This is a genomic window from Bradyrhizobium agreste (assembly GCF_016031625.1).
Classification (GTDB): domain Bacteria; phylum Pseudomonadota; class Alphaproteobacteria; order Rhizobiales; family Xanthobacteraceae; genus Bradyrhizobium; species Bradyrhizobium agreste.
Genome location: NZ_JACCHP010000008.1, coordinates 57,672 through 115,342, shown reverse-complemented (window position 1 = coordinate 115,342; position 57,671 = coordinate 57,672). Strand labels below are relative to the sequence as shown.

The window sequence follows — 57,671 nt, the reverse complement described above, 5'->3', positions numbered from 1 at the left end:
CACAGATGTCGTGGATTTCGAGGCGGCGCTAGGCTTGTCCTGTGCCGGCCTTCTTTGAATGTGGGCATGCTCAGGAGTCAAGATCTTCGGTGAGGAACTGATTGAGCGCGATCAATCGCGAAAGCGCAGCCGGAGGATATCTCACAAGCGAGCGCGCAGGGTCTGTTCGTTCGGGCACTCTTTGCGCGGACTTGCATGGTTGTGCCTCTCGAGGTCGGCCGCGCAGCGGACTTCGGTCTGACACAGGCCGCACACGCGTTGCAGATCGCGCAATACGTCTCGATGGCGGCAGCAAGCGTATTCTCGGAAAAACCGGCAAGTGCGAGGCGCTTGCTTAAGAGTTCAGGAGAGCCCGGTCTTTGCGCCATGGTTCGAAACGCGGATGCGGACAGATTAAGCTCACGTGCGATCGCATCGATGTCCTACGGGCTCAAGTGAGCCGGTTCGGATGTCTGGGACAGGCTCGCGCGTAACCGGCTGAGAAGATGCCTAAACCGTCAAGCTATGTGTGCAGAATGGTCAATCAGGCATACCCTTCGAAACAGCCATAGCGGCCGGAGGCAAACTTGCTTTTGGCATTCGATCAAACAAGACCGATTTGTGGGAGATCCTTCGATCCGGATGGCCCTGCCGGTACGGTGCTTGGCGGAGCGCTGCAGAGCCAATTGAACGGCAGGCGGCGAACCCTCCAGCGAGGTCCGCTTATCGTGAGACAACTGGGTGCCCGCCGAACTGACGACAGCATCACCAGGTGTTCTCTCGAAACGGTCGGCACGCCCCTGTCCGGGATCACGCTTAGATTACAGATTGACCCCAAAATTCAATTCGCAGACTTTCCTTGCCAAAGTCAAGCTAACCAGCCGATGCCGGCGGAAATGCAGGCGGGGTTCGAAGCTCTATCACATCGGCGAAGACTGTCCAATCGCGGACACTCTTTTGCTTGCAGAAATCGGTCTCCGCCTGCTTTGCAGCAGCACTTAGCGAGGCGGCATCGATCTTAAACGCTGCCTCACAGGCACGATGTTCGTGTCCGGTATCGTCACAAACGGTCTTGATGAACCGAACGTTAAATGAAGGCATGGCACCCTCTTCTTATGGGTTTGCTTATCCACCATTCTGCCATTGACGCTTCAAGAGTATTTGATCTGCCTCAAGCAGCATCCCCAAGTGGTTGTCCGCTGCTGCGTCAAGATAAGATCGAGACTTCGGCAGCGCGGCCCGAGCGCTCCTGTTGTCCCGCAAACCACGCGATCTCTATCTGTCTGGCTTGGCAGATCGCACTCTGTTTGAGCCGAGGGACAGCGTCTTCTGGTCTGCTCAAGCGCTCGAGACCGAACAATTGGGGGCCCGATGAATCGGGGAATGTCTTGAAGAGAGGATTGAGAGCAGCATGCGCCGTCACGCCCGAGATGCCGGCTATTGATCTCTATCGATCCCATACTCAACCGCTGGCAATATGGAGGCTCGAGACGGCGCGAACCTTACAGGCGATATTTGGTGCCTCACGAGGCATTGCCGCAAACACCAGGTCATTGCGCCGATGACCGGGCAGAGGCATTTCTGAGGCGTGCCGCCGGCCAGGGCTATCGACGGCGAGACCTACGCGAAGTGATCGTGGGCCAATAAGGCGAACCGCTCCGACCCTCTGACGGTCCACCCTGCCGCCCCGACAGCAAAGCCGATGATCAGGCTTGTCGCAGCCGACGTTTCGATAAACCGAAGATTCCGGCCTTCAGCACCAAAGACATCGCTTGGATCAGCGCCGGCAAGGCTACCGACAATGCCAAGCGAGCGATCAATTGACTATCTGCTTGCCGGCTATCGCAGCATTGAGGACAAATGCTGTCGCGGCCCACCGCGAGCGGTGCGCCTCAAATCAACCCAGCTACACGCTGGCGTGTTGCAGACCAACGCGAGGCCCTGGCGGACCGCCCGAGTTGGGACATGTCGCCTACCAACGCGGGCCTGTCCGGCTCGCAGCGGCCGCTCGAGCTTGGCCGTTCTGGACGCGTGTCAGCTCTTTTGACCTGTATCAATTCTGCGGCGACTTCCTACTGATAGAAGTGAGTTTCCAGTCGAAGGTCAGACACATGGCAGACAGAAAGACTTGGCGCCCCATCATCTCTTCATGTCCAGATACCGGCGACCGAGAAGGACTGCTGCCGGACGCACCCGAGCCGCGTGCCGATGCCCTGCACACAATAAGTTGCGCCGCATGCGATGGCGTCCACGCCATCGACTTGCGGACGGGCGGGATGATCGGCGCCGAGCGCAACTAGGCCCATCCGAATGGTGTCATGGGAATTCCGGCGTCTTCCCGTTCTCGCTTGGGGATGCCGTCCCACTCGCAAGGGCGCGGCTGACGTCATCACAACCCAACGCCCCGCGCTGAAGCCGTGGGACAAGGAGATTTCTCACCACGGAGGATGTTTCGACATGACAGACTACGGCGACCTTTGTCCCGGCGCCGGCCACATGGCGGGAGCGGCAGTCCAGTTTAACTTCTACAGAACAGCGATGAAAACCAACCGCCGTGGGCTTGAGCTGATCCAGATCGATTCGACCGAAGCCCGGGAGTTGTTTCGCAGCGCCAACCCTAACATTTCGGTTGGCGAGCGGATCATGTCCCGGCACGATACGTTCAACGGCGCCATGGCCGATAAAATCCCGGTCGGGGCCGACCCCATCGAGAGCACGCGCAGCCTGGACTATACTGAGTTGAGCCTGTTCGCGCGGTGGCCAAGCGATCTCGTCCCTAGTGTTCAGAAGGTTGCCTGAATTTGTCAGCCCGCAGCGATGAACTCCATCCAGGATCTAGTGGTGACCTGACCTGGGAGCGGCTCGAAACTGCGCCGCCCTTTGATCAGGATCTGGAGATTGCCGTGATCGAGGGTAATACCATTCACCGGGTGGTCTTTCCTTGCCGCTGGATTTTCGACGGCTGGATCAAGGCAAAGACCGGAGAACGCGTCGCCGTGCAGCCAACGCACTGGCGTATCTGGCCCGGATAGCGGCGGCCATCCTGCACAATAGATTGGCCTGAGTCGAGGCCCGGACTGCCTCGGGCTGGCCTCTCGTGGCAAACAATGTAGAGTTGATCAATGAGAGGGCCTGCTAGAAACACTGCGGAGCTTAGTGAAGACACATGACTTGGCGGCGCATTCTCGTGATCGACGATGACGCCGCTATGCGGGACTCGCTCGCGTTTCTGCTTGATGTTAATGGCTTCTACGTAGCAACTTATGAGACGGCGACCGAGTTTCTCAATGACGTCGCAAGCGGTCCGGTTGACTGCATTGTGTCAGACATCCATATGCCAGGTATGAGCGGTCTCGAACTGGTCAGAAAAGTGAAAGCCGATCGCGTCGACTGCCCCGTTGTCTTGATAACTGGTCATGGCGACGTATCGCTCGCAGTCGAAGCGATGAAAGCGAGTGCGGTCGACTTCATCGAGAAACCGTTCAAGGAGGAGGTGCTATTGCGTGCGATCAATAGTGCTTTGAAAGCGCGGCCAACAAAGCCAGCCGACGCAGCGAAACTGCAGGCGGAAGCCCGCCTCGCGGACCTGTCGTCGCGCGAGCGCGACGTCCTGCAGGGACTATTAGCCGGCAAGATTAACAAGGTGATCGCCCATGATCTCGGCATAAGTCCGCGGACAGTCGAGGTTTACCGTGCGAACCTGATGGCCAAGACCAATGTCCGCAGCATGTCCGAGTTGATGCGGATCGCCATTACCGCGGGACTCTAGCAGCAGCGCAAATAGCGTGAATGGCTTATTCATGCATTCAAGCTGCGCTCTCCAGACGACGAACGGTGGGTTTCGCGCGCACCGAGCCGATCATGTTTTCGGTGACGGCTGCCGATGCAACACACGCAGGCCGGCCGTTGCGCCAGGTCAATATGTGACGCAAGCCGAGTCCTATGATCCGGGGGTAGGCCCCACCTCGGTTCACATGCGCACCTATCGCATGATCATCAAGCACGTCGACCATGCCAGCTTACATCGATAAGGATACCATCAATATCCGCCCCGTCAGATCCACGGCCGACCGATGCTGACGAGGATCACAGTCAAGGCGCCGAACAAGACCTCTTGCGGTGAGCCGAAAGTGGCGGTGGACGACAACGTTTCGGCTGACTGGAGCTCTTCAGGGGTACGGCAGTGCGTTTTCCGACTGTTTCCATGGACGCGGCCGACGAAGCCAGCATGCGGCTTTCTAATCCGATTTGAGCATGTTTGAGACCAAGTGACCGCGCCGCCCCCAATTCAAGACGCCCTCCTCATGGGCCTTACGTGTAAATACTTAGGGGTTTCTACCTAGGGAAAACATCCAAATTTCCCAATTCGTCAGGAGCAGCCAATCTGCGTCCCATCGCCATTCGCAAGATAGGGTCCGCCATGCACGCCCAGGCCGCCAGTTTTAGCGAAACGAGACGCCATCCGACCACCGTCTTGCGTGGGCAAGCCCATCGTCGTGGACGCGTGATCGCCTGCCGACCTCAGGCCGAGTCGTGCTGCGTAACGATGGAGCCCAGGAGCTTCGTGCAACACTTCGGCTAACTTGATTTACGCCAGCTCAAATTGAAGCGCGCTACTTTTTACGTCGAACGGCGCCGACACATCGCAGCGCAGCGAAGGACACCGAATTCGGCTTGGGCAGTCTTGCAAATGGCTGAAACGCTTCCAGCCTAGATTGTGCCTCCAGGAGCACCGCTATGACCATCGATCTTCTGCTTCGAGAGCATCGCAACATTGATCTGCTTCTGGTCGCTCTTCAACGCGAATTGGAGATTTTTGAGAAAGGGATCCGCCCGGATTATGAGGTCATTCGCGCCATTATCAGCTATTTCGAGGTTTACCCCGAGGTGTACCATCATCCACAGGAAGACTTGATTTTTTCCAAGCTTAAGTCTCGCGATCCGGATGCAGCTGCAATCGTCGGCGATCTCGCGCTTGAACACCAGGAAGTCATCGACCGTTTGCACCACTTCGCGCGAGCTATTGACGCTATCCTCGCGGATCGTGACCTCCTTCGGCAAGACGTTGGCAATATCATACGCGATTTTATATTACGCGAGCGGCACCACATGATGTGGGAAGAACGAGATTTCTTTCCCGCCGCCCTGAAGGCTCTCTCGGCTCAGGATTGGACCGAAATCGCTTCAGCCCTCACCAATGATGGAGATCCGCTGTTCAGCGAGACAGCGGCAGCGACTTCCGATGCGCTAAGAGCGCATATTCTGCAATTGGAGCAAGAAGCTGAGACCGAACGGAGTTCGGTCGCGTTTTCGTCCGCCGAGGCCGGCAACCCCTGACACGGCGCCGAGACGGACGGGCCGTATTGATCGCGGCCGTTTGACAGCAGGAAGCGGGTCTCTTGCTCATCCTGTCGAAGAAAATGGGGTTGCTCGCGGGCGCTAGTGCCGTACCCCCGAAATGACTTCTGCGCAATATGATCGCTTCGTCGACCACCGGTGCAAACAGCCTGGCCGATCCTAGCTGAGCTCTGGTTCCGGCACCACAATGTAACCCTCGCAAGTCCGCCGACCGATGAGGACGGACGATTGCGGCCGCGCGGGTGCGGCGAAGTCACTCCCACTCTTTGAGCCCCGCCCCATAAGCTCTGAATCATCCGGCCGCGGCTGGTTCTACTCACTGCACGCGAAGAAGGCGCTGGACGTGGATCGCCACGAGCAGTTCTGGCGCGATCGGATTTCAACAAGCTATGGGATCCACATCGTAAAAGATGCTCATTCCTGACGCGTGACTGCTTCGTCGCGATCCTACATGCGTGTATGCGGCGTGCAGCATGCCCTCCCATTGCGCCTTGGAGCCGTCATAGCCATCGGCGACACTCCGGTGATCGGGTCCAGAAACTTCTATTTGAGATCGATGAGCGGACCATGCGGGGGATATCACGAGCTTGAAGATGCCGCGGTGCCGATAGGGTGCTCCTCAGCGCCCAAGCCGAACCCCGACTATCGGATGGAACCGGTCGATCAAGGACTGCCTTAAGCAGAGGTTCAAATCAATAGTAACAGCTTCGCATTGGCTAAAGCTTGCGAGATTCTTGGAGCCGCGCTTACGTCTCGCTGATCGAACATAAAGGTTCCAGGCAGGAAAGCGCACCAAGTTAGCTGTTGGTGCCTGCGGTGACCGCCCGGCATGCCCCCTCGCTGCGGTCGTAATCGTGCCGACGTGCTCATGAGCCACAAACCTTGGTGTAGATTTCTAACTCTCAGGCTATACGGTCGCATACCACAGCATAGTTGAGCTGCGCTGAGCTTGTGCTTCAACTCGGCTCAGATTTTCGGCGAATGTCCTCGCCGTGATCAAACCGGCGGCTGTCCTCCCTCCGCCGATGGAAGTCCGCGCGAATGCGTCAGCTTCGCTCCTTCCAGACTTTCGCCCGGCCCGCTAAGGGGGGCCGGGCATTTTTTGTGTTCCCAAGGCTCCCGCGCAAATGATCACAGACGGATCAGCTTTGTCGAGAAGAGACCGAAGCCCGGATCAACGGCCTCGCGGATCGAGTGCAGCGCGCAGTTCGCGGGCGGCAGCGACCATGTTCGCTAGCGCTGGCCGAACCTCCTCCCACTTGCGCGTCTTCAGGCCGCAGTCTGGATTGATCCAGAGCTGCGAATCCTGCAGCCGCGTCCGAGCCAACGCCATCAGCTCCTTCATTTCGCCCGTCTCGGGAACGCGTGGAGAGTGGATGTCGTACACGCCCGGCCCGATCTGATTTGGATAATCGTAGTTTCTGAACGCGTCGAGTAGTTCCATTTTCGAGCGCGATGTCTCGATCGAGATGACATCCGCGTCCATTGCAGCGATCGCACCGATGATGTCGTTGAACTCCGAGTAGCACATATGTGTATGAATTTGCGTTTGATCGGCGACGCCCGATGAACAGATGCGGAAGCAATCGACGGCCCAGTCGAGATAAGCCGCCCACTCCGATCGACGCAACGGCAATCCTTCGCGGACTGCCGCTTCGTCGATCTGGATCATGGTCGCACCAGCATTCTCGAGATCGCGGACTTCGTCTCGGATCGCGAGCGCAATCTGGCGGCAGACCTCGCTTCTGGGAATATCATCGCGAACAAAGGACCAGTTCAAGATCGTCACCGGTCCGGTCAACATGGCTTTCATCGGTTTCCTGGTTAGTGATTGCGCATAGCGCCACCAGTCCACGGTGATAGGCTTCGGTCGCGCTACATCGCCAAACAGGATCGGTGGCCTGACGCAGCGCGAGCCGTAGGACTGCACCCATCCGCTCCTGGTAAATGCGAAGCCGGCGAGTTGCTCGCCGAAGTACTGCACCATGTCATTGCGCTCGAACTCGCCGTGCACGAGGACGTCAAGACCGATGTCCTCCTGCCAACGTACGGCGCGCGCAGTCTCCTCCTTGAGGAACCTGTCGTATTGCTCGTCGCTTATCGCACCTCGCGCATGCGCCGCACGGGCATTCCGGATCTCTGTGGTCTGCGGAAACGATCCTATCGTCGTGGTAGGAAAAGCCGGAAGTCCGAAACGATTGCTTTGGATCTCGGCACGACGGGCAAATGGGCTCGCGCGCCGACGCATCGTCTGGTCGATCGCTCTCATCCGGACAGCGACATTGGCATCACGGATTTTCGGCGAAGTCTGGCGGACAGTCGCGGCACATTCCGACTCGGCAAGAGCTAGCGCAACATTCTGGTCGCCTGCGAGTGCCCGCGCCAGCATCGCAAGCTCCCGCATCTTCTGGACCGAGAAAGCAAGCCAGCTCTTCACGTCGGAAGCGAGCCGAGTCTCGAGTTCAACATCGACCGGCACATGAAGCAGCGAGCAGGATGGGGCGATCTGTACACGATCCTTGCCGAGCTTCGCAATCGCTGGTTCGAGCCGCTGGCGCAGCGACGACAAATTCGACCGCCATACATTCCGACCGTCGATGACACCGAGCGACATGACGAGATCATTTCGGCCGCCAGCGATAATCCGGTTCAACAACTGTGGCGCTCGAACAAGATCGAGGTGCAATCCGGCAACTGGCAGGCTCAAGGCAGTGTCCAGATTGTCGCCGAGGTCGCCAAAATAGCTTGCAACCATGATCTTGATGGCCGGCCCCTCCTTGGCGAGCCGGTCATAGGCATGTCGCAAAGATTTTCGCGCCCCCTCATTCAGATCAAGAACTAGGCAGGGCTCGTCGAACTGAACCCAATTTGCCCCACGTTTGGCCAATTCCTGCATAACCTCGATATAGGCCGGTATCAGTTCATCCAGCAGTGAGAGTGGCTGGAATGTGGAATCGGGACTCTTGCCGAGCTTTAGGAATGTGACCGGCCCGATCAGGACAGGGCGGGTCTGAAAGCCAAGGGCCTTGGCTTCCTCATACTCCTCGATCGGCTTGCGAGAGCATAGGCTGAAAGTCTGTCCCCTGTGAAACTCGGGGACCATGTAGTGGTAGTTGGTGTCGAACCACTTGGTCATCTCCTGCGCGGGTGCGCCAAATCCGCGCGGTCCGTGACCGCAACTCGCTTCTTGGTCGTCGCATTGTGAACCTCGGGCCATGGCGAAGTACGTCTTGAGCGAAACGGATTCGGCTTTCGAGGCGTAGATCTGCGGGATGGCGCCAACCATGACACTTGTGTCGAGCACCTGGTCATACAGCGAGAAATCGTTCGATGGAATGACCGTGACGCCGATAGATTTCTGACGAGCCCAGTTCGCGGCACGCAGGCCAGCTGCGTCCTCGAGCAGCTGCTGTTCGCCGCTTTTTCCGGCCCAGTAGCTTTCTAGAGCGAGTTTGAGCTCGCGCCTTGGACCGATGCGTGGCGTTCCGAGCGTGGCAACAGGAAGGGAGAGAAGAGACATAGCGTTAACCCCATGTTGGGGGCAAAGGCCATGGGACGCAGGCAGGGGAAGTCGCGCGGTGCGACGGCTGCTTGGCGCACCACCGGACACCCCGCCCGTGGACGAATATATTGTCGGGGCAGGTCTCCTGGCTCGCGGGTCATCGGTGCTGTCCGGCCTTCCCGAAGCCGCGCAGGCTTCAGTGACATCGTTGGACAGCGGCTCGCCGCTCACAGTTGCGGGGGCAGCGCCGGCATTTTCACCGGCTTCCCTCTTAGCTCCGGATCAAATGGAAACCGGAGAACCTCGACGACTTGGATTATCGGCAAGAGGAGTCTTCCGTCAACCTCTCAGATTATGTCTCAAGCAGATGCTGCGACATCTGCTAGCGAATGACCATGCATCTCTATCGTTGGGATGATGCAGAAGTGCTCTACAGCGATATCGGAATGGCGATCACAGCTGTCTGCCGGCCGCACGCCAGATCGGAAGGAACAAATGCGGCTTCCGCGGTCGGGACCGCTGCCTCGAGCAGAATGAAGTTGTTGCGCGTCCGGGCTTGCCAGCGGTTCTTGGAGCACGTTCGCCACCAGCCACCCTCTCGACCAACAGGATCCGTAGGCCCAACACACCTGTGAAGCCAGCAACATACCTGGCCATCACGTTGGTTTGCGGTGCCGGCCTGATTCCAAATGCTCGGCGGTGAAGATCCGCTTCGCGTGGTTCGTCATCGATTACAAAGCGCACCTGACTGAGGCTGTTCTCGACTTCCGGAGTCGCCGCACGTCGCGAAAGGAGCGCAAAAGACACCATGGCGCCACATCTGCCCAAAGGCGTGACAGATATCGAAAGCCCACATTCCGGCAACGATAAGCGAACCACACCGTTCAGTGATGGCAAACGTGCTGCCACCTCTCATCAGGAACTTGGCACCGAGGCGCTCCGCTGAGCCGTCGAATATCCGATGCGCGACGGGGATGCATAGAGCCCGGGTGGATAGGTTGAATGGAAACATCGAGACGTGCGCAAGTCGGAAAGTCGACAAAGAGGACACAAAACCGGTGCGAATTGACGTCTGTTACCTGGCACGAAGAATGCACGTCCTCGCTATGCCCAGTCCTCCTGCTGGGCATGTCCAGCACAGCAAATTGAGGCTGTCGGTGGCAGTGAAGTTAGCGGCGCGTGACATAGAGGGGAGCGCCTGCTCGCACGGGAAAACCGGCGGTCGCCCCGTCGCGTCGCCGCTAACTTCTTGCGCTCGCGCATAACAGGTTGAAGGTTGCCCGCTCTGGAATGACGTGTGGATGAGACCAGATAGGCCGACGGTTATGAAGAAAATGTCTGGAAGACGCGCGCTATGGTTTTGCCTCGGTCGATTCCTGATCTGCCTGGCCGGGCTGGCTGCGACGAGCAACAGTGTTCGCGCCAACGACAGCCCCCTTATCGAAAACGACAGCCCCCTTATCGAAAGACTCAAGTCAACGTGGCGAGCGCAAGACGGTGAGACAATAGAAGAAGTTATCTCCAACGTCTCGAAGGTGGCACAGTTCGTCCCTCGAATGTGGGGCGTCGCTGAACTTGACCAAAATGAACATGTTTTCGTTTCGTGGACCAGGCACCGGGATGATAAATCAGACGAACAGTACGCTATCACCTGGAAGGTCGCGCTCGACGGGACGATTGCACTTGCGTCGACCTATGCAAAGCCCATGGAATTGGGCTGGCGCGCCTTCGCGCTCTCCTTGATCGCCCGTGAAGTCTCGGATGGCGAAAGGGACGCAAATCTTGGCTTTCTGCATGACACGACCAACTTCAATTTTGTGACGACCAAGCAAGGCCCGCTCGGCGATCTTCTGCGGCAGGGCCGCTGCACTATCGTTGACCCTGTTGGAGTGGACTACTTGCCGAAGCAGAATGACAAGCCGACCGAGAAAGGTGATCTGTGGCGCGTTTTGCTTTTGGTGAACTGTAATATCCCAGGGCCGCGCTATTTTACACACAACGGGGTCATCACTTTCGAGAAGAGCGAAGGACAAGATTGGGAGCCGCAATCCTCCTTTGCCAAGCGTATCGCGGGCTTTCCTCCTGGCTCCTGGTTCGCTCGCATGGAGCCAAAGGAACGGGAAGAGTAGAGGGGAGCGAAAGGCCTCGGTTAATGATCGCGCAGAGCAAGATCGCGCCGCAGCTCCTGTAGGGCCGAACGTCTCAGAGCAACGGCAAGACATATCAGCTCTAAAATCTCGGGTGTTTACGCCTTGAACAGTCGCGAGCCTTTCCCGCGGCCTTCAGCCAGCATCGCAAAAATGGGAGCACGATTACCTCCGACCCTTTCTGCGAGGAGTCGAGCTCAGCGGCGCGTGCCGGTTTGCGAGAAGTGGCTTGGTCCCCAGCGCACCCCACGCAGTGAGAGGACACCGTCTGGGAGGGAACCAGCTCTCCATGCCATTCTTCACGGGACCGGGCCTGCAGAGGCCTCGGGCCCAAGCCCGATGCGGCGCGCGAACCGCCCATCGCGCGACTCACCCGCAAGAGCGTGAGCATTCCAAGGCCGAGACGGCACGCGGGATCGAGTGCTGCGACGAAACCGGTTAATAGGGTAATGGGGCGGTGTTAGCGGCCCCCGGCATACCCCCTGACCACCGGTCCTATTTGAGTGCCATCGGCGAGCAGCCCGGAGCCGTGCCCGAGGCATCGAGAACCGAACTGAGTCGGCGGTTAGATTTCCTCGCGCGCATTCGTCTGCGCATCATAGATCCGGATTTGAAGCATGGGAAAACGCTTCTTTAGTTCGGCTCCACCTGCATTGGCGCCGTCTTTGGTTGCGAATTCAGCTCTGAGTCGGCCATCCACTTCAAGCGCGTAAGAAGAGACCGGCAATTCCCGCGGGGCTGCAACCATTTCATTCCCATTGTGTAGTGAGGTGGTTGAGAATGATGTGTAGCTTGAGTCGGCTGAACCGCACCAGAGCTACCTGCTCGGGTGCCGCGTTGGGGCCAACCAATGTTGTGGATTGACGCCTCGCACCGAATGGCATCAGGACGGCACTCGCGGTCGTCCGAACACGCGGGCAGCTTACCCCTCGCCGGTGCGTATGCGACGAAGCCACAGCTCCACATGGTTGTCCCCAAATTTCCCTGGCGCCAACGCTACGAACGGGGCCGCGGCACCACGACCAATTATGGTGCAGCGCAGAGGTGCGAAAAGCCACAATGAGATTTGCATCAACGACCATCCCGGCTGGCTCTGTGAAAGAGCTCCGGGTTTTGCGTGGTTTGCCCAAACGATACCGATTCACTTGCGCAGCGAGCGTTGAGCTGAACTCCGTGGCGCCTTTCGACTAAATCTCAGACAGGACGCGAGACCAGATTTCTTTCGAACATCAGTCTTTTCGTGACAAGAACTTAAAATGTCATCGCCCTCGCCAAAACGGCCGGCAGCCTTCTGTCTGCCGATGAGGGTTGTCACAAATCATAACCAGGTTGCTCCTCCACGCCTGACTTCCACTCGACCGTCAAATTTCACAGGCGCTTTTCTTCTTCAATCCCATGAGAACACAGCGTTTCGAGATTCGGCTTTCTCCGCATACCGGGATGGGGACTCCTCCTCAGGCCGAGAGGGTGCAGTGCGCGCGCAGTGAGTGAGACCGGCGAGCCTCGAAGGATGATTGCGATACGCAACCGGAAGAAATCGCTTGAACCTCACGCAGCGTCAGGTCGTAGCTTGGAAATGAGGGCCAAAGCTTTCATAAAGCGAACGTCCAAGATGCGGCCCAATAACGGTCATAGTGCGTTTAAGCAGTCGAATGTGGCGGCGCCGGATCGTGCGTGAATATGAATCAAGAGCGAAAGGTTATTGTCGCGATGAAACACCGCGTAATGATGGTCGCATTGTTCGCTGTCATCACATCTCCGGTCTGCGCGGCGAAGCTCAGCGGCCCTCCGCGCATCCTCGACGGCAATACGATCGAGCTCGAGAAAACCAAGCTTCGGCTTTCAGGCATCGACGCTCCTGAGACTGACCAGATTTGCCTCGACGCACACGGCCGGAAATGGGCTTGCGGCGTAGCGGCTCGCGACGAGCTTATCAAGCATTCGAACGGACGAACGTGGGATTGTCATACCACAGGTGTTGATGAATACGGCAGGTCGCGCGGCAGTTGCTTCATCGAAGGCGAGGACGTGAACGCCTGGATGGTACGCTCCGGGTGGGCACTATCGGGTCTCTCGACCCATACCTACGTTATATATGAGGTTGTGGCGAGCAAAGCCTATGCGGGGCTGTGGTCGGGGGCGTTCATCGCGCCCTGGGACTGGCGTCGCCGCAACAAGGGGACGATCATCATCGGCGCGAGCTCGGTTCCGGGCGACGCTCAGGAACTCCTGCTCGGATCCGCGCTGCTATCGGACCCGCCCTCGTCAGAGTGTCTGATAAAAGGCACCATGGACCGCAACGGCGAGCGCATTTATTACCTGCCCGGGCAACTCGGTTACGAACAAATCGACATGACGAAGAAGTCCGGTGAACGCTGGCTCTGCAGCGAAGCGGAAGCCGAAGCCACCGGGTGGCGCAAAGCCGCGCGATGAGGTGAGATGCGTTCAGGCCATTATCCGAATATGTCCTATCTGACCAAGATCGCGCCTTCGCGCCGCTCGCTTTTGCTGTTCGCTGTTTCGGCGGTTTGCCGGCGGCTTGGCAACAACGTTGTCGATGCGAAGGAAGCAAAAGCGCCGCCCAAGCCGGATAACCTACTCTCGCCGGATGCTGCCCTGAAGCGGCTAATGGAAGGGAACGATCGTTATGTCCAGGGCGTATCACGAGGCGACGATTTCACGCGCGAGCGCTCTGTTTTGGTGGACGGGCAAAATCCATATGCCGCGGTTCTGAGCTGCGCCGACTCTCGCGTGGCGCCTGAACTTGTCTTCGGCAGCGGACTTGGTGATCTGTTTGTGTGCCGCCTTGCCGGCAACTTCGCCAACGATGACACGCTCGCCAGTATGGAATATGCGGTCGCCGTGCTGAACACGCCGCTGATCCTGGTACTTGGCCACGATCATTGCGGTGCGATTGACGCCACGATCAAGTCGCTCCACGACGATAGGCCGCCGCCGGGGCACATTTCATCCCTCGTCGGCGCGCTTGCGCCTGCAGTAAAAGCATCTCGCCAGCAAACCGGTGACACGTTCGCAGAAGCAACCCGACAAAATGTAGTCGATAATGTCAACAAACTCAAATCGACGGGACCGATTCTGAACGCGGCAGTTGAGCAGAACAGACTGAAGGTCGTCGGGGGGCTGTATCGGCTCGACACCGGCAGGGTCGATTTGCCGAGTTGACGCTGGCACCTTCGCGCGGCCGGTTGGTCGTTTGCCGCCTGATACAGGGCTCCGGTCGAGTTCCGCGCAATTCGCTCGTGCATCGGCTGCATCAAATGCACCGAATACAATCCGCTCCACAGTTGTTATAGCTTCGGGAAGATCTTAGGTATGCGCGGCCTCTTAATCCTCCTCGTATTCTACGTGCTCATGTTGGCAACGCGAGGCCAGCAAGCGACCAACTTTATTCATGCCTGCACCTTAACGCGCTAGGCCGACGCACGTGGTTCAAGCGGCAGATCGCAGTGCGAGGCATGCAGGGTCTGAGCTCTCGGCCTCCGGAACACGCGACAATTCCGGTAGACTCTCACGCTCGGTCCGGCAAGTCATCTATGGTCCTGCTTATGATCACCAGGCTCAGCCAGGGCCGAAGATCAATAGAGCAGGATTACGACCGCCGTGACCAACCACCCACCGACGTAAAGACAAAAGCTTCGCGTCGGCATCGGACGTCTCTCCCGCATCAGCCATTTGGGAGACTGCCAGTGTCGGAAAAGCAGCCTCGTTGCATCTGACTTGGGCCTGTACCTTGGATCAGCATAAACAGAAACTTGTCGCGCGTACGACAATTGCGACCACCGGGTCGAGCGGAGAACAATCTCTTGTGCCCTCGCCGGAGTGCGTCAAGCCTGGCGGTCAACTATCGACAGACGCGTTGACGTGCCATCTAAAGGGCATTCGTGGCTCTGCGCAGGCGGGTCTTGTCATTGCGAGTTCCGAAGTGGCGCATCGGAACGGAGCATCTTCGCGGCCGGCGCGCACCTTTGAAGTTCGTTTTGCCGATGCGGACAGCTCCTTGAGACCACGGCAAATTGCGCCTTTGGCAATCTCAGGAGATCGGACCGGGCCTGAAACTCCGGCAGGCAAGCCGCGCCCGACCGGTCCGCGGCCGAGGTCCACTTCAGTCGTTCTCCTCCCGCCGTGTTCGGTTGATGACATCTTGTGCCTGGAATCAGACACGGGAGGCGCGAGCATCCTGCTGGCGCGGCATGGGCCACGTGATCTCGCTCGATTCAGACACGACGGGCAGACCATGATTGATGGCACGTCGATTGCTGCAACATGGAAAAGAGCCGCAGGCTTGGGCGACGTAGGGGTCGCCAAGTTAGGAATTCACAAGGTGGTTCGAGCCAACCGGGCGCCAAGTGTGACAAATTGCCCGTTGGAGAAGACATGACAATACGAGCGCTGCCCTCAGCCGTCATAGTGCTGCAGAGGCGGATCAATCTCGCCGCCGCATGTCGGCTGCATTGCGGGTTCAGCCTCAATGACAACTTCGACGGCCAAATCTCCGTCAGCCTTGTCGGCCCTCAACTCCTTTTCTTTGAGCCCATCGGTTCGGCGTGCGGTTGGACCGGAAACCGCCTGCAATCGCATCACAGTCGAGTATCAACTGCGACAGTTTCGACGATCCCATCCGGCTCGGATTTCAATCCGGCCGGCTTCACGATGCGTGCGCTATCCATATCAATGACGCGCGCCGTCGATCGGCCCAAGACACCGAGGACAGTTTATGAACGCTCCACCAGAGAAGATCACTGCAGAAACCGACGCTACGGCTGCGACCTGGGATAACCTGTCGCCGCTACTGATCGATATCCGCGCGCGTCGAGACGAGTTCGCCCGCGCGCAGAAGATTCCCGACGAGATCATCGACGGCTTCAAGCGCGTTGGCGTCTATCGGGCTATGGCTGCCAGGCGATTCGGCGGCGAGGAGCGAACGCCGGCCGATTTTTGTCGCCTGATCGAGCGTATTTCCGAAGCCGACGGCTCCGCCGGTTGGGTCGCCAGCTTCGGCGATGGGGCTCGCTACCTAGCTGCTCTTCCGGACGACACGCTTCGCAAGGTATACGCGAATGGACCTGACGTGGTGTTGGCAGGTGCGGTTTTCCCACTCCAGCCCGCCAGGCGAAGCACCGACGGATTTGTCGTGAACGGCGTGTGGCCATTTGCCAGCGGCTCACCGGGCGCGGACCTGATAGGCGTTGGCATCACTGTGGAAGACGATCCAACCGGTGGTCTTGTGCGTGTAGCCGTAATGCCGGCCGAGAAGGTGACAATCCGCCCCAATTGGGACGTCATCGGCCTGCAAGGCACCGGCAGCCACGACGTCGTTGTCAACGATGTCATTGTGCCGGAGGAATGGACCTTGATCCGCGGCGGTCCGCCGACACTCGACGGGCCGGTCTATCGTTATCCGTCCGTGGCTTTCGCTGCGCAGGTGCATGCGATTGTCGGCATCGGTATTGCGCGCTCCGCGCTCGACGAGGTGATCGCCATGGCCGGCAGTCGCGCCTCGATCACGGGAGCCCCCGTGATGGCAGAGCGCGGCTATGTCCAACTGGAGATGGCCAGAGTCGAAGCCATGCTGCGCTCCGCCCGTTCCTTCTTCTATGAGGCCACCGAGGAGCTGTGGAACGAAGCGCTCAAGGGTGCGGTAAACCCGAGCACGGCGACGCTGATGCGACTCGCTGCGACGAACGCCGCGCGGCAGAGCGCTGAGGTCTGTAGGATTGCGAGTGGTCTCGCTGGAAGTGGGTCGCTGCATACAACCAGCAATCTGGCGCGCGCCATGTGCGACAGCTTCGTGGTTGCCCAGCACGCAGCTCTAAACGAGGGAACGCTCCAGAGCGCCGGCCGCATGCTGCTCGGAAGCGCAGCACAGCCGGGCTTTCCATAAAGTGGTTCACCCACGTTCCCGCACGCTCCGCAGCAACGGATTTCCGGCACCTGCGATATGATGCGGCCTGCAGCTACAGGACCTGGCGGGCTGCCGGCCTTGTTTAAAGGGCAAGAGAGAGAGAGAGAGAGAGAGAGAGAGACCTTGCGGTCGGGGCAAAGTTGTTTGCAACTGGCTCAATTGCTGTTCAACGCTCGCCGGCAGGCTCGTCTGATCCGCCATTGCCCTCCCGGCCCCTCGGCATCCCGCTGCGTGCAGCCACGCGGCTGCCTGTGAGAAAGTCGCCGGCTTGGAGTTTTGCGGATGAGCTAAAAAGTCCTTGAATCGCACGTGACGTCACGGTGTACCATGCGAATAGCTTAGGATGCCCGGCCAATCGGAGCGGCTAGCGGCTTGCTGCCATCGGTGAGACGATGATGCCAATTCGGTCGTTGTGTATGCAGCAGCGGGCCCTCGCGTGCGGGATCGCGCGAACGGGGTTCCGAGTGCTCGCATGGGAACAACAACGTACTTCGTCCCAGCCCAGGGGAAGCTGGGTTGCTGCGCTCTGCGGTCGATATGTAGTTGACGCCTTTCGAACAGCTTCCGATCGTCTCTGTGCGGCGCCGCTCATTTCGTCACCATGGCTTTCGACGATCCTCACGGCAAGGGACAGTACACCCTTCAAGGTTTGTGCGAACCAGTATTGAGCCGCATTCGGTCAATATCGTCTGATGGAAGGAAAGACGCCAGATTTCTCCGGTCATTGACTGTTTCGCAATTAGAATTTGCGGTGATCGTTTTGCCGCAAATAACCGTCGGCAGTTCTCCCTCTGTCGACGACTGACTTCGGCCCGGCTATCGAAATGAGGCCGGGCTTTTTTTTTGCCACCTATCAACGCAGTTTGGACTGTTCTGGCTCGCGGTATCTGATGATTGCGAAGGGCTAGGGAGACAGAGACAAACGTAAGATTGATCGGGAGGATAGTTCATCACATCCTGAAATCGATTGATCCGATCGTAGCGCCCGAGCTGCTTCGGCTGCTCGCCTCCATGGGCCATGGCGACGACCTCATGGGCGTCGACGCCAACCAGCCGGCCACCCGCGACTCTGCTCGGAGCGCCTGATCCAGCTCCCGGGCATCAGTATGGAGAAGACTGTCCGCGCCATCCTAACGCTCTATCCGCTCTAGGATTTCATCGATCCGCGGCGCGATGATGCCAGTCCACGATCTCGACGTGTGCCCGGACGCACGCACGATGTTGGCCGAGATCGAGCGCTCGGTCGGTCGCCCATTCAGTCGCGGCAAGCTCTCAGGTCCGGATTTTCTCGCGCTTCGGCTTTGGGCTTCGGCGTGGTGCAGGTGGGTGACAGCACCGGATATGCGCGCTTACTGATCAGGAAGGGCGTGATCAGCTAAGAGAACAATTCTGTGCAAGATTGCGCACGACTCTGCACCAAAATTTGAATGGCCTCCGCGCAACCGACCGACTATCGTCGATTCATGTCGCGCCTTGTGTGTCTAACTGCTACTATCATCCTGTCGCTGCTGTCGGTCGTCGCGAACGCTGCGTCAACTCAAAAGCGACCCAAGCCGGTCTGCCAAAGTTACGGCTCCTGCCCGGCTATCGCCAGCCCCTGAGCAACAGCATTCCGCTCTACAAGCAGAAGGACGCGATGCGCCGGCTCTCACGCGCCGACCGGCGCCACTGGCATATTGATCCGGTTCCTCAGTACTACGGTTGGGATGGCGAGTGGCACTATTTCGGCCGCCCCGGCTTCCGCCGCAGCCGCTACAATGGCGGCAGTTTCGGGCCATGCTGGACGCGGACGCCGATCGGGCCGATTTGGAATTGCAGGTGATTTGGCGGCGCGGCTAGAAGAAACTTCGGCCATCGCGCCGGGACGAGGCGTTTACTGACGTTCTCGCCGATCTTCGTCATCGCGCCGCAGCCGCATAGGCCGAGCGTGCTCGCAGATTCGATGATCGGCTCCGCCTGCGGCAAATGAGCAGGCAAGTAACCGCGATTACGATGACGGTCTTGATCCGATCCGGCGCGAGATCGGCCGCTGATGATCGCAGCCGCCTTCTCCTGCGCTGTATCCAGGACGCCTTGCTGGACAATCGGCTGCTGCAGTTACGTTGGACGCCTCACGGCGATCCTCATGGAATGAGCCCATGCTTCAGCTCGGTTTCCCATTGAGACAAGGAACTACGAGAACCCATGCAGTTGCTTTGGCATTTGTTCGAAGCAGTGCACCAGCTTACAAGAGGTTCAGACCAACAGCAGCTGTTCAGGTGATTTAACGGTTCGAGCCCCAGCTGCCAGTGTTGATTCAAGTATATGAAACGGCTCGGCCTGCTGGCCACGAAGTCGTCGCTTGTGGCCGGCTCGCCAAATAGATGATCGTCGGAAACCCACCACCCGCCCGACGCCGACCTGATGCGTGCGGTCTGCAATGGCAGCCGGCAACCGGAGCTGCCCGTTCGGCTACTGACATCCCTCGCCTTCATGACCACCCGTTGTACAGCTTTGGGTGGCATGGAGCGCGCTGGTCAAGTCTTCTAGCGATGAATGAGGCGCTCGATACGAGCAGCCACTAGAAGCGCGTATTTTTGAGCAATACATCCCCTTCCACTGTGCGTGGATAGTGGGCCGCCACTTCGAATGATGGTAGCAGGTCCAAAATGGCTTGCAGGGACAATTGCCCTTCGTAGAGCTCACGGTCGCTATATTCCGTGTAGATGAAGCGCGTGTTGCTCAAGGTCCGCATGCCGCCGGTAATAACATCGGCTTCGGCTCCCTGGACATCCATCCAGATGAGATCGACCGTGTTCAGCTTTACCTCGCTGCACCAGTCGTCCAGCCGCCGCGTTTCAACCGAGACAGGGCGATCGAATCGGACCCAATCATACTCTGTAAGATGATTCTTCGGGCGGCGTATTGAGCCGGAGAGGTCCCATTCCTTCGCATCACCATCTGCGTTGCTTGGATGGAAATCGATCATCCCGTTTCGATCACTGATCGCGATTTCAAGGAGCTTCACCTTATTGAGGGATGAGCCCAGTTTTTTCTTGAAGCGCGCGATCGCTCTGGGGTCCGGCTCAAAGCAGTAGAGCTGAGCTTGCGGGCAGAGGTTGAGAAACTGTTGCGTATCGGTCCCGTCATTGCAGCCGATATCCAGGATGACTGGATTCGGCTTCTGAAGAAGTGAGACGATGTACTGGTGGACTTCTACAGAGGACACAGATGCTTTTTCCATTGGGCGCGGAGATCGCGTGAATTTCGAACTTCGAAGCTGCAATCACACGCCAGATGCGCCGGCACAACGTATATCAACGTATATAGTTCATATGCCCCTCAGTCCGCTTGAGACATGACGGCTATTTGGATGCCATCGACATCAAAAGGGAAACCTCTCGGACCGATAGGTGCAGCGACTGCCCTGCAATGCAAATTGCCTCTCGCTGTCTGGAGACCGCCGTGCGCCTTCGTCATGGCGCGCCTCTGCTGTGTTCGTGCCGCAGCGTGCAATGGCCTGATCGAGCTCGGTCCAGATCACTTCTTGAAGGTCCCGCGGTCTATATAGTCGGCATAATTGTTATTATGCGCGAGGATCTCATATTGTTCGAACCCGCCCTTCGAATGAATCTTGTGCGCCGTACGTTTCCCTGGCTAATAGATGCTGCTGTAAGACGAACCAATTGTGTGCAGCCAGGCCGCCGCCGTCGAAATACGCGGCGCGTCGATCGGTGTAAGGGCCGCCAAGTTGAGGAATCCTGGGATCAACCGGGTGTTCCGACGAAACGCAATGTCATTTTCGCAACAGCTTGGCGGGCTGTGTACCTGAGGGCGTTTGCTTACGGACAAAGACACGCGCAGGCCAGGCAACGATTCAGCAGAACTGCAGGCATGATCGTTCAGCTCATTTTTGGCCTGACTCTTGCTATAATTGGGCTCGTCACAATGTGACTATCTCCAACTTGTTCAGACGCTCAGGAGACTTGTATGAATTTCCGTCCGCTTCACGACCGCGTCGTGATCAAGCGCATCGACGCCGATGAGAAGACCGCTGGCGGCATCATCATTCCCGACACAGCCAAGGAAAAGCCCTCGCAGGGCGAAGTCATTGCAATTGGCCCGGGCGGCCGCGATGAGACCGGCAAGCTGATTCCAATCGACGTCGAGGTCGGCGATCGCGTGCTATTCGGCAAATGGTCGGGCACCGAAGTCAAGATCGACAGCCAGGACCTGCTGATCATGAAGGAGAGCGACATCATGGGCGTTCTCACCGATGTGTTTTCCAAGAAGAATGCCGCCTAACCCGGCGCTCGCACAGCTCACCCCCTGACGAGCGCCCGCCGGGCGCGCTGAAGGATGAGAAAATAAGAAACTGAGGAATTCTTTATGTCAGCCAAAGAAGTCAAATTCGGAGTAGACGCGAGGGACCGCATGCTGCGCGGCGTCGACATCCTCGCCAATGCCGTGCAGGTCACGCTCGGTCCGAAGGGCCGCAACGTCGTGCTCGACAAGTCGTTCGGCGCGCCTCGCATCACCAAGGACGGCGTTGCTGTCGCCAAGGACATCGAACTCGACGACAAGTTCGATAACATGGGCGCCCAAATGGTGCGCGAGGTGGCTTCGAAGGCCGCGGATGCTGCCGGCGACGGCACCACCACCGCGACCGTCCTGGCCGCCGCGATTGTCCGCGAAGGCGCCAAGTCGGTTGCTGCCGGTATGAACCCGATGGACCTCAAGCGCGGTATCGACCTCGCGGTCGAAGCCGTTGTCGCGGATCTCCAGAAGAACTCGAAGAAGGTCACCTCGAATGAGGAGATCGCCCAGGTCGGCACCATTTCGGCCAACGGCGATGTCGAGATCGGCAAGTTCCTCGCCGACGCCGTGAAGAAGGTCGGCAACGAAGGCGTGATCACGGTCGAGGAGGCCAAGTCGCTCGAGACCGAGCTCGACGTCGTCGAGGGCATGCAGTTCGACCGCGGCTACATCTCGCCCTATTTCGTCACCAACGCCGACAAGATGCGCGTCGAGATGGACGACGCCTACATCCTCATCAACGAGAAGAAGCTCTCCTCGCTGAACGAACTGCTGCCGCTGCTCGAGGCCGTGGTGCAGAGTGGCAAGCCGCTGGTCATCGTCGCCGAGGACGTCGAAGGCGAAGCGCTTGCCACCCTGGTCGTGAACCGCCTGCGTGGCGGCCTGAAGGTCGCGGCCGTCAAGGCTCCGGGCTTCGGCGATCGCCGCAAGGCCATGCTGCAGGACATCGCGATCCTGACCGGCGGCCAGGCGATCTCGGAAGATCTCGGCATCAAGCTCGAGAACGTTACGCTCAACATGCTCGGTCGCGCCAAGAAGGTGATGATCGACAAGGAGAACACCACGATCGTCAACGGAGCCGGCAAGAAGGCCGACATTGAGGCGCGCGTGGGCCAGATCAAGGCGCAGATCGAGGAGACCACCTCGGACTACGACCGTGAGAAGCTCCAGGAGCGTCTCGCCAAGCTCGCGGGCGGCGTCGCGGTGATCCGCGTCGGCGGCGCGACCGAGGTCGAGGTGAAGGAGCGCAAGGATCGCGTTGATGACGCGATGCATGCGACCCGCGCGGCGGTCGAGGAAGGCATCGTCCCGGGCGGCGGCGTCGCCCTGCTCCGTGCCTCCGAGCAGCTCAAAGGCCTGCGCACCAAGAACGACGACCAGAAGACCGGCGTCGAGATCGTGCGCAAGGCGCTGTCCTGGCCGGCCCGCCAGATCGCGATCAACGCCGGTGAAGACGGTTCGATCGTGGTCGGCAAAGTCCTCGACAACGAGCAGTACTCTTATGGCTTCGATGCGCAGACAGGCGAGTATAGCAACCTTGTCTCCAAGGGCATTATTGACCCGACCAAAGTCGTGCGCATCGCGGTCCAGAACGCAGCCTCGGTGGCGGCGCTCCTGATCACCACGGAAGCCATGGTTGCCGAGCTGCCGAAGAAGGCCGCGCCTGGTCCAGCAATGCCTCCAGGCGCCGGCATGGGCGGTATGGACTTTTGATCCGCTCTCTCAAAATGGCGATGACATCAAAACCCTGGCACGAAGCCAGGGTTTTTGCTTCGGGCGAGCTTGCAACGTAGCCCTTGCAAGCCGCGCCAAAAGGCCCAACCCATCCGCCTATCCATATGAACGGCGCTAGGGCCCAGACCTATTTTGCTTGTGACTTTTCCTTCGGCGGGGACTTGGCCTCGGTCAACGTTAAACGGGTCCAACACTGCGATGGAAAGTGGGCCTATCGCTATTTGAGCCTCACGGGCTGCCCTGCTGAGTGTTTGAACCCTTCGTCTGGGGCTTATCCGGCGCCGCCTACCCTTTCGACCTTCTTGCCTACTTTCCTGTCCTGACGCGTGGTCCCAAGCGCCCAAATGCCCTTTCCTGCAATTTCGCACTTACATCTCATGGCGAGAGGGCTTGTTTGAAACCCCTCAGCGAGAATGCTCATTGTCAAGAACCACAAGAGGTCCTGCGGAAGTGCCATGATTAGTGTACGCTTCTTTTTGTCCTCGCGGATGGGCTCCGCTTCGCCTGCCGGGCCCCTGAACTGCGCCGCAGCGTCCTATCATGATATCTGTTTTAGAGAGAGTGTGTGTCAGCAGGTTGCGCAATTGATGCTGTTGAGCATACGGCCAGGCAAATCACGGGGAATGACTTTTGAGGATGCAGCGAGACCGAACTTTGGACTACCCAGAAGTCGCGCTTTACGACTCTGAACACGTTGACGGGCTGGTTGCGCCACGTGGGCTTCGCAGCACAATCGGCGATCTGTTGCCGATTGCCCTCTGGGAGCATTTCTTGTTGTAGAATTTGCGCCAAATCTCCACGTTTCCTGGGCGTCTGCAAGACTGAGGAACTGATCGGCGCTGAGATCGGCCCGGAAGCGAAGGTGGCCGCAATAAATCCCGTCCCGATAGCGTGCTTATACTGCGCTTGCATCCACACTATACCAATGTGTAGCCGAGCTAGCCACGCGGATGAATTGGCACGAAGCGGGGCCGGCGTCATTGTGGGCCTTATGGCTATGTATACTCAGGTTTACGCCCGATATGGTGAGGCGCAGGAACGCACAGCTGAGAGCCGTGCAGCTGCACTATACTCCAGTTTGATCGCTGACCTCAGTCAGCTGAATTTCGCAGACGCGGATGACCGCCGAGCATTCCCTCCAACCCTACACAGCATCTTGGCAAGGCACGGATTGTTCGGGCTCACCACACCAGGAGAGCACGGCGGATTAGCTCTTCCCTTGCAAGAGGCCATCGACCTCATCTCCGCCACTGCATCCTTCGATGTCTCCGCTGCCTCTACCCTCGTGATCCATAACTTCCTAGCCTTGCCCTGCATCGAAGCGGCACCGCACATCCCCGAACAAAAGCATATCATTTGGGGTGCAACGCGCGGCGATCTCTGCGCTTTCGCTTTGACCGAGCCTGGAGCAGGCTCTGCCCCGAGGCATATCGAAGCTTCGGCTCTCATGAGCGAAGATAAAGTTCAGATCTCTGGCCGCAAGATCTGGATCGGCCTGGCTGACTGGGCTCGCTGGATCGTTTGCTTTGCTCGCGCGTCTGGTCCCGATGCGAAAGGTCGGCTCGTTGGTGTACTCGTTGACAGGCAGGCTCCAGGGCTAAAGGTCACGCACGAGCATCGCACACTCGGTCTACGTGGCATTATTCAGAATACTCTGGAGTTCCAGGATGTCGAGGTGCCGCGTGCTTACGTGCTCTCCCGCGATCAAGACGGCTGGGGCGCGGCGTCATCTAGTATGAACCGCGGCCGGATCGGTGTGGCTGCTATGGGTCTTGGAGCGCTTGAGCGCGCTATCCAGCTCGCAGCCTCTTATGCAAGCCATCGTCGGCTCGGTAAACTGCGTATGATCGAGAACAGCTACATCGAGCAGTTATTTGGGCAGATGGTGCTGCGGCGGGAAGTCGTGAAGGCGATGCTGGCAGCATCCTGCCGACTTGTTTCAGCGCAGGGCGCACCCAACGTTTACCTTGCGTCGGCAACGAAAGTTTTGTCCTCGGAGTGGTGTGGCCTTGTCGCTGATCAATGCGTCCAGCTGTTAGGTGGCCGTGGTTACGATGAGGGAACGCCTTTGGCCAAAATTTATCGAGACGCTCGCATCCTTCGCATCTTCGAAGGCCCGACTGAGGCGCTCTTATCACATCTCGGCCGCTGCCTCCTCTCTAAAGCCACCCGTGATGAAATAGCCGATCTCTTTCGATCACTCGGTGCGGCATCAGGCCATGCTGCTGCAATTGAGGAGCTCTCTGGACTCGATGAGACAGACGGTGCCGTGCTGATCTATGCGGGTTGGCTCACCACATTGGGATTGGCAAACGCGGTCGTGTCTGCTGGGTGCTTCTCTGTCTCAGATTGCGCCGCAGCAGCGGCTGACCTGGTCAGTTCCGAACTAGCAACTCTCCGTACTCGCGCGCCGGCGCGGCAATCTGTCGAAGTCCGCAATCGGGCCAGTCGGACTCTGACCACCTTCCTTCATGACGCGGCTTGTTCTATTCGCTCACCTGTTCTCACAGACGATTACCTTAAGCTCGTGCAGTATGTCTGAGATTTAGCGGATGCCGGACGTCTTCACCTCGTGGTCCCGCGCGCGACGATGCAACTCCGGAAAGCCGAAGCATCCCTGCGCACTGGCCACGTCTAAATCCCGTAGGCTCTGCTATGAGGGCCTAACCTAATCTCGCTCCGGGCAGCGCGCCACCGCAGCAAAGGCTTTCGCGGTCAGGAGGACCCGACACCGCTCCTCGACCCGCTGCCACTCCACAAGAATGGGCGGCCTCGATGAACTTGAGCACGTCTCCCCCATCCATGGTGGCCAGCCATCGTTTCGTGGTCCGCCATGGTCGATACTCGCGCCTGGCGACTGCGCGAGACGGATGCGTGTTCCGACATTTCTCGTAATGCGCCCGAGAAATGCTATGTACCACCGAAGCTCTGCCCTACACTCAAAAACCCTGCCCCCTTCATTCCTGGTACTGTTTCGCTCCATTGGAATTGGGGGCACCGAAGCGCATGTCGCAACGAGATGACCGAACTTGGCCAGTGCCACGAGGCTTCTGTTGTTTCGGGCAAGAGCGGCAAAGCCACTATGCTGAACCCATCAGCCATGTGTAAGCCCATCTAAGGGTCTGGCCTAGCATCAAGATAGTCGAACCATTCGATAATCCCGCTTGAACTTGCGACACTCGCAGGTGGTCCAGCGAAAGGGCGGCACACTCACTCTCGTAGAGCCGATCCAGGGCGATCATCATCTCATGGTCGTGTTCCCAGTGGTGGTGTAGTTCGGTAGAGCAAAGCCGCCCGGACACGCGCCCAAATGGTGCAGTACCGGGCGGCGGCTTTGCGGTGGTCACCGGCAGTTCTCCGGTGGGATTAGATTGCGACATGCCAACGCAATGGAGGAACCACCCATGACCGACATGATGACCTGCGCACGCTCTTGGAGAAGACCTCTGATGCCGATCTTTGGCGCGAGATGATCGGCCTTGCCGCCCAGCCCCCGATGGAGCTGGAAATCTAATGCCAGACCGGCGCCGCCTATGGCGAGAAGACCCCCGAGCGTTTGGCCGAACACAACGGTTGCCGCGACCGGATTTGGGAGACGTTGGCCGCGTGATGCGCTTATGCGCCTTCTCTTTTCCGGACAAGGACACCGGCCTCGAGCGCTATCCGATCGATGAAGGGGCGATCGACTCTGTCTGGGCGCACGGACGCTATGTTCGTGCTCGGGACGAGAGGGGTCACCTATGACATCGAGGTATTCCGACATAGTCCGACACACCGCCGACATCTTCCGGAGGACAGCGACCGGCGGAATCGAGTAAGGGTGGAGGGCCGTTCGTTGGCCTGCTGTCGGATCACTTTTCGCGCTTGATGGGATGGGCCCAGCTGTCGTCGAGGTCGTAGAGATAATGGATTCGTCTTTCGTCAATGATGTCGCAGCGCCGCGCCTTGCAGACATCGACGGGCTTCTGCTGACACCTTCCGCAGCACATGGCATATGCGAGTTTCACGACCTCTTTGAAAAGATCGGCTTGTGTCTATGCTTGACCATACACTTAAGTCGGATGTCCGCTGGACAGACGCGTGCGTTCCAGACAGGAGGGCATCGACCCACACCGGCCGCTTTCGTTTTAAGAACCGCGTCGGGTTCGTCAGCTTTCGGAAAGCTAGTCCGTGTACAACGCCGTTGAAGTTAGCGGCGCGTGGTAGGGACAGCGCTTGCCCTGTGTATGCGTGGGGCTTTTGGGCGCCGAGTCACGTTTCTGCTAACTTCAATCAGTGCGGGCGTGGCAGGGACAGCGTCTGATCCATCCAGCCCGACCAGCGCCGAGTTGCGCCCGCGCTACTTCCGGTGTGAGACTGGGATCAACTCTAAACTACCGGGCGACGTCTTCCAGATCAAAGCCTGTTTGCGCGCGCTCCGCGGCGAGGAGCTCCAGGGCCGCATGTCACCTGGCATTATCCGGCAAGTAAATTGTCAAATGACCTTGTAGCGCAGCTCGATGCAAAGTTTGACCGTCAGCCTTGGAACGAACACAGTGCATAGCGTTATCACTGCGTCGGTTCCGGTTTGAGGTCTTCACCAGAAGCCGGACGTCGGCGGAAGTGCAGCCACGATGACAGGGCGCGGATGGTTGCGGAGCTCGTGGCGAGCGGCCAACGATCCTACTTGCGTGCAAGCGCAACCCATTCAGGCTTTGACGCGCGAGGGCACGAGCTCATGAAGCTGAGTGACCGGCCAGCCTCTCTCTGAATATTCTCCCTTCGCTGCACTACTTCCGGAGAGCTTCCGTCGAGCGTGCCCCTCCAACGTCCGAAGGGGCCGCGGTGAGCTCCGCTACCACGTCGGGCGCACGTTCAGGGTGCCCCAATCCGTCTTCTCTGCCGTGGTGTTGCACTGTCGGGCGCGATGCGGCTGTCCGGCATCGATCACGAAAGAATCCGCGCGTTGGATCGGCAAGGTCAGTCGGAACCTCCGAAACACTCACCTCATCCTTTGTGTGACGACCATCGATATATCAAGTCCGTTCGGCGGGTTGCGGTAACGGTCGGCAAGACTTTTGAACAAATCACCCATCTGATCTGGCCGAACAGTAAACTCTCCATAATTAGGATCAAAGAGGGTCGTTACTTCATTCGATGTCGACGTTGCGATCATGTGGGCGTCACCTTGGGCGAAACGCAAGCTGACCAAATAGACTGATGGATCCTGGGTGACCTCGTTCACGATCTGGTCGATGCGCGAAGATGTACCAAACCTATATCGTGTTTGTTCGGCGGACGGCTCTAGGCCGGCTTCGCGTAACATCGTGCTTCTTGCATGACGATTGTGAGAACCTTCCGCCGTCCTTAAGTCGTGATACCGCTGCTGCAGCACCGCGGCTGAGCCGTGAGTTTGAGTACCCGGGCGCAGCGCCCTCATCCGGGATGAAGGACTGCTTGGGAGATTGCGGATCCACTCCGCTGCCAATCCAACGCAGATGCCGTTGACATTGGCCTCGGATAATTCAGCAGTCCTGTAATCGAACAGAGGAGGAATAGGCCTCGCTGGAGAGGATGGACTTGAGCTGGAGGACAGAGAGGTTATGCTGGAATCTGAGGTGCTTGGACTGTAAATGTTTGCATCGGAGGTATGTGGCTTGCTGCAGCAGAGCCCCATTTTGTCGGGCAATTCCCCAGGTGACGGGCTCTCCTGTCGAGCGAGATCCATCAGTGTTTGCGCAAATTCGCTGCTGTCTGCCGGCTGACTCGGTTCGTTAGTTTGGTTAGGGCGTGTGGATTGAGCACTAACTCGATTATACATGGCGGCTCGTCTGCCTCTTCAGTGTACGCGTCCTCGCGGGCTGCCTACGCCCTGCCTGCGAATGCTATTGCAGCAAGCTGACGACGAGCTGACAACCAAATAGGCTTGAAGAAGCTACCGCCCCAGTTAGCTATTTGGCGACTCGAGCGCCTCTGCTCATCAGCCCCGCTTCAGATGAGGGTAGTGGCCGACGCGCGACCGGCTCTTGCCGAGCGACCGGTAGGACTAGCTTGAGCAATTCCGGATGCCGTCAGGGTGACCGGATCCCGGCTCGTGGCCTAGGCGACGCCTGGACAGCGCCTTCGTCAAACTGAATCGGCCGTCGCTTTGCCTTCGGGTCTCACCATTTCGCGTTATGCCGTTCGGTCGGCACATGCTTTTCGTTTCAAAGAGCAATCGCTTCGTCGGATCGTTCAGTGATTGCCTTGCGACCAGTCGCCTGCCCGGGGAGACGTCATTGCTGCTGCCGACGTTCAGCACGGTGCCGCAAACACTCGTTTGAATGCCGCCAAGACCCGCACTCCAATCCGCTCCTTAGATAATAATAGGTCTCAAGCGCATATGAGACATCTCTTGAACCGGATCAGTGCACTATCAGCAGCTCCCTTGAAAACAGCGAATTCAGGCTCAGCACGCGTGCACAGTGCAACAGGCGATCAGTTCTGACTATATCCCGCTTGCGACGCGCGTTCCGGAGCACCGAACCGGTGCTTCTCCACCCGTTCGGCTCACATTCCGCTCGGATATCCTTCTCAGCTCATCATGCTGTCGCGCTCATCTGGGCGAACAACATTGCGGCTTCTGATGGCCCCAGCCCAACGATGCCTACAAAGCTCGGCGGCGGCATTGGGATGCCGCGATGAGTGGGTCTCCACAGATGCAGGCAATATCGGCTGTTATTCACATACTGCGAATGTGGCGGATGCAGTTGCATGACGCACTCCTCTTCATCCCAGAACAGGTCTTTGACAAAGCACATCTCGTCCCAATTCGGACAGCGCCGCGGCGTCGAGACAGCGACATGCTCCCAGCCAGGACGGACGAATCCACTTATCTTTAGTTCACACCCGCAAGGCCCCTGCACAAGGAACACGCCGCAAGGGCCTGATCCCGGAACGGTAGCGAACCGGCCGTGTTGCACGCGGCCGGCCTCCAGCTTCTCTATCATCTGCGACCGCACGCCCGCTCCTTTGCCTCTCGGATGGCCTTGAACTCGCCGCAGATGACGCTGTCTCGCCACTCGTCAACCGGCTCGATCCTCAGCCCAGCGCTCCTGTACCCCACGTCAGTGCACCATCTGAGAAAGCCGCAGATGTCCATCATCACTCATTCTCCTGTTATAGTCTTCTAACGCTCGCATTGTGGGCGAAGATCGCTCTCAGCCGGCCACTGATTGCCTGAGTATGCGCGATAGCACAATCTGCGCGATGGCAGTCCGTCGCCAAACAGAGCGCGCATCAGCAGCAGCAATGTCCGCCATCGCTCTTCAAGCAAGCGTTAGCGCCCCATTCATATTTCACGGTGACCTTCTGAGCACAAGAACTTGTCGACTCTTGGCCGTCACCTCCTGTTCAATGAATTGGTCGTCATCATGGCATGCCCCCTATGGTGGCGTTTAAGATCCACATTCCATGATGACTCGCAAGACCACTGCCGGCACCGGTTGATGTTTCGCGGCGATCTTACTGCTTGGTGAGATCGTAGTACTTGACCATTCGCAGCTTTAGGTCGAGTCTGAACAGTGCCAATGCGCCGTTTTTACGGGGCTAGATCGAACGGGGTTGCACCAGAGCCGCGGACGCCCGGCGTGAACTGTTTTTGCGCTGATAACATCCAGCGGTTCGCCTGCCATCTCGGTGTCTCCTCGTAAGGTCACGGTCAGAAACAATGATTAGCGATCTCAATGGGTGCGACCGTCGGCCGTCTTTCCCGCGTTGCTACGATGCAACTCACAACGCATTGTTCAGGGAGTGACGCCCGCGAAGCGCTCACGCTTTTGTTGCTAATGCGGGTGTTGTCTTTCAGACATGTACGTCGCAACTCCGACCTTGGACTGCGGCTCCCTGTCGGCTAACGCCCGACAGACGCGCTTTCGTATGCATCAAAGCGGTGCCGACATTTTTCCGTCGTGGCATGTCGATTGCTGTGGCAACGGAACGCGACCTTCAATGCACCGACGATACACGAGCATACCATCGGCCGGACGCTCGCCGCGCTCAGACAACAACGATTCTGATACTCGCGTTATGAAAGAGGACCGCGAACCTATGAGTGGTACGAGGCATGCAAAGCCTGGCATTTTTCTGTGGACCAGCGCGACGTCTAATGAAATGACGCATTGGCGCGCACCAAAGCAACCAACGGACAAGCATTACGGCGCCAATTGTCGCTCTCGGCAGGTGCAAAGGAGGTGGAACCTTTGGCCGCTGGCCGCACTCCTCATAAATGCGCTGCTTTGGGCTGCTATCTACTGGATCATTTCAGCGCTCTTCTAATCTCGCGGATGGTAAAGGCGCGAGGAGCTTACCGACGCCTCTCGCATGCCGCGGCCGCACCGTATGCGCACCATCAATCGGACGTGGAGACCTCTTTCACCGACTTGGTTACAATGCACATTTCGCGCGACTACCTGAAATCCGCCCCTCCGACCAACGCAAAGGAATATTGAGGCATGCCGCAATTGGCGAAACTGATATGCCATTGCAGCCGCGACGAAGTGCCAAACACTGACTTGTAACGGCTCAACATGTCCCCGCGCGGATGTCATCCGGGCTTCCGCACTAGCTGCGACGCAGTGACTGCAAATTGAGGTCTAGGATTTCGCACTTTCGTGATAGCAGGATTAGCTTTCGAGAAGCTGACCAACCAAGTGGACCTGAAGGAGCGTTGGGCGGCCTGATCCGCCTTCACCTACGTGTCGCGATCTGGAGCGCACCACAGAAGCGTTAGGATGCCTCGCCCTACGGTGCCCCTCAAGGCCCCTTCCAAGCACTGACTTGCTTGCTGAGCGACGTTTGCGCGGGCCATTGGGTCGGGTAGCGATCAACAGGCTGGGGTCCTTTTTGATGATCCGCAGCGACGTTTTACAGCTCTTCCTCAGGCCACGTATCGTCCTCGTTTTTGTGCATCTGCCACACGTGGGCACGCCGAGCCAGCCTGTCGTATTCCCCGGCAATTTTAAGCAGCCTGTCCTTGGCTTTTCCGTCAGCGAGCGCTTCCGCTTTCTTTCGCGTTGCTTCCGCACGGCCTCGCCAGTGGTCGGGCTGGTAGAGTTTACTTTTCGGATTCATGCCGAGAGCATGCAATTTGCAGATCAAAGAAATGCGACACCGGCGCTCCGTATAATCACGTAACAGCGACGCTCGTGCCCTCGGTTGCCCACGCGGACGATCGCCATTGACAGCCGCAATTCTGAAGCACCAAAGCGCGCCCTGCAGCCGAGGCTCGTACGAAGAATGCACAGCCCCGACCTCCTCGGACGATGGGATGCACAAGGGGCTTGAATCGCACGTAGCGTTAGATTGTACGATCCTGGACAAGTTGGAACCACGTCCGACAATCCAGGTGGTCCGCACACGTCATGAGAATTGCGCATGTTTCAAACATCTAAACTCACCTGGCGGAACTCGATCAGGACGATAAGATCCTCCAGGCGCATCCTTGTCCGCACTTTGTCGGAGCTGTTCCTGACGCGGCTGGACGAAATCGCACGTTTCGAGATCTGCACGGCAGGCGCTTCCATCACCGTAGCCCTACCGGAACGGACGCAAGACGGAGGCTCCGCCCCAGATACCCCACCCCAACATCTTCACATAACGCAGAACACAGGCGCGACTACACCAAACACAGTCTGGGCGAGCGCCATCATGCTTCGCTCTGCACGATCGAATGCATCATCAACAATGGCTTGAGCGCACCTAGCTTTTGCCTGATCTCTCTGCCTTGCAGCCCGGTCCCCTTCAACCCGGCGTCGCGCCTGCTACGGCGTCATTAGTCGGCTGGCGAGTAGGCTGAGCCAGAGCACCTAAGCACATGTCCCGCCCAAGCAATGCCTCGCGACATCCAAGCATGCACCAACCGCACAATCATCGGAAGCTCCCAAATGATTCACTTGTTTGGCCAGCTCACCCCCAGTGCTTCGCCTCTTCGCGGAGCTCCGCCACTAGGGCAGGTGTCGTTTCGTTATGCCGGACAGATGACAAGCACCGTACAGTCAGACCGCAAAAATGAAAGGACGAGCTTGCCGGCACCGCACTTAAGCAGTTCCGGCCTGTTTCGCGGTTGACAGGTCATGTTGGCGCTTCGCGCAGGAAGAACAATACCGCAGCCAAACGACCTAAAGGGATATCATGACTCAAAATCAACGAACTCAGCTGCCTTCGCGCCTCAAACTCTACTACTGCGCCGTCGCTCTTGCCGTCGCAATGACGGCTCTAATGCCTAGGCTGGTCAACGCGCGCGATCAAGCGCCGACAGCAGAGGAGAAAGAGGCTTGCATGGAGGACGTGTTCCGCCTTTGTAGCAGCCACATACCAGATCCCACCGCTATCACTGCCTGCCTCAGATCCAGGCAAGCGAGGCTCAGTCAGCAATGTCGCTACGTGATCTCCGTGCGAGACACTGGCAAGAAAAGCAGCGACTCGAAGTGAAGATGTGGCGGCCTGTTCGTTTGTCTCTCCATAGAAGTGGCCCCAGCCTGACCGGCAGGACAGTCACCCGAGGTCAGGTGACGAGCATGGCCGCCTACAATTGACCGACGCTCTGGTTCAATCCCGCTTGTCCGGATAGGCGAATGCATAAATTATCCTTCGATACCGTTCTGATCGCCAACAGGGGTGAGATAGCCGCACGTATCATCAAAACCTTGAACAAGCTTGGGCTTCGTTCTGCAATTGCCTACCATGAGGTTGACGCGGGAACCCCGGCCGTCTCAATGGCCGACCTGGCTATTCCGATCAGCGGCCGCACGCCAATCGCAAGCTATCTGGATATCGAGCAGATCATCGCCGCCGCCCACAAGGCAAACGCCGGCGCGATACATCCGGGTTATGGAATGCTCTCCGAGAATGCCGAATTCGCCAGGACAGTGATAAAGGCCGGTATTGTATTCATCGGACCCGCTCCAGAAACTATCGAGCTAATGGGCGATAAGATCCGCGCCCGTAATTTCGTCCAGGGCAACGGCTTTCCAGTCGCCCCCTGCGCCATCGAGGAAGATGATCCGGCCACCTTCGTTTCGAGAGCCCGGGCTATTGGAGTTCCTTTGCTCGTGAAGCCATCAGCTGGCGGTGGCGGCAAGGGAATGCGGATTGTACGCGACCCCGCTACGTTGGAGGCAGCCATTGAGCAGGCGAGAAGTGAAGCGCGTCGCCACTTTGGAGACGGCCGACTTTATGTTGAACGATATATCGAAAGCCCGCGACATATTGAAGTACAGGTGCTCGGTGACTCCTTCGGTAACCTGGTCCATCTCTTCGAGCGCGAATGTTCGGTGCAGCGCCGTTTCCAGAAGATCATCGAGGAAACACCCTCGCCAGCGCTATCACCAGAATTGCGGACCCGGATTTGCGAAACCGCCGTCGGCATCGCCCGTGCAGCGAACTATCAGAATGCAGGAACGGTCGAGTTCATTTTCAGCGGCGGAGAGTTCTACTTTCTGGAAATGAATACACGCCTTCAGGTCGAACATCCGGTGACCGAGATGATCACCGGCATCGATCTGATCGCCGAACAAGTCTATGCGGCAGCGGGCCGAAAACTTGCACTTTCGCAGTCCGACATTGTTTCAAATGGGCATGCAATCGAGCTCAGGCTTTGCGCGGAGGCTCCCGAACGCGGATACGTCCCGACCACCGGCAAAGTACTTCTTATCGAATATCCGGACGGCGTACGAATCGACAGCGGCATCATGCAAGGCCAGCACATCACGCCGGCATTCGATTCCATGCTCGCCAAGATCATCGTGCATTCACCGACCCGCATAGAGGCTGCGCTGAAAGCCCATCGCGCCGTTCGCGAACTGGTTCTACTTGGGTGCGAGACCAACGCGAGCTTGCTCGCCCAGATTCTTTGCGACGAGGCATTTCTTGGCGGTCAGTTCCATACGGGATACCTAGAAGAAAACCCACATCTCGCAGCCGGCAACTTTGCTGCCGAAATGTCTGCGTTCCTGGCATCTGCGGCTCTTCTGACAAGACCGGTCCGCGAGGCGGCCGATGCCGTGCCCGAGCTTCACGCAGCGCTCGGTAGTTGGAGAAATTGACGTGCATCACTCATTCGAGGTCGACGGCGTATATCATGAATTGTGGCTTTCACCCAGCCAGCAGGGCTACCGGCTCCATCTCCGAGACCAGGTGATTACCCCTGTCGCGTTCACCCATTGCAACGAGAGTAGCGGCATCTTGACCATTGCGGGCCAGAGCGAACCGGTCAGGTTCGCCATTGAGGAGGATCTCATTCACCTCCACATCCGCGGCAGGACGCGCATTTTGCGCTACAATGACCCGTTGCAAGCGTGCGCATCCGAGAACAACAAGACTCACGCTCTGGTGGCCCGGGCGCCGATGCCTGGCTTTGTTGTTGCGGTCACAGTTTCGTCTGGTCAATCGGTCTCGGCGGGAATGGCACTGATGCGGATTGAAAGCATGAAGCTGGAAACGATCATACGCTCACCACAGGATGGCATCGTCGATCGAATTCACGTCAAGGAAGGTGAGAGCTTCGAGCACGACGCTGTGCTGGTCACGCTCTCTCAGGAAGGGCGCTGAAATGCAGCGAATCGGTTCCGCGGCGAACGTGAACTCGCAGGATTTTCGTCGCAACGACCTGCACAACAGACAACTTGCCGCCGAATTGAAGGAGCGCCAACGCGTTGCCCGCTTCCACAGGCCTGAGCGGGACTTCGAGCGGCTGCGTCGGCAGAATAAACTGTTTGTTCGTGAGCGGCTCGCGGCCTTGCTCGATCCGGAAACACCGTTCCTAGAGCTTTCGACGCTGGCGGCTAACAAGGCATACGACGGCGAGGTGCCCGGCGCCGCCCAGGTTGTCGGCATCGGCATTGTGGCGGGGCGAGAGGTTATTGTTCACGCCGACGATGCCAGCGTGAAGAGCGGCGCATGGTATCCGCTCTCGGTCAAGAAGATCGTGCGGGCACTGGATATAGCCATCGAAAACCGTCTGCCGGTGGTTCACCTGTGCGACTGCGCCGGCGGATTCCTGCCTTTGCAGGCGGACTTCTTTGCTGATCGCTACCATGCCGGTCGAATTCTCCGCAATCAATCCGTTCTCTCGAAGATGGGGGTGCCGCAGGTCGCCGTCGTTATGGGCCACTGCACTGCGGCTGGGGCCTACGTCCCGGCGCTTAGTGAATACAACATTACCGTCGAAGGTACTGGAGCGATTTTTCTCGGCGGCCCTCCGGTCGTGAAGGCTGCCACCGGCGAACAAGTGTCCGCCGAAGAACTTGGCGGCGCCCTGATGCACACCAGCGTGTCTGGCACCAGTGATTACTTCGCAAGCTCCGAACTCCATGCGATTGCGATTGCGCGCGACGTCGTTGCTCGCTTCCACCAACCGGCGAAGACCTCGATCGATCGAGTAGCCCCCGAGCCGCCCGCCTATAGTGCGTCCGAACTCTACGGTATCATTCCAAAAGACGCGCGAGCGCAGTTCGACATGCGAGAGATCATCGCTCGCCTGGTCGATGGCAGCCGATTTCAAGAATACCAGCCGCGCTATGCGACATCACTCGTGTGCGGCTTTGCGCGGCTTCATGGATATCAAATAGCGATCATTGCCAATAATGGCGTGCTGTTCGGCGACAGCGCGCTAAAGGGCGCTCATTTCATTCAGCTGTGCGACAAGAACCGGACGCCCCTGCTCTTCCTGCAGAACGTCACGGGCTTTATGGTTGGCCGCGAATATGAACGGCGTGGGATCACCAAGGACGGCGCCAAGCTGATCATGGCGGTGTCCGGAGCGTCGGTGCCGAAGTTTACGATCATTTGTAATAGCTCGCACGGCGCAGGAACTTACGCTATGTCGGGACGCGCGTTTGATCCTCGTTTCGTGTTCAGCTGGCCGAATTCTCAGATATCTGCGATGGGCGCCGAGCAGGCCGCCGGAGTTCTCACCCACGTCAAGGCGAGACAATTGGCTCGGGCCGGAGGGCGCCTCTCGGAGCAGGAACTGACAGCCATTCGAGTACCGATTCTTGAAGAATATCGCGAGCGGTCAAGTGCCTATTATGCGACCTCGGAAATCTGGGACGACGGCATTCTTGATCCTGTCGATACTAGAACTGCCCTCGCAATCGCATTGAGCGCTTCACTCAATGCGCCGATCGACGCGCCGCAGTACGGTGTATTCCGACTGTAAGGCAGGACCGAACACGGGTGGCTCACCGCCTCATGCGGGCGGATCAACGGGACGCGTCCATCGCTCTATGAAGGATGTCCTGCGCACCATCATTTACAATCAGGTGGGGTTATTTTGTAGAGCCAGCTGAGATCGGGCTCGATCTACCCAGCACCGATAGCCTCGAAGCAGGTAGAGAAGCCACTTCAACGCTCCACGATGGCGGCCGAAAAGCTAAAAGGCTTTCAAGGACGCGGTGATCCGGCCTGAACACCGCGGTCAAGAGGCCGCTGCGGATGCGGCAAGCGGGCGCGAGACAGTGCCATCGGTCCTGTCGTCGAGCAACTGCAGTGCGCTATCTGGCCGACGATCTCCTCTCGACGGCGCACCACCGAAATGGAGAGCTTGACCCTCACGTAGCGTCAGGTTGTAGCCTCGCCAAAGGTGCCCACACTCGACCGACTGCAGCCTCAAGCATCCATGAGGCCATGGCGCGTGCGGATGGGACGGGCAGCTGCATCAAGGCAACCGGTGCCAGGTCTCAACGATGCCTGGTTGAACGGAAGAGCCCAAGGTTTGGATGAGGAACGTGTAAAGTTCGATGGAAGCGCTTAAATCGATCATCAGCAAAGTTGCCACCGGTGCTACTCTGACGCGTGAGGAAACTGCGTCAGCCTTCGATAGCATGATGTCGGGTTACGCCACTCCCTCGCAAATCGGTGGCTTATTGATGGGGATGCGGGTCCGGGGCGAGACGGTCGAAGAAGTCACCGGCGCCGCCTCGGCGATGCGGAATAGAATGCCGCGGGTCGAGGCAGCATGCGACCCCGTCGGTATCGCTGGCACCCTTATGTATTCGGCCAACGTGTCGACGTGTGCTTCCTTCATTGTCGCCGGGGCCGGCATTCCTGTCGCCAAGCATGCCAATCGCGCTGCGTCTTCGGGTTCAAGCGCCGCGGACGTGTTGACGCGCCTCGGCGTGAAAGTCGATCTCAAGCCTGAGGCCATTGCACGTTGTGTGCAGGAAGCCGACATCGGCTTCATGTTTGCGTCAGCCCATTATCCGGCGATGCAGCGCCTCGGCCAGATCCGGACCGCACTTGGAACCCACACGATCTTTAATCTGATCGAGCCTCTGTCCAACCCGGCCAGGGTCAAGAGGCAGATCATTGGGGTATTCTCTCCCGAATGGGTCGAGCCTCTGGCGTACGTCTTGAAGAACCTTGGTGCTGAGTCGGTATGGGTTGTTCATGGCTCGGACGGACTCGACGAAATAACCCTCACCGGTCCAACCTTTGTTGCTGCGCTTGAGGCGGGTATAGTCCGCACCTTCGAAGTGACGCCGGAAGACGCCAGGCTCCCCCGCTGGCGCAACGACGCGCTGGAGAGCAGCGAAGCCCAGGCGAATGCCGTTGCGCTGCAAAATGTGCTCGATGGCGCACCAGGTCGATTTCGCGACGCCGCGCTTTTGAACGCGGCGGCGGCATTGATCGTGGCCGGACGGGCCTCGACCCTGCAGGAAGGCGTAGCACTTGGACAAGAATCACTTGATCGCGGTGCCGCAGCCGCTCGACTGAAGCGCCTGATCGCGGTTTCGAACGCGTGATAGCCGAGGTGGCTGATGTTCGAGTATTGCGACCAATTCTGCTGCTCACGAGCGCTAAAATATCGCAGCCACGAATGCGCGTCACTTCTGCGGGATTTCAAGGAGCGCGCACCGCCTGCGCTCGCCCGCGAAAGCAATTTGCGCTGAGCGGGGCGAGGGTCAACTTTTTTGGCGACGAGAGCCTGTTGCAGGCGGGGTTCCCAAGGGGAGGACCCGCGATGAAGTGCGCGCTGGGCGACAAAGGAGACAATCGAGATGTCCTGGCAGAGTATTGAAACACTCGGATCTATTGCAATGATAGAACATATCATTCGGAAGTTTCGGGAGTTGATCGATACAGATAGCTCGATCCCGCCGGAGCTGCGGGGTGCGCTGCACGCCACGCTCGATGAGCATCTTCTCGAGGCAAAAAAGCGTGTTCTCCTAAAAGTGCATTAGGTGCGCCGAGGCCGTCTACATGCGGAGAAATGCTGGCAGGCGCGCCGATTCCGCAATCGGCATCATCCCGTCCGTACGGGGCCCAGCGAGGTCCCAGCCCAGCTGGTCGGATCGCGACCACGACTCCATGTGCACTGGCGCGTCGCCGGGCCGCTTAGCGCGGTTTCCTGCTTTTATAAGGGTCCTGCTGAACGGCAATTCTCAGTTCTGCCGCTGCAATCGCCGTTCCGGCGCAACGCGGCGAGATATTGCACGTCCCTCCGGTCATGATTGTAGCTGATCCAGAGGACATCGAAGTCATACCCGGTCTCAATCTGTGCTTACTCGTCACACAATTCCGACACCGGGTACCTCATTACAGGCTCAACAGGAATCAAAGTCGTCTCTGGGTATGGAGCCACTAGAAGTGGGTACAACTCCAGAGGCAGATCATGAGCCACCAATCTTCTCCTGAGATTCGGGATATGCCGTCTATCCAACCGGCTGAGTTCCGTCAGGCGATGCGAAGTCGAGCGGTGTCGCCATCGTGACGACCGGAACGGCAGCCGAACGACGTGGACTGACGGTGAGTTCTGTGACGTCCATCTGCATGAAGCCGCCGTGCCTGGTCGTTTGCATCAATGCCCGTTCTGAGACACATGATGAGATACTTGCCAGCGGCAGCTTTGAAGTCAGTCTTCTCCGCAGTGACCAGGAGGACCTTGCCCTGCGTTTTGGCGGTCGGGAGGGTGCGAAAGGCGTTCACCGCTTCGATATCGCGCCCTGGAATCAGGGCGTCTTCGATGTACCGCTATTGCCGAACGCATTTTGCGCGCTCAAGTGCGTTTTGTATGACCACAAGTGCTTGGCACACATACCATCTTTATCGGACGAATTATCGCGACCGACAAGGCCGTGGCAATCCATTGATCAACTTGCGGGCGCGCGTCGAACCCTGCTGCTTGACTGAGCGCGGGTGCCGTCGGGAGAGCAGAACGATGGATGGCCTCGATCCCTGGTCGCTCCCAGCGACAGTCATCGAACAATCGACCGGGCCGCAACTGTTTCACAGATTAGACTCGTATTGAGAGGTCCCTCAGCTCCGGCGGTTTCGGCGCTTCGCCGCTCGTGCTATGCTGGCGCTGGCCGGCGAGCTCCCGCGTTTGGACGCGTGGGGGTCACCTGGTCAGGCCAATGCGATTTGCGCGGATGTCGCAGGGAAGGTCCTGATCGGAATAATTACAGCTCACCAGAACGGCCAAATCCAGAAGGGCCTTCTTCTTGAGGCCACATAATCCCGTCGAAAACTACCAGCCTTGGTAGCTCAGTTAGAATCAACAGGCGCGTACATCTTTGCCGCAGCAAGATCGGACCAGAGGCACGCCTGGGTCACAACGGTTGGTGACTCTCTAGATGTTCGGCCTCGATTCTGATGTGAGAGATATTTCATCATCTTGCAGCGTGATGACAATCGAATTCAAAGGCATCAGATGTCCAGCAACCCGTTCGAAATCGCCCCGATTCTCGAGGGCATTCGCCGCTGGGTCGTAATCGAATCTCCGACGGAGCGGCCGGATCAAATCAACAAACTGGCTGATGTCGTCGCAGCAGGCTATCGCGACCTGCCCGCCAGCGTCGAGCGCGTTGCAGGGCGTGACGGCTGCGGCGATCATTTGGTCACCCGCTCTTCTTGGGGGCAGGGCATACCGGGCATTCTAGTCTTGAGCCATCTCGACACCGTCCATCCGATGGGATCCATCGAACGGCTACCATTCAAGATCGACGGCGACAGTGCGTTTGGCCCCGGCATCTACGACATGAAGGGCGGCGCCTACCTCGCCTATCACGCATTCCGGCAGATCTGCGCCGATGACGCACGCCCGCCGCTCGGCATCACCCAGCTCTACGTCTCGGACGAAGAGATTGGCAGCCCAACCTCGCGTGCGCTGATCGAGGCCGAGGGCCGCAGGGCCAAATACGTGCTCGTGACCGAGCCGGCGTACGACGGCGGGAAGGTCATCACGGGGCGCAAGGGCGTTGCGCGCTTCGAGGTATTCATCAAGGGCGCGCCCGCGCATGCCGGCACGCGACCCGAGGACGGCCGCAGCGCGATTCGGGAACTCGGCCATGTGATCCAGACGCTGGAGGCGATGAACGATCTCACGCGCGGTATCACCGTCAATGTCGGCGTCGTCCGCGGCGGCACCAGGCCAAACGTGATCGCGGAACTGGCCTATGCGCAAGTCGACATGCGCGTCCTGACCATGGCCCATGCCGACGAGCTGCTGCCGAAGATTCTCGGCATCAGCTCGCGCACCGAGGGCGTCAAGGTGAAGGTATCAGGCAAATTGAACCGTCCGCCATATGAGAAAACCAGCGCCGGTGCCGCGCTTTACGAACACGCCAAAAAGCTTGCCGCCGAGCTCGGCTTCGAGCTGCTCGACGCGTTCAGCGGCGGCGGCTCCGATAGCAATTTCACCGCGCCGCATACCGCGACCCTTGACGGCCTTGGAGTCGGCGGCAAGGGCGCGCATACGCATTATGAGCAACTCTACATCTCGTCCATCGAACCTCGCGCGCGGCTGCTATACCGCCTCTATCAGACGCTGCGATAGTCCCGGCACCAAGCGAAGTCAGCGACCGCGACGTGCGTTAGATGACGGCCGCCGGAACATTCGCGCGATCGTTCCTCGAACAAGGACTACAGGCTAGGCCCCCAGCAGGCCGACCTGATCGAAAACTATCGGTCGGATGCCGCACTTGGTCAGCGCCGGATAGAAGTGACAGCTATTCAATGACGGCGCAGCGGACATCAGGCACGCAATCGGCTGCAAGGGCAGCGAGCACTTGGCCGCGGAAGGGCGAGCGTTTCCGATAATGCGCTCATCGGCAGCAACGCCGATCTCAACGGGATGGCGAACTTTCCTGACGCAAATCGCAGCGCTGAATGCGTGCGACACCAGACCAGCCGGCCGGCCCGTTTCCGGCGGCCTGAGAGCTTCGCCGCGTTCTCACCGGTTGCCAAAAAGATCTTGAATCGGACGTAACGTTAAGTTGTACGGTCTTGAGGTTGGATCTTGGTCTTCCGCCGGGATTGTGAAGGATTGCGAATGTCTCAGCTGGTCAGATCCATGCCGCCCCGATGGTCGGTCATGATCCTCATCCCCGGTGGCGGGTCGGCCGAAAGGACTATGCAGCGAGTCCCGATTGCGGCGCGATGGCTCGCACGCAGCTATGAATGGTTCGGCATTCCGGAACTGAGACTACGTGGTTGTCCTGGGGCGGGCCACCAGAGAGCCGATGAGGTCAGAATTGATCGACGTAGACCTCCATCCGAAGCCCCGACGGGGGTGGCGCGGCTTCCCGATCTGAAACAAGTCCCTCCTCTGGCGCGACACCGCGCCAAAATCAGTTCGCCGAACCGGCTTTCCGCTCTGTTCAAACTGCTTTCCCGTGGCTGGCAAGGCATTTCCATCGCGCAAACGTGCGACAGACGGCGGGCCTCAGAACGGCGCAGGTTCTCAAGGAGCCTGAGCTGCAAGTGTCGCTCCGCGTGACCAGCGCGGCATCGGAAGATATTGCTTGGCATTCTGGAGCAGGACGTTGAAAGAGCCTGACGGCGTCAAAAAGGTCCTTTTAATCGACCATATTGAAGGCCAATGCCGTTGCATTATCGGCTTCAAAGATGGAGATGCCAGAGCGGCCTATATGTGCGGCGAGCCTGTATATCAAAGACGCGGCAAGACACTGTCTTCGTGGTGTGCCTATCACTACCGACAGATGCACACGACCGCGGCACAGCAGAACAGCGTGAGTGTTCAATCGCCTGAGATCCCTCAAGCAATATCCATCGTTCGCAACCCATGACATCCATCAAGAACCCGGTCCGGCCTAGGCCGTGTGATCATAGCCTGTACAAAGGCCAACCGAAGCATGTGATCGGAGCCTCACCGAGCAATTTCGGGTTGCGGCTGAAGCGCATCGGGACAAACGTAATGTGCGGGCCTGAGGCGCATGGATAACAAGTTGGATCTCTGCACACTGATCGAGCGAAACGCTGCGTATACTCCCGGCAAAACCGCGATCCATTTCGAAGGGAAAAGTCTCAGCTACGCCAGCCTCAATCGACGGATCGAGCGGATCGCTCGCGCCTTCAAGAGCCAGCTCGGCGTCCAAAGGGGAGACCGGATCGCGATCCTCAGCTTCAACAGGCCTGATTATCTGGCGCTGCTCTATGCGTGCGCGAGGCTCGGCGCAATCCTCGTACCATTGAATTGGCGTCTTGCGGCCGCCGAGCACCTTTTCATTTTGTCGGACTCGGGGGCAAAAGTGCTCGTTCTTGAGCAGTGCCTCGGCGCAGCTTTGCCTGTCCTGACGAAGCAAGTGCCCCATCCCTCTCTTGTCGGATTGGACTTTACGCCTCCCGGCGGCTGCAAGTTGGACGATCTCCTGGACGGCGACTGTGGTGACGGACGCAATCCTCGCGCGGAGCCGTCTTGCCCGCTTCTGATCGTCTATACTTCGGGCACCACAGGGCGACCGAAAGGCGCCGTGCTGCGTCAGGAAGCGTTGCTGTGGAACGGCATCATGAGTCAGCACATGCATGACCTCACCTCGGCCGATCACACGCTGGCTGTTTTGCCGTTCTTCCACGTCGGTGGCTTGAACATCCAGACGACGCCGAGTTTGCATCACGGCGCGACGGTGAGTATCCACACGCGCTTTGGGGCGGAGACCATGCTTGATGCGTTCGAGTGTGACCGGCCGAGCCTGACAGCCCTGGTGCCAGCCATGATGCAAGCCCTGGCCAGCAATGGTCGATGGGAAAGCACCGACCTATCCTCGCTGCGAGCAATCTGTACCGGATCGACGATGGTGCCTCAGCACCTTGTCGAGCGCTTTGTCGCGCGCGGCGTTCCAGTCCTGCAGGTTTACGGCTCGACGGAGACCTGCCTGATCGCTGTGTATACGAAGCTCGGCGGAAATCTCGTGCCTGAGGGCTCAAGCGGCTTGGCAGGTCTCTGCTGCGAAGCGGCGATCATCGATGATTCGGGCAGTAAGTTGCCGCCCGGTACCCCAGGCGAAATCGCAATCCGTGGGCCCAACGTTTTCTGCGGATATTGGGACAATCAACAGGCATCGCGTGAGGCTCTGAGCAATGGTTGGTATCGCACTGGGGACATTGGCCGCTGCGACGCAGATGGATATATTTGGGTCCACGACCGCAAGAAAAACCTAATCATTTCGGGCGGAGAGAATATCTATCCGGCAGAAGTAGAGCGTGTGCTTACGGACCATCCAGATGTCGCGGAATGCGCCGTGGTCGGTCGACCCGATGCGCGCTGGGAAGAAGTACCGGTCGCCTATGTGATCAAGCGACCGGGGGCCCGGGTCGAGGCGGAAGCGCTGACGGCGCATGTCCAGTCACAGCTCGCCCGGTTTAAGGTGCCGCGCGAAATCATTTTCACACAAGAACTACCGAAAACCGCGTTGGGCAAGATCCAGCATTTTTTGCTGAAGGAAATCGCCACGCGATCAGCCCGAAAGGAGCTATCAATTGAGATCGGCAGATCGGAGGCGGGCAGTGCTCTCCCGCTACATCGCAGGTGACATCGAGACGGCGCAAAATCAACCTTCGCTCAGTGCCTCACCACGGCGCAGCAAGTTTCAACATTGCTGGCGTGACGATCCCTGTCTGATCGCGTCCAGATGCCCGGAGGTCGCGGATGCCGCGGATCTTGATCATGAATGCCGGTACGGCTCAAATGTCGGGCGCCGATCTGACAGCAGCTCAACTTTCGCTGGCCGCCAACTCGGCATACCGTTCAGCGTGGTTTGCCCAGGACGGCGACCTGATAGTCTCCCCGGTAGTCATCCCGGCGGATCTGCTATCCATCATTGGCGCGACGCTCGATTTCGACGCATCGAGTCTTTTTCTGCTTGTACCTGAAGGGGGCCGCCAATCGCCGGTCCTTGATGACTGCACATTGCTGTCCGAGACTGTCGTTGAGCGGATCAACAGACATATTCGTCAGAAATCAACCTGGCGATTGTATCCTTGCTACTTTACTGAAGGCGTCGCACGCCTGGCGGCCATACTGGGCATACCGCAGCCCGGCGACGACTTCGCTCTGCAGCGAGGGCCTGATCTGTTGAACCGCAAGAGCCACTTCCGTCAATTGGCGACAAGCGTCGGACTTCCGCTGCCCAATGGATCTGTCACGACGGACTCAAACGAACTATTCAGAGCGGTCACTTCCCTCAGATCCGAGACCGGCAGAGTCATTGTAAAGCTGGACAATGGAGCCGGTGGAGTCGGAAATGTCATCCTGACCGGCAATGAAAGCGATCCACTACCTGGGGCAAGAGATACCCGGCGAATTTCATGGCCGTCGTTTGATCCTGACGCACTTTGGTCTGAGATGACAACAGCGTCGTGTAAGACGCTGGTCGTGGAATCGTACCACCTGGCTCGGTCTTTTTTCTATCTCGAGTATGAAATCGAGGATGATGGTTCAATCGTTTTCATCAACAGTGGAAACATACGTCTGCGTAAAAGCACAGATCGATCCGAAAGAGCTCTGATCTGGACAGGACTTGAGCTTCCAAGTGACCTGCGGAACGAGCAATGGTTGACCGCCCAGGCGCACGCCTATCGATTTGTGGCGCTTGCGCGAGACCTGGGATATCGCGGGATGATCAACATTGACGCTATTTTCGCGAATAGCGGACGGTTGCTGTTTAATGAAGCGAACGGCCGCTGGGGTGGCGGCTCGGTGTTGCACAGTATTGCCGTCCGGCTGCTGGGCTTCGACTATTCCGGTTGCAACGTTATTTTATCCGTGAGAAATGTTCGATCACGATCCCTCCAAACAGCGCATGATCGTTTCGGTAAGGAAGGATTTCTATTCGACCGCACACGCAAGGAGGGCGTAATCCCGCTTGCCGCAGACGAAGAAGCTGGCACGGTGGAGTGCCTTGTGATTGCGCGCGACAGGCCGGCGGCCCGCGATCTGCAGCACCGCCTACTGAGCATGGTTTGATTGAAGGCCAAGTCGCTTCTGAAGTGCGTGCCGATCGGCGGTAAGCCTCCGAGAAGAAACGCCGTGCAGCGGACTGGCCTGATGGTTGAGAACTGTACGTATGGACAGCCATACGATCAATGCGCTGAATCGACTTGAAGTGGTGGAAACCGGCCGGCGGCGGCGTTGGTCTGAAGAGGATAAGGCTCGGATTGTTATGGAAAGCATGTCCGAGCCACGCCTGGTTGCGGCGACAGCGCGGCGATATGGCTTGTCGCGTTCTCTGCTGGTGACTTGGCGAAGGGCCTTCGCGGCAGACCGGACCAAATCCGAGGCTGGCTTTGTCAGGGCAGTTGTAGCCGAGGATGGGGGCATGGCCTTGGTGGCGGCCTTATCGGAGAGCGCGACAGCACATTCCACGGAGCATCGGATCGAGATAGAGCTGGCTGGCGGGCGGCGCGTCATTGTCGATGCGGGGATCGACGTTGAGGCGCTTCGTCGGACTATAGAGGCTCTGGATCCGCGATGATTCCAATCCTAGGGGAGTTCGGGTCTGGCTGGCGACGGGCCAGACCGATTTGCGCAAAGGCTTCGCCTCATTTTCGTTGCAGGTCCAACAGGTGCTGCGCCGTGATCCCCTGAGCGGTCATTTGTTCTGCTTCCACGGGCGTCGGGGCGATCTATTGAAGGTCATCTGGCATGATGGCAAGGGAGCATGCCTGTTTACAAAGAAGTTGGAGAGAGGTCGTTTTATATGGCCGTGGCCGCCGGACGGCGTGGTGTCGATCTCGCAGGCACAGAGGAGCTATCTTTGTCCGGCATCGATCGGCGCAATCCGCAGGAGTCCTGGCGTCCAACCAGCGTGGGCTGCGAGTTCGTCGTTTGACTGCGGCAGAGAACATGATTCCATTTGGTCATGGACTCCGCCGCTGATGGACTGCCGCCCGATCTCGCTGCCGCGCTTGCAATGATCCTGGCCAAGCGTGCGGCCAGGCTTGCGGCGGAGGCCAAACTTGCTGAAGCGGCCAATGTCCAAGCAAAGCAATCGAGCAGCGAAGCGCTGATCTCCCACCTCAAGCTCGAGATTGAGAAGCTGCGGCGGACACTTTATGGGACGCGCTCGGAGCGGTGGGAGGTCGATCAATTGGAGCTGGAACTTGAGGAGCTCGAGGCGGCCGCAACTGAAGATGAACTTGCGGCCGAGAGGGCGGCGGAGAAGACGCCGAAAGCGTGTTCATTTGAGCGTAAGCGGCCGGTTCGCCAACCCTTTCCCGACGACATTGAACGAGAGCGCGTAGTCATTCCGGCTCCGACGCCATGTCCCTGCTGCGGATGGATCCGGCTGTCGAAGCTCGGGGAAAACGTGACCTCAAGGCTGGAGGAGATTTCACGCCCGGTTCAAGGTGATCGACACAGTCCGGGAGAAGTTCAGTTGTCGGGATTGCCAGGCGATCACGTAGCCGCCAGCGCCGTTCCATGCCACACCCCGGGGGCTATATCGGACCCCAGCTTCTGGCGACGATCCTGTTCGATAAATTTGGTCAGCATCACCCGCTAAATCGGCAGAGCCAGCGCTTCAAATGTGAGGGGATCGCCCTGCCGGACTCGACGCTGGTGGATAAGGGGCGCTGGAGCGTTTGCGTCAGGCCGATCTTTAAACTGATCGAAGCCTATGTTGCTCTCCGCCGACCGGCTCCACGGTGACGACGCCAGGATACCTATCCTGGCGAAAGGGAAAGCAGATACCGGCCGGATTTGGACGTATTCGCGATGATCGGCCATTCGGTGGGCGAGATCCACCGGCGGCCCTGTTCTACGCCTCACGTGATCGGCGGGGCGAGCATCCCGGGCGGCATCTTTAGAACTTCGCCGGCATCCGGCAGGCCGATGCCTATAGCGGGTTCAACGCTCTTGGAAGCGGTTGGTCGGATTGACCAATTGTTCGACATCGATCGCGACATCTATGGGCTGAACGCTGAGGATCGGCTGCAGATCTGCCGGAAGAGAAGCGCACCACTGCTGACCGACCTTGAGGCTAAGCTCCAGGCGGACTCTGCCCGGCTCTCGCGTTCGTCCAACGTGCTCAAGCCAATCATTATCTGCTCAACTGCTGGAAGGGCTTTGTCTCCCTTTGTCCATGAGGGAAGGATCTGTCTGACGACAATGCAGGCGAACGAGCGCCGCGCGGTTTTGCACTAGGAAGGCATGGTTGTTCGCCGGTTCTGATCGTGGAGCCGAGCGGGCTGCCGTGGTGGCCACGCTCAACATGACAGCGCGTCTCAACGACATCGAGCCGAAAGCCTGGCTTGCCGACGTTCTTGCGCGCTTCGCCAACATCCCACAGAGCCGCCTGTGCGAGTTGTTGCCCTGGAACTGGACGCCTCCTGCGTCGACACTCTCTCCACCCGGGCGGCGTAGCTATGCACGTCAATAAAGTTCATGCCATCTTCACCATCGATCGCGTCGCAAAGGCATAGGTGAAGACGACGTCCTGGCATTCACCGACTTCGGCATCCTACGCTTCATGCTCTGGTCCTCGTCGTGGGCCAGAACGAACTTCAAACTGGATTAAGCCCCGGGGGCAAGGTCAGCGGACTGGCGGGCTAGACCGATCCACTTCCAACTGTGGGGGTCCATCATCAAGAAGTCGTCGAAGCTCCCCTGGAGAGAACTGCTCTTGATTGAAAGTAGACTCTTCTGGATCGATGGAGAACGACTGGGCACGGTGATCGTCCCGTCGGCCGTCAAGCTCGTCATGCAGATCGTTTTCCAGTCGCTGAAGCTCCTCTAAAGGGACGGAAACTGGCGGCTGGATCGGATTATCCAGATGATCGAGTACTTGCCGACGCTCCCCCCTGAGAAATCTGCTCTGGATCGAACGCGACCTGCCCTTCGACGAAAGCCGACGGCGCGGGTTGATCATTCCACCGTTCCCGAACGTACCCTAGTTGCGCTGAGTCATCATCTATCAGTCGCCGAAGCTCCCCTGGAGAGAACTCCTCTAGATTGAGAGTAAACTCTTCTGGATCGATGGAGAACGACTGGGCACGGTGATCGTCCCCTCGGCCGTCAAGCTCGTCATGCAAATCGTTTTCCAGTCGCTGAAGCTCCTCTGAAGGGACGGAAACTGGCGGCTGGATCGGATTATCCAGATGATCGAGTACTCGCCGAAGCTCCTCCTGAGAAATCTGCTCTGGATCGAACGCGACCTGCCCTTCGACGAAAGCCGAGGGCGCGGGTTGATCATTCCGCCGTTCCTGAAGTTCCGCTAGTTGCGCGGAGTTCTGGGCAGGGTGAGCGTCCCGTCGGCCGTCAAGCTCGTCATGCAAATCGTTTTCCAGTGGCTGAAGCTCCTCTGAAGGGACGGAAACTGGCGACGCGATGGGATTATCCAGATGATCGAGTACTCGCCGAAGCTCCTCCTGAGAGATCTGCTCTGGATCGAACGCGACCTGCCCTTCGACGAAAGCCGACGGGGCGGGTTGATCATTCCGCCGTTCCTGAAGCTCCGCTAGTTGCGCGGGCTCATCATCAAAGAGTCGCGAAAGCTCCCCTGGAGAGAACTGGTCTAGATTGAAAGTAAACTCTTCTGGATCGACGGAGAACGACTGGGCAGGGTGATCCTCCCCTCGGACGTCAAGCTCCTCATGCACATCGTTTTCCAGTCGCTGAAGCTCCTCTGAAGAGACGGAAACTGGCGACGGGATGGGTTGATTATCCAGCACTTGCAGAAGCTCCTCCTGAGAAATCTGCTCTGGATCGAACGCGACACGCCCTTGGACGAAAGCCGGCGGGGCCGGTTGATCGTCCCGCAGTTCCAGAATCTCTTCGGGCCGACTGGCTTGCTGCAACGTGCTGTGCTGCGCAATGGCGTGGTCGAGGCGCGTCGGCTCCGTCAGTACCGCGCTTTCGGGATGAAAGGGGTGAGGATCGCGCTTGGTGAATGGGAGTACGATCGTGCCTGTCGACCGGAAGGTCCGGAGATGGTTTATTGCCCTAAGGAGTCGGTCGGGATTACGCTTTCCCATGAACCCGGACACATCTCCGCTCAACGAACCACTGTCGAGCTGAACAACAAGGCTTGGTTTGTTTTTCGCGAAGAGCCAACGGCCAAAGCTACGAAGAGGACTTGCATATTGGCAGGCGGAGTCTCTTGCCAACCCGGCCTTGATGAAGGCCTCCTGGAGCCCCGAGATATCGCGAGCATCTTCGAAAAAAAGGGGCCGCATGTCCGACCCTGTCACAACCCCCCTCGATTGAGCCGGCCGCAGCGCCGAGGACGCGCTAAGCTGCGCAGCGGCGATGTCGAGGCGCCTAGTCCCGGCCTCGATGAGGGTCTTCTCAAGCCCCGGGACAAAGGGAGCATCCTCGGAAGAAGGAGGCCGCATATCGTACCCTCTCACAATTCCCGTCGACTGAGCCGGCTGCGGCGCCGAGCCCGCGCTGGGCGGCGCAACTGAGTTATCGAGACGCCTCTGTTCCATCAGTACCGCGCTTTCGGAATGGATGGGGGCCACGTTCGGGGGGCAGGATTGAGCTTGGCGCTCCTTGGGCGTAAGACAACTTTGACTTCGCCCGTCGACCGAAAGGTGCGGAGACGGTCTAATGCTGCAATGAGTCTCGCGGGATTGCCTTTTCCGACGAACTCGCGTACGTCACCGCCATCGCTCAGCGAGTTACTGTCCATCCGAGCAACAATGCTCGGTCTGTTTTTTTCGAAGAGCCAACGGCTATAGCCAAGAAGAGGGATTATATGATGCTTCGCCCCGCGGGCGGACATCCCGCCCTTGATAAGGGCCTCCTCAAGCCTCAAGAGTTCGTGAGCATCCTCGGAATAAACAGGTCGCTCCCCCGGATACCCTCGTACCACAATCCCGGTTGACTGAGCCGGCTGCAGCGCCGAGGCGGCCGGCATTGCTCCACCACCCCCTCCTGAATTGGCGACGTCGCTCAGCTGCCGCTCAATCGCAATCCCTTGCAGATTCTCTAGGGTCCTCGGCCTCTTCGCTGCTCTCAACTCATCTGTGTCATGCTCATTGTGGATAAGGACCTCCTTGCTTGGCAGGAGGTTGCTCCTGGCAAGCGTACCCATCAGCTCGTCCGGGGACTGCTGGCTGTCGCTAGACACATTGGGAGGGGGACTACGGCGTGGCGATCCGTCGGGCCGCGCATTATCGGCCTGACGCGCCTCGTGCAATTGCTGCTCAAAGGCCTCCTGCCCGCGTCGGTCCCCTTGATGTTCTTGCGGCACAGCGTGTTGCACCTGGGGCCACGCTGTTAAATTCGATGGGTCAAAATTTTGCGGGTCCACGCTAGCCTCACGTCCAAAAACACCTGAGCAGGTCTTCTACTCGGGCAAGCTTTCGAGAACCTGACGTGGCCACGGTCCTGTAGCCGGGAGGCATTCGCGCCGGCCAATCTCGGAAAAGGCGGCCGGAACCATCGTAAGCGCGCATTTTACTGCACAGGCTGCGCGCAGGTGGCCGCGGCGTGGTGTGACGCCGGGCCGCGGCGGGATCATCGGAACGGCTTGGTTGACCTGAGCGTTCGAACGTCAGCCGTTGTTCGCAGCTGGCAGGTGTTTTTGAGCGGTGCAGTTGAACGGCAACAGATCTTCGATATCGGCGTCGGGCGCACGCTGAGGCAATTCAGTGAGCGCGTGACATAGCCATGCATAGGGATCAACGTCGCATGCCCGGCATGTCAGCACCAAACTGTAGATCACGGCGCTTGCCTTGGCGCCGGCAACGGTGTCGCTGAACAGCCAACTTTTTCTTGCGGTACAAAACGGCCTGATGTCGCGCTCCAGAACATTGTTGTCGATCGGGGCGAGACCGTCACTGGTGTAGCGGGTCAGATAGTCCCATTGATTGCGCGCATAGGCGATCGCCTTGCCGGTCAAGCTTTCGGGCAGGACCTTCGGCGCCTGGTCGAACACTGCCCACGCTCTGATATTGCCGCAACGGATGGCGCCGCACCGCCGCGATGTCGATGCCGTCAAGCAGCCAGTGCAGCTCCTCCGTCGTCAGCGTCAGCACCGCCTCCTGGCTTCGGGGCCAGTGGAATCGGTCCGCCTCCAGCCGCTTCAGCAGCATCCAAAATCCCGACCGATCATAAATCAGCAGCTTGACCCGGTCGCGGCGGCGATTGCAGAACGCGAACACGGCGCGCTGGAACGGATCCAGCCTCATCGACTGCTCGACCACGATCGCCAGGCTGTTGATCCCCGCCCGGAAGTCAATCGGCGCGCGGTGAAGGTAGACTCGAAGATCAGACGCCAGCCGGAACATGGCAACGCCCCAGCGCTTCAATCACCGCCGACAACAACTGTGCGTCGCCGCCTTCCAGCGAAAGCGTCACGCCGTTTGGCATCGATGCCGTCAGCCGCCCAGCAGAGGATCGCTCCGTAGCGCAAAGGGCGATCGCGCCGGCAGATCGGGTTGGCGACCGCGACCGCGCGCTCACCGGAATAAACGCCGGCGCGATCGTCGCCCGCGCCTCCGGCTGGCCATTCCCGTTCTGAAGTTGTCGCTTGGAAACCCACTTCCGCAGCAGGTTCGCGTTCACGCCGGGTTGCAACGCCAGCCCCGCCAGCGACACGTCAGGCTGCAGACAGGCCTCGACCAGCCGCTGTTTGCTGGCTGGATCATAGCGACGCCGGCCATTCCGCAACATGCCGAGCGTGTCAAGCTTAAAAGGTTCTTCTGCAGTGATCATCGATGGTGTCCACCTTGTTCATGGTAGACACCTCATCCCATCCGGGTTCTCAATTGCACAGGTGCGTAGAAAAAAGCGCTTACTAACAAACGCTTTCTCTATCGGCCTCATTCACCAATATACTCAGCCACTCCAGCCTCCAAGCGCCCACAGGCAAGCGACCGTGATTGCGGTGAAAACGAGTACAGCGCCAATTGCTAGCGCAATCTCCATCGTCGGCTTCCTTCTATTGCGCGGACCACCCACCAGACGGTGTATGTGAAGGAATTCCTCCGCCAATCGACTATCTGGACACCATTGTCCGTCACTCTCACGGAGAAGTGGGTTGAGGTGCAATAATCAAGGCCGCTGTAGAGTCGTGGGTACCTGGGCGTCAGTAGCCAATGCGACTCCGTACCGAAGTGATATATACTCGGTAGCGCACCGGCGATGTGACATTCACTTTCGAAGTCGTAACCGTTTGTTATGCTTCCGGTTACACCGACTCTGATTCTGTTGTACCTACGGCCTTCATGTTCGTACACGCTGAGGACTTCGCGACCGAGCGCATGAGCGAACGCGATAGCCGCTGAAGCTGCTCGAATACGTTGCTCCATGTTGCCTCGCGAGCAATAACGGGGCGGACCCGAAATGGCCCTGGATCATGTCAGGCCCGCCCGAGCATCACAGCCCCTGCAAGACCAGTGACGCTCACTGCGCCCAAGCAAGCAACGTGCCTTTTTGTCAAAAGGCTGCTGTACCTCGCCTGGCTGTGTGTACTTCTCGAGTTTGTCCTATTTTGTTCTGTCCCACTGTCCATCAGGAGGCAAAATGTTTGCAACGCGACATTCGCGTGTGAACGTTGAACTCAAGCGCAGGTAAGCTCGCAATCGCACGGAAAGGCGATCGCAGCGCTCCGGAAGTAGCGCTGACGCTTGAAGTCTACGACCCTGCCGATCCCAAGCAGCGATGGGAATTACTCAAAAGTCCAGGTTTTATTTCCGAGTATCGCCGACAATAAGCTGTGCATCGTCAGTTGCTCAGCAGCGGAATTTTGTACCCCTAATGGAGCTTAGGGTTGCAGAGTGACTGCCTCAAGGAGCGCGACGATTCGCGGCGCGCACAAACCGAATTCCGCTGATTACTCGCAAAGTTCGTATGGTAACGATCATGCTGCAGGCGCAAATCCGAGTCGTAACGCAAAGCACGAAAATGAGTTCATGGGACGGACTTAGCCCTGGCCAGTTCTTGGCGCGAGTAGCGTTTTCGCTCGCTGTAACGTCCGCCGTCGTCGCCGTGACTTTCTTCGTCATCCGCTACATGGCGGGCTTTCATCGATGAATCACAGCAGGCGCAGTGATCAAACATCGCGCTCTGCGGGACAAACCGATAATACGCACAACAAAACCACGAGAGAAGGCGATGGAACGCCGAATTTAGGCGCCCATGCGGGATTTGTTGCATTAAACGGTTTTCATTGAGCATGGAGCGCTACAATTCAACGCTGAACGAAGGGCCTCACGAAGGAAATCTCGGCGCCCTGGAAGGAACACAACGAGACTCTTTGGCTATTTGCTGCACAAGAGCAGAACATGGCTAACCATTTGTACCGTCTCCGTGGGCTTGATCGGCGATGAGGTGCTCGATGCGCAGCGGCTCATCGTCTGGCCGCTCAGCCTGCGACGATCGTCTAATCAGCGCTCGCTTGGCGTCTACCACAAAGTACTCCGCAATTAGGCCGTTCTGGTGCTGGGCCATGCGGGCCGCTTGCAGGCGGGAGCCGAGACGTGCTCCGAGCTGCCCTGCGACGGTGCTGTTGTGAGACCCGGCGGAGTTATAGTGATAGGCAACGGGGGGCGGCGGGCACGCGGCCTCAACCGGCAGCAGCGACCAGTCGGCGCGGCCGCCAGTAACATCACCATCGTTCACAGTCACGAACAGGAAGTTGGCGCTACCGTTGTCATCCTGATCATTGACGATCTGCCGGAAGGTTTGTGCGTCGTCGCTCCGGCTCCGGATTAAGCGCAGCAGCTGGGCTTGCTCGGGTTGAACGAATCGGGTCTGGGCGGTGAGATCCGGATCCTTCCTGTGCAACTCGTCCACGACGGCGCGGTCGGGCGGGCGTCTACCGAGGGGAAAACCGACAAGTTCTCTTGCTGGCCCGCGCTGCCCGACTCATGGAGCCTCCCGCGAGTTGAGGTAAAGTCCATCCGTTCTCACTTTCGAAATGAATACTCAGGTCTCGACCAATGCAGGACGATCGAGCAAAAGACCGCGCGCGATTAGGGCCTTCAGATCAGACTTCTCTTCTGATGGACCCTGCAAAGGCCCAGTTCGCGCACATCCGTCCCAAATCAGTTCGAGCATTCGGCTGTTTTGCTGGGTGTGTAGCTGTCGAGAACCTGACGACAACATGGCCTTCCTGCGCGCGGCGCGATTACACCATCGCGCACGCGCCGACACGCCTCTCGTCTCGAGGCAGCGACGATGACTTACCACACCTACCCTGAGCAAGCTTTTGCTCGGATTAACTTGGTTGCATTTACAGGCAGCAAAGCTAGCTGTGGCTTCCGACCTGCATTGTGGCAGCCTTTGCGAGGGACAGTCTGACCACAAGATGGGCAAGCTACCAATCTCTCCTGAGAGCTCACCCGTTACCGAAGTCATTTGCAAACCATTTCAGCCCCCTCAATCAGAGGCCCCCGTAGAGCTTTCGATGATCCGGCGGTTCGCGCCGCTGCGCTTTGAACAGAAGTAGACCAGTGATCGGCGCTCCCCGGTCAGCACAGGCTTCACTTCATGCCGGAGCTTACATGTGGTGACAAGTACCGCACCAAATGGCGGTCGGAAAACCTGCTGTTCGTACCCGCTTGGATATACCACGAACTCACCCCCCTCGAAGTCTCTCGCGAGCTGCACAATCACCGAGTACTCGAAATCCGGGTCGCTCGCAGCATCCAGATGGATGCCAACAAAGGAACCCGGAGGCATCCGATGCATTTGGCATCGGCGAATCACGCAATCTGACGTGGCGCCCAAGATCTTTTTTAGCGCGAAGCTGCGGTCTTTCCTTTCAAGTAGCTCCATGAGCTGGCCTGGCGCTGCACCACTCGCGTCGCTAGGAGCGCGGCCGGGTGGGTCTATCCTCACGCGTTTGACGAAAACATTGTGCGAGTCGCCGGCATCTCCCGCCCTCACTTCTTCTTCGGGAATCTCAGCCTGCAGCTGATCGATCTTGGCCAAGTCATCTTGGGTGAACAATATCTGGGGACCAATCACGACCGTCCCCTTCACCAACAGCTCTACGCGGTATTTTGTCAAAGCTTCTTCTGAAAGCAGACGGGATTTATGATTCATTGCGCGCGTCATTCGAGTTCACTCCAGAGTTTTATCTTCGACGCAGGACTCCAGGTCCTGGTGCATCGAGCGGAATGCTTGGTCCCAATGCTCGCCATCGAACTCGCTTATTGATATGCGTTCGATGGTCCTGTTATCCAGGCATCGGATATTTACGCTGAAACCGGAGGGGTTCGACCGCGGTCTATAGAATGGCTTTACGCCGCAAACCCGACAAAACGTGTGCCGAGCGATGTTCTTGTTGAACTGGTACGTCGTCAGGAATTCTTCGCCGCACTCAATGCCAAGCTTATTGCCAGGTACGAGCAAGTGCAGAAATCCAGACATTTGACAGATTGAGCAATTGCATTGTACTGCAGAGAGCTCTCGCGGCGCTTGGACGTAGAACTTGACAGAACCACAATGACAACGGCCATGGTGTTCGATCTCCGAATGATCATCTCCCTGAAGTGAAACAATTCGGAGCAGATCGCGGCACCACTGTAAGCTGAGCCGATAGGCTCGATCGAATTCATCCAAAAAGCGATCATTACGGTCAGCCGGGACAAGTTCGCCAATCAGCCGGCTTGTCATTTCTCCGTGATACTTCTCCGCGGGATCTTCTCCGCCGACATGGCTGCGGAAGTACTCAAGGTCGTCAGACCGCACCTCAAAGGTTTTGACCAGAGTTGTCCATAGCGACTGGATCATGTCCGCAGCATGTAGCTCAAAAGCGACCATGTAGGCGCAACGCACTAAGGGATCTTTCGATGACAATCCGGCATAGAGAGAATGCAAGTACCGCTTCGTCGTGGCGCTGTAGTTGGGCCGTATTGCTCTGCCGAGTAGCTGCGACGCATCCTTTCTAAACAGGTTCGAGTGGAAGTTTTTAGTCACCAGAATATCGGGTAGCGCCGCCTTTCCGCCCTGGAGAATCTGGCCGTAACCACCCGTCTCATCCCAACAGATGAAATTTGCGACTACGCTGGTCAGTTCAACGTCCCTCGCAAGATCTCGATTGTGATTCATCGCATCGAATATGAGATCCTTTTGCGACCCCGCCTGCAGGTACGGGAACGCCTGTGACATGGCCAGATATTCGGGCAGCAGGCTTGCGACCTGGCCCTGGGACATCTGCGCAGCAAACGGGTGCGGGCCGAACAGGGCTCGCGCTTGCTCAGTCAAATACTCGCAGCATATCTGCGGATGCTGGTCGGATGTAAATCGAGACCCTTGAGATGTCATTTGACCCCTGGCGATAAGGAGAGAACGGTCCTTGACGGAGCAACTTCGTCTCCGGGCCAACTATGGGCTATTGCGATTTCGTTGGTTTCCATGGGCTTGATCGCGTTTACCACTCAGGCGAAATTCTTGGTGGCCACCTTCGCGGTAGCAGACATCGGCATGCTTAGTCCTGCTCACGCGCTTCAACGCGTTCATCAACTGAGCGACAGCGATCCAGACGGATGCCGGTCCGCGACGCGAATTCCCGGCGCGGCC

At 58.4% G+C, this 57,671-nt stretch carries 39 protein-coding genes, 4 pseudogenes and 1 riboswitch; of the genes and pseudogenes, 27 read left to right on the top strand and 16 right to left on the bottom strand.

Annotation, left to right across the window (positions count from 1 at the left end; translation table 11 throughout):
- Positions 1–852 precede the first annotated feature (852 nt).
- Positions 853–1,080, bottom strand: coding sequence for a hypothetical protein (locus tag HZZ13_RS14315; protein ID WP_197960218.1), 228 nt, complete (start codon positions 1,078–1,080; stop codon positions 853–855).
- Between the two features lie 1,356 nt (positions 1,081–2,436).
- Here HZZ13_RS14315 and HZZ13_RS14310 point away from each other — a divergent pair.
- On the top strand, positions 2,437–2,778 hold the full coding sequence (locus tag HZZ13_RS14310) for a hypothetical protein (protein ID WP_197960217.1): 342 nt from the start codon (positions 2,437–2,439) through the stop codon (positions 2,776–2,778).
- A gap of 5 nt (positions 2,779–2,783) precedes the next feature.
- Here HZZ13_RS14310 and HZZ13_RS14305 read toward each other — a convergent pair whose 3' ends face one another.
- Positions 2,784–2,990, bottom strand: coding sequence for a hypothetical protein (locus HZZ13_RS14305; protein WP_197960216.1), 207 nt, complete (start codon positions 2,988–2,990; stop codon positions 2,784–2,786).
- 155 nt (positions 2,991–3,145) lie between these two features.
- On the opposite strand from HZZ13_RS14305, the gene fixJ reads away from it, so the two are divergent.
- Together fixJ and HZZ13_RS14295 are read left to right on the top strand one after the other, a co-directional pair.
- Positions 3,146–3,748 carry a response regulator FixJ gene (fixJ, locus tag HZZ13_RS14300; protein ID WP_197960215.1) on the top strand — a complete coding sequence of 201 codons (603 nt, stop codon included), beginning with the start codon at positions 3,146–3,148 and terminating at the stop codon, positions 3,746–3,748.
- Positions 3,749–4,716: 968 nt separating this feature from the next.
- Positions 4,717–5,316, top strand: coding sequence for a hemerythrin domain-containing protein (locus tag HZZ13_RS14295; RefSeq protein ID WP_197960214.1), 600 nt, complete (start codon positions 4,717–4,719; stop codon positions 5,314–5,316).
- A 1,195-nt stretch (positions 5,317–6,511) separates the two neighbouring features.
- Here HZZ13_RS14295 and metE read toward each other — a convergent pair.
- Complete coding sequence (gene metE, locus HZZ13_RS14290) at positions 6,512–8,857, bottom strand: 5-methyltetrahydropteroyltriglutamate--homocysteine S-methyltransferase (protein WP_197960213.1); 2,346 nt, start codon at positions 8,855–8,857, stop codon at positions 6,512–6,514.
- Positions 8,858–8,957: 100 nt separating this feature from the next.
- Positions 8,958–9,160: riboswitch (cobalamin riboswitch) on the bottom strand.
- Positions 9,161–10,164: 1,004 nt separating this feature from the next.
- Here metE and HZZ13_RS14285 point away from each other — a divergent pair.
- On the top strand, positions 10,165–10,968 hold the full coding sequence (locus tag HZZ13_RS14285) for a nodulate formation efficiency C protein (protein ID WP_246504421.1): 804 nt from the start codon (positions 10,165–10,167) through the stop codon (positions 10,966–10,968).
- A 583-nt stretch (positions 10,969–11,551) separates the two neighbouring features.
- Here HZZ13_RS14285 and HZZ13_RS14280 read toward each other — a convergent pair.
- Positions 11,552–11,734 carry a hypothetical protein gene (locus HZZ13_RS14280; RefSeq protein WP_197960211.1) on the bottom strand — a complete coding sequence of 61 codons (183 nt, stop codon included), beginning with the start codon at positions 11,732–11,734 and terminating at the stop codon, positions 11,552–11,554.
- 932 nt (positions 11,735–12,666) lie between these two features.
- Here HZZ13_RS14280 and HZZ13_RS14275 point away from each other — a divergent pair.
- From HZZ13_RS14275 to HZZ13_RS36800, 5 genes and pseudogenes are all read left to right on the top strand, one after another.
- On the top strand, positions 12,667–13,419 hold the full coding sequence (locus HZZ13_RS14275) for a thermonuclease family protein (RefSeq protein WP_197960310.1): 753 nt from the start codon (positions 12,667–12,669) through the stop codon (positions 13,417–13,419).
- Between the two features lie 30 nt (positions 13,420–13,449).
- The gene (locus tag HZZ13_RS14270; protein ID WP_376707038.1) at positions 13,450–14,169 is read left to right on the top strand and encodes a carbonic anhydrase; all 720 of its coding nucleotides are present in this window, start codon (positions 13,450–13,452) and stop codon (positions 14,167–14,169) included.
- A gap of 1,552 nt (positions 14,170–15,721) precedes the next feature.
- Complete coding sequence (locus HZZ13_RS14265) at positions 15,722–16,888, top strand: acyl-CoA dehydrogenase family protein (protein ID WP_197960209.1); 1,167 nt, start codon at positions 15,722–15,724, stop codon at positions 16,886–16,888.
- A 1,032-nt stretch (positions 16,889–17,920) separates the two neighbouring features.
- Entirely contained in the window at positions 17,921–17,995 is a 75-nt protein-coding gene (locus HZZ13_RS37630) for a hypothetical protein (protein WP_376707042.1), read from the top strand.
- Between the two features lie 377 nt (positions 17,996–18,372).
- Positions 18,373–18,731: pseudogene (locus HZZ13_RS36800) on the top strand (hypothetical protein).
- A gap of 738 nt (positions 18,732–19,469) precedes the next feature.
- Here HZZ13_RS36800 and HZZ13_RS14255 read toward each other — a convergent pair.
- The gene (locus HZZ13_RS14255) at positions 19,470–20,117 is read right to left on the bottom strand and encodes an FkbM family methyltransferase (protein WP_197960309.1); all 648 of its coding nucleotides are present in this window, start codon (positions 20,115–20,117) and stop codon (positions 19,470–19,472) included.
- Between the two features lie 761 nt (positions 20,118–20,878).
- Here HZZ13_RS14255 and HZZ13_RS14250 point away from each other — a divergent pair.
- From HZZ13_RS14250 to HZZ13_RS36795, 4 genes and pseudogenes are all read left to right on the top strand, one after another.
- On the top strand, positions 20,879–21,193 hold the full coding sequence (locus tag HZZ13_RS14250) for a co-chaperone GroES (protein ID WP_197960208.1): 315 nt from the start codon (positions 20,879–20,881) through the stop codon (positions 21,191–21,193).
- Positions 21,194–21,277: 84 nt separating this feature from the next.
- Positions 21,278–22,918, top strand: a complete 1,641-nt coding sequence (gene groL / locus HZZ13_RS14245; protein WP_197960207.1) for a chaperonin GroEL — start codon at positions 21,278–21,280, stop codon at positions 22,916–22,918.
- Positions 22,919–23,864: 946 nt separating this feature from the next.
- Positions 23,865–25,481 (top strand): acyl-CoA dehydrogenase family protein, encoded by a 1,617-nt coding sequence (locus tag HZZ13_RS14240; RefSeq protein ID WP_376707037.1) that lies wholly within the window; start codon positions 23,865–23,867, stop codon positions 25,479–25,481.
- 828 nt (positions 25,482–26,309) lie between these two features.
- Positions 26,310–26,543: pseudogene (locus tag HZZ13_RS36795) on the top strand (hypothetical protein); the annotation flags it as partial.
- A 247-nt stretch (positions 26,544–26,790) separates the two neighbouring features.
- On the opposite strand, the gene HZZ13_RS14235 reads toward HZZ13_RS36795, so the two are convergent.
- The 4 genes from HZZ13_RS14235 to HZZ13_RS14225 all read right to left on the bottom strand — a co-directional run bounded on the left by HZZ13_RS14235 (position 26,791) and on the right by HZZ13_RS14225 (position 30,062).
- On the bottom strand, positions 26,791–26,946 hold the full coding sequence (locus tag HZZ13_RS14235; RefSeq protein WP_197960205.1) for a hypothetical protein: 156 nt from the start codon (positions 26,944–26,946) through the stop codon (positions 26,791–26,793).
- A 974-nt stretch (positions 26,947–27,920) separates the two neighbouring features.
- Positions 27,921–28,595: a YopT-type cysteine protease domain-containing protein gene (locus tag HZZ13_RS14230; RefSeq protein ID WP_246504435.1), complete on the bottom strand. Its 675-nt coding sequence runs from the start codon at positions 28,593–28,595 to the stop codon at positions 27,921–27,923.
- A gap of 904 nt (positions 28,596–29,499) precedes the next feature.
- Positions 29,500–29,907 (bottom strand): DUF7694 domain-containing protein, encoded by a 408-nt coding sequence (locus HZZ13_RS37775; protein WP_446471682.1) that lies wholly within the window; start codon positions 29,905–29,907, stop codon positions 29,500–29,502.
- Complete coding sequence (locus HZZ13_RS14225) at positions 29,904–30,062, bottom strand: hypothetical protein (RefSeq protein WP_197960203.1); 159 nt, start codon at positions 30,060–30,062, stop codon at positions 29,904–29,906. Before HZZ13_RS14225 ends, HZZ13_RS37775 begins: the two co-directional genes overlap by 4 nt.
- A gap of 1,742 nt (positions 30,063–31,804) precedes the next feature.
- On the opposite strand from HZZ13_RS14225, the gene HZZ13_RS14220 reads away from it, so the two are divergent.
- The 14 genes and pseudogenes from HZZ13_RS14220 to tnpC all read left to right on the top strand — a co-directional run bounded on the left by HZZ13_RS14220 (position 31,805) and on the right by tnpC (position 48,573).
- Complete coding sequence (locus HZZ13_RS14220) at positions 31,805–32,092, top strand: hypothetical protein (RefSeq protein WP_197960202.1); 288 nt, start codon at positions 31,805–31,807, stop codon at positions 32,090–32,092.
- A gap of 1,439 nt (positions 32,093–33,531) precedes the next feature.
- Positions 33,532–35,001, top strand: coding sequence for an acetyl-CoA carboxylase biotin carboxylase subunit (locus tag HZZ13_RS14215; RefSeq protein WP_197960201.1), 1,470 nt, complete (start codon positions 33,532–33,534; stop codon positions 34,999–35,001).
- A 1-nt stretch (position 35,002) separates the two neighbouring features.
- Positions 35,003–35,506, top strand: coding sequence for an acyl-CoA carboxylase biotin carboxyl carrier protein subunit (locus tag HZZ13_RS37360; RefSeq protein WP_197960200.1), 504 nt, complete (start codon positions 35,003–35,005; stop codon positions 35,504–35,506).
- Between the two features lies 1 nt (position 35,507).
- Positions 35,508–37,115, top strand: coding sequence for an acyl-CoA carboxylase subunit beta (locus HZZ13_RS14205; protein WP_246504420.1), 1,608 nt, complete (start codon positions 35,508–35,510; stop codon positions 37,113–37,115).
- Between the two features lie 580 nt (positions 37,116–37,695).
- Complete coding sequence (gene trpD, locus HZZ13_RS14200) at positions 37,696–38,700, top strand: anthranilate phosphoribosyltransferase (RefSeq protein ID WP_197960199.1); 1,005 nt, start codon at positions 37,696–37,698, stop codon at positions 38,698–38,700.
- A 255-nt stretch (positions 38,701–38,955) separates the two neighbouring features.
- Positions 38,956–39,138 (top strand): hypothetical protein, encoded by a 183-nt coding sequence (locus tag HZZ13_RS14195; RefSeq protein ID WP_197960198.1) that lies wholly within the window; start codon positions 38,956–38,958, stop codon positions 39,136–39,138.
- A 526-nt stretch (positions 39,139–39,664) separates the two neighbouring features.
- On the top strand, positions 39,665–40,087 hold the full coding sequence (locus HZZ13_RS14190; protein WP_311972640.1) for a flavin reductase family protein: 423 nt from the start codon (positions 39,665–39,667) through the stop codon (positions 40,085–40,087).
- A 520-nt stretch (positions 40,088–40,607) separates the two neighbouring features.
- The gene (locus HZZ13_RS14185) at positions 40,608–41,732 is read left to right on the top strand and encodes a M20 family metallopeptidase (RefSeq protein ID WP_197960197.1); all 1,125 of its coding nucleotides are present in this window, start codon (positions 40,608–40,610) and stop codon (positions 41,730–41,732) included.
- 988 nt (positions 41,733–42,720) lie between these two features.
- Positions 42,721–42,984: a hypothetical protein gene (locus HZZ13_RS14180; protein WP_197960196.1), complete on the top strand. Its 264-nt coding sequence runs from the start codon at positions 42,721–42,723 to the stop codon at positions 42,982–42,984.
- A gap of 159 nt (positions 42,985–43,143) precedes the next feature.
- Positions 43,144–44,727 (top strand): class I adenylate-forming enzyme family protein, encoded by a 1,584-nt coding sequence (locus HZZ13_RS14175; RefSeq protein WP_197960307.1) that lies wholly within the window; start codon positions 43,144–43,146, stop codon positions 44,725–44,727.
- A gap of 116 nt (positions 44,728–44,843) precedes the next feature.
- Complete coding sequence (locus tag HZZ13_RS14170; RefSeq protein WP_197960195.1) at positions 44,844–46,160, top strand: preATP grasp domain-containing protein; 1,317 nt, start codon at positions 44,844–44,846, stop codon at positions 46,158–46,160.
- 100 nt (positions 46,161–46,260) lie between these two features.
- Entirely contained in the window at positions 46,261–46,668 is a 408-nt protein-coding gene (gene tnpA / locus HZZ13_RS14165; RefSeq protein WP_197960194.1) for an IS66-like element accessory protein TnpA, read from the top strand.
- Positions 46,669–46,717: 49 nt separating this feature from the next.
- Positions 46,718–47,110 carry an IS66 family insertion sequence element accessory protein TnpB gene (gene tnpB, locus HZZ13_RS37625; RefSeq protein WP_197960193.1) on the top strand — a complete coding sequence of 131 codons (393 nt, stop codon included), beginning with the start codon at positions 46,718–46,720 and terminating at the stop codon, positions 47,108–47,110.
- A pseudogene (gene tnpC, locus HZZ13_RS14155) lies at positions 47,056–48,573 on the top strand (IS66 family transposase). Before tnpB (HZZ13_RS37625) ends, tnpC begins: the two are co-directional and overlap by 55 nt.
- Before the next feature lie 385 nt (positions 48,574–48,958).
- Here tnpC and HZZ13_RS14150 read toward each other — a convergent pair.
- The 7 genes and pseudogenes from HZZ13_RS14150 to HZZ13_RS14120 all read right to left on the bottom strand — a co-directional run bounded on the left by HZZ13_RS14150 (position 48,959) and on the right by HZZ13_RS14120 (position 57,356).
- On the bottom strand, positions 48,959–50,368 hold the full coding sequence (locus tag HZZ13_RS14150; RefSeq protein WP_197960192.1) for a hypothetical protein: 1,410 nt from the start codon (positions 50,366–50,368) through the stop codon (positions 48,959–48,961).
- Between the two features lie 1,325 nt (positions 50,369–51,693).
- Positions 51,694–52,068, bottom strand: a pseudogene (locus tag HZZ13_RS14145) (IS66 family transposase); the annotation flags it as partial.
- Positions 51,977–52,429, bottom strand: a complete 453-nt coding sequence (gene tnpB / locus HZZ13_RS14140) for an IS66 family insertion sequence element accessory protein TnpB (RefSeq protein WP_197960191.1) — start codon at positions 52,427–52,429, stop codon at positions 51,977–51,979. The pseudogene HZZ13_RS14145 and the gene tnpB (HZZ13_RS14140), both read right to left, overlap by 92 nt.
- The gene (gene tnpA, locus HZZ13_RS14135; RefSeq protein ID WP_197960190.1) at positions 52,410–52,856 is read right to left on the bottom strand and encodes an IS66-like element accessory protein TnpA; all 447 of its coding nucleotides are present in this window, start codon (positions 52,854–52,856) and stop codon (positions 52,410–52,412) included. Before tnpA (HZZ13_RS14135) ends, tnpB (HZZ13_RS14140) begins: the two co-directional genes overlap by 20 nt.
- A gap of 1,575 nt (positions 52,857–54,431) precedes the next feature.
- The gene (locus tag HZZ13_RS14130) at positions 54,432–54,938 is read right to left on the bottom strand and encodes a hypothetical protein (protein ID WP_197960189.1); all 507 of its coding nucleotides are present in this window, start codon (positions 54,936–54,938) and stop codon (positions 54,432–54,434) included.
- Between the two features lie 585 nt (positions 54,939–55,523).
- Complete coding sequence (locus HZZ13_RS14125) at positions 55,524–56,204, bottom strand: 2OG-Fe(II) oxygenase (protein WP_197960188.1); 681 nt, start codon at positions 56,202–56,204, stop codon at positions 55,524–55,526.
- 6 nt (positions 56,205–56,210) lie between these two features.
- Positions 56,211–57,356, bottom strand: a complete 1,146-nt coding sequence (locus HZZ13_RS14120) for a GFA family protein (protein ID WP_246504419.1) — start codon at positions 57,354–57,356, stop codon at positions 56,211–56,213.
- Positions 57,357–57,671 lie beyond the last annotated feature (315 nt).

Excerpts from the sequence above, each read along its gene's own strand:
- HZZ13_RS14125 (WP_197960188.1), bottom strand. The coding sequence starts at position 56,204 with ATGACGCGCGCAATGAATCATAAATCCCGTCTGCTTTCAGAAGAAGCT.
- groL (WP_197960207.1), top strand. The coding sequence starts at position 21,278 with ATGTCAGCCAAAGAAGTCAAATTCGGAGTAGACGCGAGGGACCGCATG.
- HZZ13_RS14295 (WP_197960214.1), top strand. The coding sequence starts at position 4,717 with ATGACCATCGATCTTCTGCTTCGAGAGCATCGCAACATTGATCTGCTT.
- HZZ13_RS37775 (WP_446471682.1), bottom strand. The coding sequence starts at position 29,907 with ATGATAGAGAAGCTGGAGGCCGGCCGCGTGCAACACGGCCGGTTCGCT.
- tnpB (WP_197960191.1), bottom strand. The coding sequence starts at position 52,429 with ATGTTCCGGCTGGCGTCTGATCTTCGAGTCTACCTTCACCGCGCGCCG.
- HZZ13_RS14285 (WP_246504421.1), top strand. The coding sequence starts at position 10,165 with ATGAAGAAAATGTCTGGAAGACGCGCGCTATGGTTTTGCCTCGGTCGA.
- HZZ13_RS14215 (WP_197960201.1), top strand. The coding sequence starts at position 33,532 with ATGCATAAATTATCCTTCGATACCGTTCTGATCGCCAACAGGGGTGAG.
- HZZ13_RS14220 (WP_197960202.1), top strand. The coding sequence starts at position 31,805 with ATGATCCGCAGCGACGTTTTACAGCTCTTCCTCAGGCCACGTATCGTC.
- HZZ13_RS14270 (WP_376707038.1), top strand. The coding sequence starts at position 13,450 with ATGTCCTATCTGACCAAGATCGCGCCTTCGCGCCGCTCGCTTTTGCTG.
- HZZ13_RS14230 (WP_246504435.1), bottom strand. The coding sequence starts at position 28,595 with ATGGGGCTCTGCTGCAGCAAGCCACATACCTCCGATGCAAACATTTAC.
- fixJ (WP_197960215.1), top strand. The coding sequence starts at position 3,146 with ATGACTTGGCGGCGCATTCTCGTGATCGACGATGACGCCGCTATGCGG.
- HZZ13_RS14195 (WP_197960198.1), top strand. The coding sequence starts at position 38,956 with ATGTCCTGGCAGAGTATTGAAACACTCGGATCTATTGCAATGATAGAA.
- HZZ13_RS14250 (WP_197960208.1), top strand. The coding sequence starts at position 20,879 with ATGAATTTCCGTCCGCTTCACGACCGCGTCGTGATCAAGCGCATCGAC.
- tnpA (WP_197960194.1), top strand. The coding sequence starts at position 46,261 with ATGGACAGCCATACGATCAATGCGCTGAATCGACTTGAAGTGGTGGAA.
- HZZ13_RS14150 (WP_197960192.1), bottom strand. The coding sequence starts at position 50,368 with ATGCGGCCCCTTTTTTTCGAAGATGCTCGCGATATCTCGGGGCTCCAG.
- HZZ13_RS14315 (WP_197960218.1), bottom strand. The coding sequence starts at position 1,080 with ATGCCTTCATTTAACGTTCGGTTCATCAAGACCGTTTGTGACGATACC.
- HZZ13_RS14310 (WP_197960217.1), top strand. The coding sequence starts at position 2,437 with ATGACAGACTACGGCGACCTTTGTCCCGGCGCCGGCCACATGGCGGGA.
- trpD (WP_197960199.1), top strand. The coding sequence starts at position 37,696 with ATGGAAGCGCTTAAATCGATCATCAGCAAAGTTGCCACCGGTGCTACT.
- tnpA (WP_197960190.1), bottom strand. The coding sequence starts at position 52,856 with ATGATCACTGCAGAAGAACCTTTTAAGCTTGACACGCTCGGCATGTTG.
- HZZ13_RS14225 (WP_197960203.1), bottom strand. The coding sequence starts at position 30,062 with ATGATGGACATCTGCGGCTTTCTCAGATGGTGCACTGACGTGGGGTAC.
- HZZ13_RS14205 (WP_246504420.1), top strand. The coding sequence starts at position 35,508 with ATGCAGCGAATCGGTTCCGCGGCGAACGTGAACTCGCAGGATTTTCGT.
- HZZ13_RS14280 (WP_197960211.1), bottom strand. The coding sequence starts at position 11,734 with ATGGTTGCAGCCCCGCGGGAATTGCCGGTCTCTTCTTACGCGCTTGAA.
- HZZ13_RS14265 (WP_197960209.1), top strand. The coding sequence starts at position 15,722 with ATGAACGCTCCACCAGAGAAGATCACTGCAGAAACCGACGCTACGGCT.
- HZZ13_RS14275 (WP_197960310.1), top strand. The coding sequence starts at position 12,667 with ATGAATCAAGAGCGAAAGGTTATTGTCGCGATGAAACACCGCGTAATG.
- HZZ13_RS14240 (WP_376707037.1), top strand. The coding sequence starts at position 23,865 with ATGTGTAGCCGAGCTAGCCACGCGGATGAATTGGCACGAAGCGGGGCC.
- HZZ13_RS14185 (WP_197960197.1), top strand. The coding sequence starts at position 40,608 with ATGTCCAGCAACCCGTTCGAAATCGCCCCGATTCTCGAGGGCATTCGC.
- HZZ13_RS14170 (WP_197960195.1), top strand. The coding sequence starts at position 44,844 with ATGCCGCGGATCTTGATCATGAATGCCGGTACGGCTCAAATGTCGGGC.
- metE (WP_197960213.1), bottom strand. The coding sequence starts at position 8,857 with ATGTCTCTTCTCTCCCTTCCTGTTGCCACGCTCGGAACGCCACGCATC.